Origin of the sequence: Bradyrhizobium sp. LA2.1, assembly GCF_040547725.1 — a bacterium.
GTDB lineage: Bacteria > Pseudomonadota > Alphaproteobacteria > Rhizobiales > Xanthobacteraceae > Bradyrhizobium > Bradyrhizobium barranii.
Genome location: NZ_JBEPQI010000026.1, coordinates 112,658 through 158,038, shown reverse-complemented (window position 1 = coordinate 158,038; position 45,381 = coordinate 112,658). Strand labels below are relative to the sequence as shown.

Genomic DNA, 45,381 nt, shown 5'->3' with positions numbered 1-45,381 from the left:
ACTTGTCAAACAGCCCGGGACCAGGAGGTCCCAACCTTCCAGAGTGGAAGGGTTCCGACACCCTTACCGACGATGAATGAACTCCAATCGACTTATGTCGACTGTTGTGTCACTCAACAAGGTGAGGAGCATCAAGAGCGTGCATGCTTCCCTTGGCATCTAGGCCAAAGAGAGCGCCCGACAGACGGGCAACGCCGGAAAACGCATAGACGCTCACTCACCTGACTTCAAGCAGAAAATGAAAAATTTCCACTTCGCCAATCTTCTCGTATCCGCGTAGCAGAGCAGCAAGCCTGCTCGTCCTGGTTAAGCCCAGACGTTCATCGACTTTCCACCCGGGCACTCAGATAGTCAGGACCTCGGAAGAGACCGCTCTGGCCGTCGAGTTAGGGAACGATGCCTCTGCACGCCCACGCGACGTTTGCAAAGGACCTCGGGCCGTCGGGCCGGCCGGACTCGTAGGCATCGCGCACGGCGGCGTCGGCGCGCGCTCGCTCCGCAGCGTCGAGCGCTGCCACATACTTGCCGAGCGGCCCTTCGCCAGCGGCAATCGGCGTCCAATAGTCGGCAAAGCTTTTGTAGTCCATGCGGATCATCAGCTCTACTTCCGCAATGCTCACGAGACCCTGTTCGGCAAAAGTCCGTCTCAGTTCGTCCGGCTGCATCATTGGTTGAAAGCAATAGCGACTGCGCAGCTGGCGCCCGCTTTCACCGAGTGCCGCCACCGTGTCGACCATCATGCGCATGCCGGGCATCCCGCCGAGATGATCCCACACCGCTGCCGCGACCACGCCGCCCGGCCGAACGACGCGGCGCATCTCGGCTACTGCCTTACCGGCTTCGGGAACGAACTGGAGCACGAGAAGCGCCAAAGCGCGATCGAACGTGCCGCCCTCGAAGGGCAGGGCGCAGGCATCCGCCTGTCGGACTTTTATTCGCGGGTTTGTGTTGCGCCGGATTACCTCCTCGACAAAGATTGGCGAATAGTCGACCGCGGTAATCTCGGCGAGGTCGGCGGCTTTGGCGAGCGTGAAGGTCAAGCTACCGGTGCCGCAGCCGATCTCGAGAATCCTTTCGCCGTCGGAAATCCCTGTGAAGTCGATGAATTTCCGCGCGAGTCTTCGGCTCCAGCGGCCCATGAGCTGCTCATAGCCCGCGGCGCTGTGGACGTTGAATTCTGAGGTCATCGAAGTCTCCGTGCGCTTCCCAGATTTTTAGATCTCCACGAGGTGGCTGCACAGCCGCTAACACAATCGCATTGCGATCGCGGCGAGAACGCCGTGCTGCTTGCTCTGTGGATGCGTATGAGAAGATCCGTCACGGCGAGCTCCTTTTGAGGGCTACCATGCCTCATCGAGGCCGAGTTGCCCAAACACCTCGCGACGAAGCTCAACGAAGTGCGGATCGCCCCGGTGGCGAGGATAGGGCTGGCTGTTGACGACTTCAGCCTTGACCCGTGCAGGCCGGTCGCTCAGCACGATGACACGGCCAGCAAGCAATAGCGCCTCCTCGACATCGTGCGTGACCATCAGCGCCGTGAAGCGCGAGCGCTGCCAAAGTGATACGAGTTCCGCCTGCATCGCGATGCGAGTCAGCGAGTCGAGCTGGCCCAAAGGTTCGTCGAGAATGAGCAGCTTTGGGTCGTTGACAAGCGCACGCGCCAGAGCCGCGCGTTGCGCCATGCCACCGGAAAGCTGGTGCGGGTAGGCATTGGCGAAGCCCGTGAGCCCCACCAGGCGCAAGGCGTCTTCGATACGCCCGCCATGAGTGCGTAGCAACCCGCGGGCTTCCAGACCGAGCGCAACGTTGCTCCGTACCGTCCGCCATGGATAGAGCGTTGGGTCTTGAAAAACGACGACACGCGACGGATCGGGTGCTTCGATCTCTCTTCCCTCCGCTAGCAGGGAGCCGGCTGTTGGAGTGTCGAGCCCCGCGACCAGCCGCAGCAGGGTCGATTTTCCGCACCCACTCGGCCCCAGGAGAGCGACAAATTCGCCGCGGCCGACCTGAAGGCTGATGCGGTCCAATACCGGCAGGGGCTGCCCTTCGAGATCGAAGCTGTGGCTCACTTCGCGGAGCGTTAGCGTCGATCCACGGACCGCGTGATCGCTTGCGATCGCCGCTACCATCGCACCAGACCTTTCTGCCAGGATAGCAGGCGGTCCCGCAAGCGGAACAGCAGCGTGATCAGCCCTGAGCACAAGAACGCCATGAGCAGCAGCGCGGCGTACATATTGGCATAGGCCGCCCAACCTTGCGCCCATTGCAGGTACCAGCCGAGCCCCGCCTTCACGCCCAGCATCTCGGCTACGACAAGAACCGCAAACGAATTGCCGAGACCCATGAACAGGCCAACAAAGACATGTGGCATTGCCGCCGGAATGGCAACCTTGAGCACGAGGAAGCGCTGGGTTGCTCCCAATGTCCGCGCAATATCGTAATAGGCGCTCTTCACGCAGGCGACGCCCGACCAGGTCAGCACGGTGACCGGAAACCCGGTGGCGAGCGCAATCAGGAAAATGCTAGCGCTGAAGCTCGACGGGAAAACGAAAAATGCGAGCGGCAGCCAAGCTGTCGCGGGCAGCGGCCCGATGAACCGCAAAACTGGGTGGATCCAATAACCGGCGAGCCGCGACCAGCCGATCGCCACGCCGGTTACGAACCCCACCGTCGCACCGAGAAAGTAACCGGTCGCGAGCAGACGCGCTGAGGCGAAGATGCCTTCAGCCAGCCGCCCCCAATCATCGATTACGACTTCGACAATGGCCTGCGGCGGCGGAAAGAACGGCAACGGCAGCAATCCAAGCTTTGCTGTGACGGCCTCCCAGGCAGCAAAAAACAGCGCGAGCGCAAACAGCCACGGGGAGAGCCGCTGGAGACGCTGAAAAGCAACAAAACGAACGCCGGCAAAGGCTGCCAGGGCGAGCGCAAGGGCCAACGCGCCGCAGGCAATCGCGAAGCCGCCCGTGTAGGCCCAATCGCTCTCGGGCTTATCCGGCCAGAGCGCAGTGAGCACGGCGACCATAGACCATGCGGCGGCAACAGACAGTCCGCCGATCAACGACCGAGTGGTCGAACTTTCAAAAAAGCCGAAACCCGATTTCTCTGATGGCCTCGGCACTTCATCGATGACCGAGCTCACTGCGGATCTTCCCAATCGGCTCAGCTTAGAACGTCAAGATAAATCCGCTCGGCGAACTTGGCCGGGTCAGTGCTTCGCTTCATGACGTTCACTGCCTTGAGTTCGTCGGTGTAGAGTAGAAGCTGCTTCTTGAGCGTGGCCCCGACCGGGTGATTGTGGTGAGTATGGCTACGATACATGGTGGCGAGATCCTCTACGGATCCTCTCCCGCCGTAGCCCGAATAGATTGCTGCGGCATCGGCGGGATCGCTGGCAACTAGGTCTGCCCCCTCCAGTATCGATCGGGTCAGAGCGGCCGCCACCGGCATTTCGCTTCGGGTGAGGCTGCCACGTATCGCGAGAACGCAGCAGGTGCGGTCGGCGAATTCACCCGTCAAGTTCGTCGCGATCTCGTTGAGTTTGCCTTCCTTGAGCCAGAGGTAGGGCAGCGGATCTATCTCGGCCAGAGCCTGCACTTCGCCCTTGTCGACGGCAAGCGCGAGCAGATTGGCCGGGTACTGGCGCCACTCTACCTCTTGGGCCGGATCGATGCCCTTTTTGGCGAGGTAGATCGAAAAGAAGTTCTTCGCTGGGCTCGCTTGATCGCTAATCCCGATGGCCTTGCCGCGCAGGGATTCCAGGCTGTCAATATTCGCAGCCTTGGAGCCGAGGAGCCGGATGCAGCCGCCGTGCACACCGGCGGTGATCCGAACGTCGAAACCTTGCTCCAGCGGTTTGAGCCAGCGCAGGGCCAATCCCAAACCGGCATCCGCCTTGCCAGTTGCAATCGCCTCCAACAACTGGTCGGTCGAACCGCCGAAATTGACGAATTCGACATCGAGGTTGTGCTTGGCGAAGATACCCCGCTCCTTTGCGACTGCCGCAGCGACGGTGCACGCCGCGTTCGCATTCCAGGCGAGTTTGAGTTGGCGAGGTGGGCCCTGCAGCTCTTCACTGCTCGCTGCGGCGCGACAAATAAGAGGCTCGCCGGGAATATAAGACAGCGATCCAGTCCCGGATGCCGTCAGCGCGCGAGCCGCTCCAAACATTCCAAGCGGCGCCGTGGCGCCGAGGGTGCAAACCAACGTCAACACCGAGCGGCGGGAGAAGGCGCCCCGCTTCGCTTCGGACAGACCTTTCGTCAAGCTGTTGCCAATTTCGCGCTTTTCCATGTGTCACTCCCAAACTCGCGTGTGAATGGAATAGAACTGGGCGGCGCTTTGCGGGGCCTTAGCTCACCTCTCTTTGGGCATCATCCGAGCCCGTCTGCTACGCAGGTGTGAAGAGCTTCACATTAACGCAAAAAATTGGAAGGAGATAGCCGCGCGGCGATTAAGGCTCTTGTCAATCGTGTTGACCTACTCACGGCGGCGTCTGTCGCATTTGATCGCGATCGGCGCGAGTAGATGGTCAATATCATGGAGCCTGCGTTGCGCGAATTGAGCAACGCCTGGACCGAGATCATGCAGGATAGGCTGAACTTCGACGCTAAGTTCAGCATGCTCTGGAATGGTCGGCTTCCCGCTTCGCTAGCTTGATCCCGGGAATGGCATCAATGTTGCGCCGGGGTATACTTACAAGGAGGTCGCATGATTACCGCCGTTGTACGATACACACTGCCGCCGCAGATCGACCACGCCGCGTGTCGCGAGCACTTTCACAAGATCGCCCCCAACTTCCGCGGGGTGACGGGGCTGATCAGCAAGCACTTCATCTGGTCCGAAAGCGGCTGGGCGGGCGGCGTGTACCAGTGGGAGCGTATCGAGGACGCTACGGCGTTCTACACCGGGCCGTGGCTCGAGGGCATCATCCAGCGCTACGGCATGAAGCCGCAGATCGATTTTTACGAGGTTTTTGCGGTAACAGACAACACGCGCGGTAAGGTTGAGCTGTTCGAGGAGGCCGTTGCTCCAAATGACCCCAGCAGATAGCTCTTCTGCCGCACTAGCGCGTAGAGGTGGCGTTGTATGAGAGGATAGCTGCGGAATCCTCACGTCATCGTAGGTAGCAAGTCCACGCCGCGACCGAATGCGACGATCACTCTGATCTTGGCTCTTCGGAGACGTGCCGATCAGGGCAAATGTCCGCGTTTCGCCAAGAACTGCCCTCCCCGTTAAGTCGCAGTTTGATCCAACCCGGACATATCTTGCACCGGAGACAAGTAGCCCTTTTGGGCGTCCGGTAAGGCCGCCGCCTCGCCGGACCGATTAAGCTTCGACCGCTTTAGTTGAATGTTTGCAGCCTCAATTTGAGCGATCCGTCGGCTTGGCGTTCGAAGACGTGCGTCGCCAAACCACTGAAGGGAGACGGCTTGCCCTCCTTGTCCTTACCCGTAGCGCTCCACTTGGCTGTGCCGAAGACTACCTTGTCGTCTCCGCCGGCATCGATCATCTCCAACTTGTGATCCGTCACACCGCTCGCGAAGAGTCCGGCAAAGTACTTCTCGATCTCGGCCGGCCCCGACGCGACCTGATGTGTGGGCGGCATCAATTTTGCCGTCGCGACATAGGAGGCGCCGATGGCTTTCTCGTCGTGCTTATTAAATGCGGCATCCCAAGCGGCGTAAGCCTTCTCCACGTCCCCCTTGGCGTCCGCGGCCAACGAAATTCCCGGCGCGCCGAGCAGACAAATGAGTAGTGTTGATGTTTGAGCCAACTTCATAGGATACTCCTCTGTTGGATAACGCCTTTCCCGAATGATTAGATCATCTCTCCGGTCGTCTGCCGCGGCTGCGCTCCCGCCAGCATGACTACACCGTCGCCGGTCGCGCTGTGGCCGGCCATTGTTTCATTACGAAAGAGGTGCAGGCGATGGCAACTTCAACGGCGCCGTTCACCTCGGGAGTCCATATCGCGCGTCATGACATCGCTAATGCATCCGGTCCACGCGCCGAACTTCAACCACCACGACCAGTTTTGCGAAGGCAAATTCAGCTGGTTGCCGGAAGAGTCCATCCAATAGTTCGCGGAACAGCAATTCCGGGCAATTACCGTCAACCACGTTGACAAATGGGAGAGAGCGACGCGCACACATTGCCTAGACCGGAAATCCCCGAGCTGGTCACGGTGTAATTCGCCTTTTGGCCCTTAGCTGACTTTGCCGCGTTGGAGATCGCGCCGGAAGGGTTTGACCATACTTTCCTTGCCGGATCCGGCTCCGAAGCGGTCGATACCGCGCTGAAGATGGCGCTGGCCTATCACAGGGCGCGCGGCGAAGGCCATCGCCAGCGCCTGATCGGGCGCCAGCGCAGTTACCATGGAATGGGATTCGGCGGACTCTCGGTCTCGGGCATCGGATGGCAGCGGGCGCAGTTCGGCGTCATGCTTCCGGGGGTGTCACACCTTCCTCACACACATGATCTCGCGCGAAATGCGTTCAGCAAGGGCGAGCCCGAGCACGGCGTCGAATTTGCAGATACGCTGGAAGGTCTCCTGACCGCGATGGACCCCTCGACGGTCGCAGCCGTGATCGTCGAGCCGGTCGCCGGAGCCGGCGGCGTGCTGCCGCCGCCGCCCAAGGGCTATCTCAAGCGGCTGCGCGAGATCACCAGCAAGCACGGCATCCTGCTGATCTTCGATGAGGTCGTCACCGGCTTCGGAAGACTGGGAGCGCCCTTTTCCGCACAGGCTCTCGGAGTCACGCCGGATCTCATCACCTGCGCGAAAGGGATGAGTAACGGCGCCGTTCCCATGGGAGGCGTGCTGGTTCATCATCATGTGCACGAGGCCATGTCGCAGGGGCCGGAGGCTTCGGTCGAGCTCGCCCACGGCTACACCTACTCCGGCCACCCCCTTGCCTGCGCCGCCGCAATTGCCACCCTCGATGTCTATCAGGAGGAAGGCATCTTCGAGAAAGTCGCGCGCATCGCCGGGACATGAGAAGCCGCCATTCACGACATCAGAGGCGCCGGCGGCGTGGTCCGCGATATCCGCAACCTCGGGCTACTCGGGGCCGTAGAGATCAAAGCTGCCCCGAATGCTCCTGGTCAACGGGCCCGCGCCGTGGCGAACCATTGTTTCGAAAATGGGATCTTTGTTCGCGCTGTTGGCGATACACTGATCCTGTCGCCGCCTCTTATCGTCAACGAGGAGCAGATTGGTCAGATCGCCGACGGCATCAAGAACAGCATCCGGACATTGTAAGATACTGAGGCGCAAACAGGGGCCGCCGGAGACCGTTACAGGAATTTCTCGCGGCCCTGCGCTTTGATCTCGGTCTCCAGTTGCTGATCGAGCTTGTCGAGGCTTCGCCTCAAAACCTCGACTTCGTGCGGATCGAGCGCGGCCATGAGCTTGCGCTCGACCCGAACCACGAATTTCTCGATATCCTTGTAGACCTTGCGGCCATCGGTCGTGAGGCTCAGGCTGGCGCGGCGGCGGTCTGCCTTATCCACGTCACGATGAATCAGCCCTCGACGCACCAGCAATTCGATGGAGCGCGCGACCTTGAACGCATCGGACGAGGTCAATGTCGCAAGTTGCGTGGCCGTCAGCGGCTGATGCCTGGCAATGACCGCGAGGCTTCGCCAGGCCGGCATCGTCAGCTCGTAACGATCTTCGTACATGGGGGAGATGAAGCTGCCCAGCCGCGAAGCGATGAGACCGAACCGGTATCCGGTCCAATTCTCGAGCGGGAGGATCGTGCTGACCTTGTTCATCAAGAAGATTTGCTCGCGGTGATGGGAGCAGAACCATAACGAGTTGCACTGCACCACTCAACCGCTCGCTTTCCGGACGATCGCGTCATTGACGCAGGACCGAATTACTTGCATAATGCAAATAATAAGCATTCAAAAGAGCTAGGGAGGATCACCATGTCGAAATCGACTGACGGCCAGGATCTGACGCTGGTTGGCCCAGGTACGGTCATGGGCGAGATGATGCGGCAATACTGGATACCCGCCGCTCTTTCTTCGGAACTATCAGTCGACGGCGATCCAATGCGCTTGATGCTGCTCGGTGAGCAGCTCATTGCCTTCCGTGACAGCTCGGGCCGGGTTGGCGTGTTGGATCACCAATGTCCGCACCGCTGTGCCTCGCTGTTCCTCGGCCGTAACGAGCAGGACGGCATCCGTTGCGTCTATCACGGCTGGAAGTTCGACGTTGACGGCCGCTGCCTCGAAATGCCGAACGTCCCCCCTCCGCAGGATTTCAAGGAAAAGGTCCGTGCAAAAAGCTACAGGGTTCGCGAGTGCGCGGGCCTCATCTGGGTTTACATGGGCGCGCGGGCCGAGGCGCCGCCGATGCCGATGCACGAAGCGCTGTTCGTTCCGAAGCAGGATCTGACAGTCACCATCCTCCAGCGCGAAGCCAATTGGCTCCAGGGCCTCGAAGGCGATATCGACACGTCGCATTTCGGCTTCCTGCATGCCGGACACATCAACCCTGATGATTTCGAGGAAGGCCACCCGGCCCGTCACACGGTTTCCAACCGAGCGCCGGAGTACAAGGTCACCGAGACCGACTGGGGCACGATGTACGGCGCGTTTCGGCCGGAAGCGGACGATCGAATGCACTGGCGCATGGCGCATTTCTCACTGCCGTTCTGGACCCAGACCCCGAACGCCGACTTTGCCGACCACGTGGTCGCCAAGGCGTGGGTGCCCATGGACGACACCCACACGATGCTGATCTCGATCTATGGCGGCCGCGCCAAGGGGGCGACTTACTCGAGCTCCAAGCTGAAATCCGGTGGCGGCATCCCCGGGGCCGACGGTCTGGATTATCTGCCCAACACCACGGACTGGTATGGGCGCTGGCGTGCGGTCCAGAACATCGGCAACGACTGGCAGATCGATCGCGAAGCTCAGCGCACCAACAAGATCTACACGGGCATCCGTAACATCGTGATGCAGGATCAGGCCGTCACGGAAAGCATGGGGCCGATCGTCGATCACACCAAGGAACATCTCGCGCCGAGCGACGTGATGATCGCGCGGACGAGGCGGCGCCTGCTCAACGCGGCACGGGCATTCGCCAACAGCGGCACCGTGCCGCCCGGCGTCGACGATGCCGAGGTGTTCTGGAACGCGCGCGCGGGCTCCTACTACGCTGACGCGAAGATCGACTGGCTCGAGGCCTATCAGGACAAGCTGAAGACCGCCATTCGCTGGCGTGCCCCGAGCCCGCAAGCTGCGGAGTAGCGACAATGGCCACGCCGGACCGGGAAAAGCGCGCGCGCATCACGCGCCGCGCTACGGTGTTTGGACTGACGGCCTCTTCGATCCTGCCGTCGATCATGGCTCCGTCGAGAGCGGAGAGTGAATGGTCCTCGCTGGTCGCCGCCGCAAAGAAGGAAGGCCGCGTGGTGCTCTACAGCGCGTTCGTCGGCCTTGCCGCGCACAAGGAGCTCAAGAAGGACTTCGAGTCCGCCTACGGAATCACCGTGGACATTCTCGAAGCACGCGCGAGCGAAGTCCGGGAGCGCATCCGCATCGAGCAGGCCGCGGGCCGCAACGCAGCCGACGTCTCCGAGAACGGGCGGACCACGACCACGCTGCAGATCAAGGAGGAGCGTGTCTTCGAACCGCACGGCCCCCTCCCCAGCCTCGGCCGTCTCAAGACGGACTTCCCAAGCGACGGCATGCGGCTCCCTGTCTTTGCCATCGTCTACGGCATCCTGGCGAATACCATGCTGGTCAAGCCGGCGGACGAGCCGAAAAGCTGGCTCGACCTGACGGATCCGCGCTGGAAAGGAAAAATCCTCAGCGACGATCTGCGGACGCTCGGCGGCGGCGGCGTACTCTTTCTCGGTCCTGCAGGACCTCTACGGGCGCGCGTTCCACGAGAAGCTTGCGCAGCAGGACCTGAAGTTCAGCCGGGAGATACCCGCAAATGAGCGCCGCGTAGCGCGCGGCGAACTTCCGCTCTACATCCCCGACAGCCTGACGTCGCTGCTCGAACTCAAGGGCCTCCCGGTCAAGTTCATCGCGCCGAAGGAGGGGCTGCCCTATGTCGGCTACGATCTCGCGCTGCTGAAGAATGCACCCCACCCCAACGCGGCGCGGCTGCTGATGGAATACTATCTGGGCAAGACGATGCAGCAGAACCTTGCGAGGCTCGGGCTGCTGCCGACCACGGCGGACGCGCTGACCGGTGTCGATCCCGCGGTGGCACAAATCGAAACAACGAAGCTTCTCGGCACCACGGATCCAGAACGCATGAACGAGATGCTGTCTTTGGCTCAGCAGATCTATCGCTGAGAGGCATTCCCGGCTTAAGGGGCTGCGCCGGCCTGCTCCGGCACAGCCCAAGCCGACTGCTGCGGAACGACGACGGTCACATTGTCTCCGACGGAGAAGCCACCGAACGGCGGCGCATCGACATTGAGGCGGCTATCGTCGGTCTGCACCACGACCGACCGGATCGGACCGCGGAAGATCGTATGCGCAATCTGTCCGGACCATCGAAGCTCGTGGTCACTGTGAGCCGCATCTGGGGCCGCGATACGGGCGTCCTCGGGACGAACCATGACGGTCACGGGCCGCCCGGGCCGGATCTCGCTTGCCGACTGGCACGCTCCACGCCAGCCCTTGCCGACGACGTTGAGCCGCACCCGATGATCGTCGATCCGCGTGCAGGCCTCCACACTGGCCTCGAGCAGGTTCGGTGTCCCGAAGAAGGCCGCCACGATCCGGTTTGCGGGATAGCGATAGATCTCCTCGGGCGCTCCGATCTGCTGGATTCGGCCGCGATCCATCACGACCACGCGGTCGGACAACGCCATCGCTTCGGCCTGATCATGTGTCACGTACAGGCTCGTCATCCCGAGCCGTCTTTGGATCGAACGGAACTCGTCGCCCATCTGCAGACGGAGCTTTGCGTCGAGATTGCTGAGCGGCTCGTCGAGCAGCAGCACCTTGGGTTCGAAGACGAGGGCCCGCGCGATCGCCACTCGCTGCTGCTGGCCGCCGGACAGCGCCGGTGCCGGCCGCTCGGCGAAATCCTGCATTTCGACGAGGCGGAGTGCCTTGGCGACGAGATCGCGTATCTCGGCCGCGGATTTGCGGCGCACCCGCAGCGGATAGGCGACGTTCTCGAAGACGGTCATGTGCGGCCAGATCGCGTATGACTGGAAGACCATGCCGAGCCGCCGGCGCTCCGACGGAACAAAGACGCCGCGAGCCGCATCGCTGACGATCTCGTTGCCGATGCTGATGCGGCCGCCGGAATTTTGCTCGAGGCCCGCGACCATCCGCAACGTGGTGGTCTTGCCGCACCCCGACGGCCCCAGCAGGGTGACGAATTCACCCTCGCTGACGCGCAGGTCGACGCCGTCGACCGCGACGAAATCACCGAAGCTCCGGCTTACCTTCTCAAGAACGACATTCGACATGGCACGATCCAAGCCTGGTCACATTCCACCGATACGGCTGCTGATGAACTTGAGTTGAACCCACCGGAAGACGATCACGAGAGCCATCATGATGAGCCCGATGACACTGACCTGCTCCGCGTTGCCGTTCGCCCACAGCTTCAGCAGCACGACAGACAGCACCTCGGACCCGACGGAGTAGAGCAGAACGGATGCGCTCAGCTCGCGCATGATGCCGAAGAACACCAGCACCCATCCAACGGCGAAGGAAGGCCAAGCCAGGGCAAGGACGATGCGCCTCATGGTTTGCAGCCAGCTTGCGCCATGCACCCGGGAGCACTCCTCGAGGTCGAACGAAAGCTGCGCATATGCGCTCGACATGGCGCGCACCGAAAGCGGCGTCCCAAGCGAAATATAGGCCAGCAGCAGCGCCCAGATCGTGCCGTAGATCGGAATCGCGTGAGGCAGCAGAGCAAACCCCCAGAGAAACCCGACACCAAGGACGATGCCGGGCATCATCCATGGCAGCCAAGCCATCGAATCTATCAGCAACCGGCCTCGCCACTTCGTTCGGACCGAGACATAGGCGACGGTTGCGCCGAGCAACATCGTCAGCGTGGCGCCGACGAGGCCCAGGAACATTGTGTTGCTGAACCCGCGCCAGAACTCGCTGCTGCCGAATACCGCCTGATAGTGCTCGAGTGTCAGCATGTCCCACTGGTAGAACCCGAAGAACTTGAAGAACGAGCCGATGACGAGTTGTCCGACCGGGAGAACCACCGTCACCACAAAGAACAGAACGCAAAAGGCAAAGGTTGCCCATCGCCATGCACCGAGTTTCATCACCGAAGGCGAATAGCCCTTGCCAGTGATGGTCTGAAAACTTCGGCCGCGCAGCATCCGCCGCTGCAGAAGAACGATCAGGAACAATAGCGCCATGATGACGAAGCTGATCGCGGTTGCATACTGATATTGCGGCGGCGACCGCTGGTTGATCGAGTCGTAGATGTCCGTCGTGATGACCCTAATTCCCGCCGGTGAGCCGAAGAAGAGCGGCGACTCGAAATTCTCGATGCCGCGAATGAAGCTCAGGATGGCCGCACCGGTCAGCGCGGGCAGCATAAGTTGCAGCGTGACAGAGCGAAAAGTTCGCAGGCGTGATGCGCCGCACATGGTCGCTGCTTCTTCGAGACTCGGATCCATCGCTCGGAAGGCGTCCACGATAAGAAGAAACAGGAACGGCACGGAATACTGCATCATGTGCCAGACCACGCCGCCATATGAATAGACGTTGATCGGCGCTGTCTCCGATCCCGTAACCCACTGATAGAGCTGATTGAGCAATCCGACCTGCGGATTGCCGAGCATGCCCCACGCCATTGCGGTCAGGATGGGGGGAATGAAGAATGGCAGCGTGATCAGGACTTCCAGAGCCGCCCGGAATGGCGTGTCGGTTCGCGCCAGTATCCAGGCGAGCAGAACGGCCAGGATTACCGAAGGGATGGTCTTGGCCAGGGATATGCCGACGGTGTTGAGGAGTGTCACCGCGCTTTGCAGCGTGATGACGTCGCGATATCCGTCCAGATTGAAAGTGCCGGCCATTCCCGGCGGCGTCGAATGCAGGCTTCCAAAGAGCAGCATCGACAGCGGATAGACGGAAAGGAAGGCGAGAACGACGACGAGCAGAGCGAGCGCCGCAAGGCGGCCTGCCGCAGTCGCCTGCAGCCACCGCCCGATCCCGCTCAGGCTCGCCGTACGCCTCTCGACGAGATTGTTCACTCCCTCTCCGGCTGAAACGCTCATGGGTCTCTCAGGGGTAAAGCTTCTTGGCGAGATCCATCATCGAGGAGCGCTCAGCCAGCTTGGCGGGACCGATGATCTTGGCATTCACGAACTGCTGCGCGTCCGGATTGGCGCGCTCGGCGGCCGCGGCGTTCACCGGAAGCATCCAGGCGTTGGCGTAGAGCAATTGCGACTCGACGCTGAGGAAGTGGTCGATGAACAAACGCGCAGCGTTGGGATGCGGCGCGTTCCTGAGCACCGCGAGATCCATCTCCGCGAAAGGTGCCCCCTCCTTCGGAATCACGACTTTCACCGGCAGCCCCTTCAGATCGGACGTGAAGGCAAAGATCTGCGGGATATAGATGGCGTACTCGCCGCGAGCGACGCGCCGCGCGTCGTTTCGCATATCGCGGCTGAACACGGGCTTTTGCTCGGCGAGCTTCTGGTTGAAGTCGGTGCCCATGGTCTTTTCCAGGATGGCGAACATGGTATTCCCGCTGCCGAGCGGCCGCATGTCGTCCGAGAGGATCTTGCCCTTCCATTTGGGATCGTTGAGATCGTTCCAGCTCGTCGGGATGTCCTGCTCCTTCACCAGCCGCGTGTTGATGAGGATGCCCATCGGCTGCATGAAGGCCGGCACGCTGTATTCATTGGCCTTGAACGGCGGTCGCAAATGGGCGGCATTCGGGATTGGCGGCAGTTTCTGCACGAAATCGCCGTTCTTGAGTTGCTCCTCGATCATGGTCGTCGTGACCATTTCCGCGTCGCCCAGGAAGCGGCCGGCCGCCTGCTCGGTGCGGATGCGCTCGGAGAGCTCACTGGCACGGAGGTCGAGACTCTCGACCGGAATTCCGTACTTCGCTTCGAACGACTTGAGGACAGCCGTGAAGTAGGGAGCGCCCAAGGCCATGTTGTAGACCACGACCTTGCCTTCCTTCTTGGCGGCCTCGATGACCTTGTCCCAAGAACCGTCCTCGGCTTGCGCGGAGCTCAACAGACCCACGAAACAGGCGACAGCCGCCGACATCCCTAGCTTGAACAACACTTACTCCTCCCAATGCGCTTTTATTTGCTTAATTGATTCACTGGTCTTCAGACTTCCAAGACAACATATTGCTTGTCGATCGTGACCTGAAACGTTTCGGCGCGCAGCTCGCCTTCGATCAGCGCGCCTCCGGACTCGACTTTCAGCTCATAGCTTCGGACCTTGGTGCGATCTGGCTCGCACCATGACCGCCCGGTTCGCAGATCGAATTCCCAGCCATGCCACGGGCAGCGCAACAACTCATCACGACGGCTGTATTGATAATCACCAGGCCCCGTCGCCTCGACGAGCCCGACGATGCGCCCTTTGCACAAGGACGCCCCCTCATGCGGGCAACGATTGCCGACGGCGAAATACTCGCCCCCGACATTGAAAATGCCGATCTCGCGTCCGTTGACCTGGACCAGCAGGCGCTGGCCCGGCGGGATCTGATCCACGGTCGCAACCACATGCCGCGCCATCAGTCCAACCTGTAGAACTTGCGCGCATTCTCGTAGAGAAGCTGCTCGCGCTGGGCTTGCGTGAGGTTGGCGCGAAACGCGTAGCGCGGATCGTCGAAATCCCAATGCGGGTAGTCGGTGGAAAACAGCAGCCGATCCCATCCAATCCTGTCGAACAGATCGATCAATTCAGCTGACGTCGCCGGCTCTTCCATCGGCTGCGTGCTGAACCACACCTGCTCGCGCACATATTCCGACGGCGGCTTCTTCACATGAGGAACCTCGCCCCGAAGCCGCGCCCAGTGCTTGTCCATGCGCGCATTGAGCGACGGCACCCAGCCCAACCCGCCCTCCATGATCACGACGCGCAACTCGGGAAAGCGCGCCAGGACCCCTTCGAAGACAAGGCTGGCCACGACCGCCTGCATGGTCTGGGCGACCGAGTGATGTTCCTCCATGTAATAGGATGTCCATCCGCCGCCGGTCGACGGATGGCCATTGGTGCCGCCGACATGAATCGTGATCGGCAGGTTGTTGCGCACGGCCGCCTCATAGATCGGCCAGTAGCGCCGGCGTCCAAGCGGCTCGTCCGTCTTGGGCAGGATCAGGATCTGGGTAAAGTTGGGATCCCCTCCCCTGGAATCGATCTCGGCGACGGAGGCAACCGTGTCCTCCTGGGCGATCAGCACCGAGGCCCTCAAACGCGGCTCCTGCTTCACCCAGCGTTCGACCTGCCAGGTATTCATCGCGCGGGTCAATGCGACGCCAAGGTCGAGATTTCTCTGACTGCCCGGATTCCACCGCAGGGGTATCAACATGCCCACCTCGATCCCGTTCGGATCGAGGTGCTGTTTCTTCATCAGTTCAAGACTCGATCCCGGCGGCCCGCCCTCCTCCGGATAGGCATCGATCCGCGCGGCGTCGGGCGACATGCGCGGATGCGACAGTGCCTCGGAGAAGGCGTGGCGCAGGTGACTGCCATAGACCGTGAGATGCTCGATCCATTGCCTTTCCAGATAAGGATGCACCTCGGTCCAGGACGTCATCGCCGGATGGATGTCGCAATCGATGACTTTCAGCTTGTAGTTCGAGGCCCGTGGCCGTTCCAGTTCAACGGTGCTCATGGCACAACCTCCATGATCTGATCGGCCGTGGCCAATCGCGAGTAAGTGGCGAGCGCATTTTCACTGGTGATCTTGCGGAAAAGCGCATCAGGGAGCCGGCCGGAGAGAACCGCATCCCCGTCGAAATGCCAATGCGGATAGTCCGTCGAGAACAGGAACAGTTCGTCCGACTTGATGTGATCGGCGAGCCGCATGATGGCCTCACCCTCGTCCGCCGCATCGACCGGCTGCACCGTGAAACGCACATTGTTGCGGATGATCTCCGACGGCGTGCGCGTGACCCACGGAACTTCGGCTCGCACGCCTTTCCATGTCTTGTCGGCGCGCCAGATGAACCCGCTCAGCCACGTCAACCCGGATTCGATTGCAACGACCTTGAGCCCGGGGAACTTCGCGAACACACCTTCCGATATCAGGCTTTGAAGCTGGCTCTCGAATGCGGCGGATTGCGCCACATAGTCCTCGACATAGTATGACGGCCACCCGACGGCGGTAGGCGCATATCGATAGGCGCTTCCTGCATGAATTCCGATCGTCAGGCCGAGGCGCTCGGCGCGTTCGTAGATGGGCCAGAGATGCCGCCGGCCCAGCGTCGTTTCACCGGACACCAGCATGAGCACCTGCACGAAGCGGAAGTCGTCGGCACGGCGGTCGATTTCCGCCACGGCGAGTTCCGCGTTGTGCGACGGGATCACGATCGAGGCGCGGAGCCGCGGATCTCGGTTGAGCCAGTGATCCCTGATCCAGTCGTTGGTCGCTCGGCAGAACGCTGCCGCCATATCCTCACTGTGAAGGACCTGCGCGCCGTAGAGACAGTTTAGAATTCCATAGCGCGGTCGAAACCGATCGAGCACATGGTCCTGCATCGCTTCGAGCGAGGAGCCCGCCTTCGCGCCGCCCGGGAGAAGCCAGTCCGGACGACAGGATAGTGGCGAGTTCTGCGGATAGCTGGTCAGGCTCAGATTGAGACGATCGAGCGCGCGGACGGAGACCATCTCGCGCCAATAGTCGTCCAGATATGGCAGGAGGACGCCCATTCCGGGCACCGCCGGGTGAAGGTCGCAATCGATTGCGCCGGCATACGTCCTCGCCTGATCAAGACCGGCGACCAAGCCGTTTCCTTCCATGTCACTCTCGCCACTTTTTTCTTGGAATTGGGAGATTGGGCTCTATGTTGATATGTCAATAAATGTTTTGTCAAGAAATTTGATCTGGATCAATGCACTGCAAAATGCGGGACTTGGAACGAAGTCCATTGGAGATCTTCGAAAATGCCGGCGACCAAGAAAATCGAGAGGGAGAAAGCTTCGGACGAACGTTCCCGGAATGCCGGAATGCTGGCCCGTGAACATGTCGCCGTGCTGGTGTCGACCCTCGGCATGCGCCTCAACAGAGGCGCGACCGCGTATTACCGCGCGGCCTGGAATATCGGCATCGTGGAATGGCGTCTTCTCATGACGCTCAAGAGCATCGAATCCCTCAATGTCAGTGAACTTTCCGACGCTGCCGACGTCGACAAGGCTGCAGCAAGTCGCAGTCTCGCCATCCTGGCGGATCGAGGGCTGATCTCGATCGAGCAGACTCGCTCCCGTGGCAGAGCCGCTATCGCCAAGCTTACCGGCGAAGGTAGAGATTTCGCCACGAGAATGGCCGAAGCCTCGCGTAAGCGCGAGGCTCGGCTATTCAAAGATTTCCCAATCGCCGACAAAAAACAATTGTCGCAACTTTTGCTTCAGCTTTCTAATGCCTTGGATCATGCTGATTGGGAGCACTAACGGATCACAGACCAGCGGAAGGATCAAGTGAGCTACGATGCTCAAGTCCAACCCGCAGAACGTTTCTCGATAGGATATCCCGTCTCGACCGGCGGTTTCGGATCGCCCCCAAAGTCCTGCTAGGTGGTGCATTGTTCTGAAAGTTGTAGCCGTCTCTCGCTTTTCAACCGAGATCGGCCGCAACAATTCGTAGACGTGGCTAGGCTTGATCTCGGACAATCACATCTTGATCGCATTCGCGAAGAGCCTGTCACCCCACTCGTACAACGGCCGCATGAAGTCCGATTGGGTGTGGATTGCTCGACCTTTGCGCTCGCGCCATTTTCGTCCGTAGGTATCGAACGGAAAGTGTCGCATGTAGTAGTCGCAGGTCTCTTCCCAATGGTCGATCGACAACGATTTGCCGTAGTGTTGGCAATAGAGGCCAGTCGCCACGCGTTCAACGCCACCCGGCTCGCGCGCATGGTGCTCTGCGAAGGTGACCTCCAACCGGTTTCGCCACAACATCAGAATGTCTCGCCGTTCCGGACCGAAGAAACGACGAAAGTCCAACAGTTCGCAATCGGCCTGATAGGGTGCATGATCCCCAGGAGTCATATAGGCGTCGAACAGTTGAACCCGCACGCCGTCGCACTCGCTGGAATGCGTTCCTTCTATGAATCCGCGTAAATCTCCGGTAACGCGCTCATCCGCATCGAAGCAAAACACCCAGTCGAACTGCAAATGTTCGCGCGCCGTCTGCAACAAGAGGCCGCGATGCCGCCCCTCGGCAATCCGGCGTGCCTCGACCTCCGCTTCCCACGACCGATTTGTCACGATCAGAGCGACTTTTGGGTGTTCGCATAGAATCTCCAGCGTACGATCCGTGCTCGCGTCATCATAAGCGACTATCGCATCGACGTGCTTGCCGACGTAGTCCAGTGTGTCTCTGAGAATAAGCGCTTCGTTACGAACGCGGGTGATGCCGATTAAAAGGTGCTTGTGACCTAATAAGCCTGTGTTGCAAGCAATGATTCGCTCGCCCTCGCGAAGTAGCCAACCAATGGTGCCCGGCATAATCATCGCCTCGCGACTTTAATGAATTGACACCAATGATGGGCGCGTATCGCCAAGATTAAGAATTCTCGTTGTCGCCGCATCGAGCTGGCGACCCGCCCCTCTTGACCATCCCTCCCCTTACGGGATTTCGTGACATCTTCTCGAAGAGGTCGTTAGATCAGCGAATGCAAGGCCGTGACCGCGGCCTCGCGGGTCTCCACGGGAACGAACAAATTTATCGAATGTGGTGATAGAACGTATTTTTCAACGACAATCCCGCGGGATTGCAGAATTTGTATCGCCTGAAATGGCAAGTCTGAAGAAACGCCGCCGAAGCAAGTAAGGCTCACCGAACTTAAAGTCTCACGCTCTTTGCGCAAGTCCTTGCTCCTTTCCAGCGTGCGCAGCAGAGTGTCGAGCGATTCCGACTCGCAAGTCATCATGATGCGCGTTTTTCCGGCGGTGAAAGCCGAGGCGAGGACTTGCGGCCAAGATAGGCCGTTTTGCTTGAGATGCTGCGCAAATTTCTCAAAACCGTGACTGAGATTCGTCGAAGCGATCTCCACATGCTCAATACGAGCCATCGAGTTGACGGCCAGAATTTTTCCGGTTTCCATTCCGATAACCTCTTTCATCACTCGCGTGCTGTGTTCGGAATTGCCCCATTTTCGCAAATACAAAGGGATGTTTTGGCTTTGTGCCAGCTCCACGCTGCGAAAATGCAGAACCTTGGCGCCCCAAAAACAAATTTCGGATAGGGATGCAAAATCCAGCCGGCGCAATGGCTTTGCGTTCGCCACGATGCGCGGATCGGCCGAGCAAATTCCGTCGACCTCTTTGATAATTTCACAGCGCTCGGCCTTTAGCGCCGCAGCCATGGCGACTGCAGTTGTGTCGCTGCCGCCCCTGCCTAGTGTGGTGATCTCTTTGGTTCGCGGATTCACGCCTTGAAAGCCCGCTAAAACCACGATGCGTCCGCGACCGAGTTCTTCGAGCACGCGCGCAGGCCGCACATCTAAAATTCGCGCGGAAGAATGAGATTCGTCTGTCATTACACCGGCCTGACTCCCGGTAAAACTAATGGCTGGCGCACCGAGATCAGACAGGGCCATGCTCATCAACGACATGCTGATGCGCTCACCGGTCGTTAGCAACATATCAAGTTCGCGGCGGTTGGGATGCGGGCTTACTTGATAAGCCGCCTTAATTAGTTCGTCGGTCGTCTTACCCATCGCTGAAACGATCGCCACGACGCGATGACCACGGCTGTGCAAATCGGCGAGGCTCCTCGCAACCGCGCGGATTTTTTCCGGGGTTTCTAGACAGACGCCGCCGTATTTTTGCACGATGGTCGGATCGTTGCGCATTTACGTGCGACGGCAGTTGTATGAGCGGTGGCTTGATGTTCGCTTCGCTCCGCCGGATAGTTTCATGCATCTAGCTCCAGAACTGCTTGCGGTCCGCGCAAAGATTGGATCACCCCTATCGAATTTCGCGACGTTTTTTCCGCGCGCCAGCGCGTCTCTGAGGTTCAGAGAATAGGCCAGTGCACGCGGTTGCCCACGTACCTCTCCGCTCATCGCCTTTCACAGCTCTCCAAGTATTCGATACAAGAATCGTTTTTCTTGGCGGAAGATTGGCGGTCACGACAAGATCGGCTGGGTAACGCTAAAGGTCCTGCCGACCCGAAAATAATCCCTGAATGAAAGTGTCGTACCGGTTTCGCCGGGAAATGGCCACACGCACGTCCTCGGACCAGCGGTGCCGCCGACCCGTCTCCACCGCTTCAAGCCGTTCGACTTGGGCACTGAGCCCATCACCGTCCATCAGGACAGTTCTCAATACCGCGCCTCTTTCGGCAAGGCGGCCCCGCCGGATGTGTACTAACAGAGTGGCCCGACGTCGTGTTTTCTAGGACGTTCCAAGACTTGTCAGCCTTGCACTCCCCAAAGGCCTTGCCCAAGGCAGCTAACGAAAATTTGGGTCCAGATGCTGGACATAATCGATGTGGATCAAATATCATCCACCATTGCGCGCGATTGTTCCAAGCTCCGAGAGCTTGGCGGCCGGGCCCTTGTCGGCTGAGACAACAACTGACGCCCCCCGAGCCCGTGCCTACTTTCGCTTGGTTGCCCTGAGTTAGTGCGTCGCTACCAGCAAGGTTGCGCTATGCTGAAACACTTGCTCATTGAAGTCATTGGTCACGTTTCCGGTCTCAGCGACGCGCAGCTTGAACAAATTGAGCGGTCATTGCCCGCGACCAAGGCGCTGATCGATCTTCTCAGTAAGGCACATCCGATCATCGAACAGGCGGAAACGCTCTATAATGAGGCGCAGCCGCTAATCGATCAAGCTGGGAAAGAGTGGCAAACGGTCGGCCCTGCAGCGCAAATTCTGATTGATGTGATCTCACATCATCTCAACAAAGGCAGTTCGCCGGCGGAGGCCACTGAGGCAGTGCACGCGGCGCTCGGCGGGTCAATACAGAACGTTGCGCAGGATCGTGGGATGGACCGGGGAATGAACCGCGTGACCGTGTTTGGGGGGACCGGCTTCGTTGGTTGTCGCGTTGTGCGCCATTTGAGCGTCTCCACCGTTACGGTGCGTATAGCCTCACGGCATCCTGCGCGGGCCGAGGGCGACAACGCGGAACAGGTCATCGCTGATGCCCATGACGAGCGCTCTGTAGAGGCCGCCGTTATGGGTGCCGACGGCGTCGTCAACGCGATCAGCCTTTACACCGAGCATGGAGGCGACACATTTCATTCGGTGCACGTCGAAGCGGCCGCCAGGATCGCTGGAGTGGCACGGCGGGCCGGGGTCAAACGGTTTGTGCACCTATCAGGCATAGGCGCTGACCCCACATCGCCTTCGCCCTATATTCGCAATCGCGGCGAGGGCGAGGTGGCTGTGCAAGCGGCATTCCCTGGCGCAGTCGTTATCCGCCCGGCGGTAATGTTCGCGCCGGACGACGCCTTTCTCACGACAATTCTTGGGCTGCTTCGGACCCTGCCGGCTTATCCGCTATTCGGCGACGGCAGGACGAGGCTTCAGCCGGTGTACGTGGACGACGTCGCCGCGGCGATCGCACAGGTCCTGCGGCAAACACAAAGACCGTTTCCAATCTACGAACTGGCCGGCCCGCGCGTTTACTCATACGGCGAGCTGTTGCGGACCATTGCGCGCACCGCCGGATTGCGGCCAATGCTGGTGCGAGTACCCTTTGCTTTCTGGAACGCCGCCGCCGGCCTCGCTGAGATCCTGCCGTACCCGCCGCTCACGCGCAATCAGGTTGAGCTTATGCAGATCGACACGATGGTCTCGGGCAGCCGGCCGGGATTCGGTTCACTCGGAATTTCGCCGCGATCGCTCGAAGAAGAACTCAAAGCGATGCTCAAGCATACAGACGAGGAAACTCAAAACACAAATAAGGGTCGAGCCAGGTAGGGTTGAGACTTCGTTACCGTGTCACGATGTGACTACTGATGTCGGGAAGCGGCTTACCTCCGAGGTCGCGCACTAGGCCCGATAGATCGATGGTCGCAGCTCAGGGGTCAGTTCATCCGCCAAAGTTTTTACAAGAGCCGAAGGGGAATGCCCCTCCCGAGTGAACCCTTAGCGTGCGGCCAGCCGCCTGGAGCTGTCCGAATTAGGACAATCGATCTGTCACATTAGGATACCCAACGGAGTGCTCCTTTTGCGCAGTCACCTCTTCACTTTGACCGGGAATAAATTGAGTTGGCCGGCTCGGCTCATCCAGCCCAAGTCCGGACGGCAGGCGGCCCTACCACGCGACTCGCGAGGCGGGGTCGCTGCGTGTAGGGCTATCAGAAGTGCTACCAGTTGGGTCGCAAGATGGTAGCGGGAAAAGCAGATCATGACTGACGATCAGGTCAATCTCGTGGTTCGGCACCTTTGCGAGCAATTGCACTTGACGCTCCGATTGAAGGGCAGCGAGGCACATCCACCAAACGCCAAGGATATTGGTTTCGATCTGCCTCTGTAAGAACTGTGTTGCTGACAGGTCTGCGTTCGGCGGGCTTCACAATCGACCACGAGGCAATCGGGGCGAGCGAAGAGCCGCCGTGGTCCTAACGAAAAGCCCAGGACAGAAGTCCCGCGCCAATGTCCGGGTCGTACGCACCGGTCTACCTTTGAGCCGGTGACTTCCGGTCTACTCGCGTGAACGGAATTTGCCAGACCAACGCGACTGGTCGGGCTCGTGCCAATAGACGTCTTTTGCGTCTACTCAATTATTTGGTCAGCTTGTGCGAGTAGTGTCGTCGGAACTACGAGCTTGAGCGCTTTTGCAGTTCTAACGTTGATCCATAACTCGACCCGCGTCGGCTGTTCGACGGGCAAGTCGCTGGCTCGTGCCCCCCCAAGGATTCTTTTGACGTAGTAATCTGATCGAATAAAAAGACGCCGTCTCGACGCACCGTAAGCGAGTAGACCACCTTCCCCGACGAAATCCGGCGATGTCGCGAAGCTCGAAATGCGGTGCATCAACGCCAACGCTGCGATGCGGCTTCGATACGCGAAACGAGGACACGTTCGCGACTCCATCGACCATCGGCCCCGGACCCGACGAGCGCAAGAGCGCACCCTCGTTAGTATTACTTGGGCCGCTTAACGATACCAGATCGCTTCGCAGATGGCCTCCGGGTGACGATCGTTTCAATACCTTGCAGCGTCCGCGCGAATTCGGACCGCAGGTGCTGCGCGTGTGCTGCATCCTTCGGCTCAGATAAAAATGCAATCTTCACGAAGAAGCGGTTCAATCGCGATGTGACGAGAAGATTGTCAGAGTGTTGCGAGCGTAAGTTCGTGATCTGTCGTCGCATCTCAACGAGATCGAACCGGTCATCGTCGGGCTTATTCGCCAAATGAAGCTCATACCGTTGCGGTAGATGAACGAAGCCGCCGCGCCGAATATCTTGGCGCGACGACCTCGCCATGGTGAACCCGGACGGGGCAATGTCCGGTGCAGAGAGGTTAGCGCTCCGCAGCTCGGGTGCAATCGAAGACGCGGATTAAGCTTGATGTCGTCGCGGAAAGTTAAATCTGGAACAAGCGCTACTGTGGTCTACAGCACGCCCGCGCGTCCAGTTAAGCGCTCCTTCTCCAGCGACGTCCCGGCGACACGATCAAGGTCGGAGCCTAGCGCTTTGGCGCGGGTTACGTCGCGCTCAATCGATCGCTCGGACTTGCCAGATTTTGCCGCCGTGTCCTTAGCGAAACTGTCCATAAGGCCGTCAAGCCGCCTTTCGCTTGGAGATCGGCTTTCGCCCGTTGCGCCGACGTCAGGTCGCGGCGGATCAGGTTTTCGTCGATTTCCATATCCAACCAAATTCAACTTCACGAAGCACTCGCCCGGCGAGCGTGGCGGCCCCGCTAATTGCCGCTATCGAATGCCGCTAGCGCCGCTATTTGTTGATGTAAGTGACTGAAAAACACTTGCTGGCGCTCCCTAGGGGAATCGAACCCCTGTTTCAGCCTTGAGAGGGCTGAGCAGCAAGAGTGAGTTCGCCGCCGGAGTTGTGGCTAGGATCAAGAGCCGAGCCCCTGGTTCAGGCGGAGTTCCATCCATCAAGGACTAGGTGGTTGGCGCGAGCTTTTGTCAGAATTCGCGGCCTAGTTCACGAGTCGCGACCCGCTAGTTGCTGCTTTTGACGAGACTTCGACCTACGACATTTAGCGGGCAACGCGAACTCAGAACTCAATATCGAGCGCGCTTCCCCTATCGACTCACGAGTTTTGGCTTTTGGTGAAAATCGACTCATGATTCTTGGGTTTCTCGACTCGCGAATTTTTGGCAGGCCACGATAAATCAATGGGTTAAGCGACTCGCTTTTGATTGGTCCCGACACGCTTCGCGAGCTTCGGCTCGGCGAGCCAGCGCCACAAATGGCAAGCGAAGCGGGCGAAGGCTGCCGCGCCGAAGCCCGACGGGCGAAGGCGGGCTGCGAAATCAATGATTTGGGCCTTGACCGAATTTTCCGGTGGACCGGCTGATTTTGTTGGAGCCAGACATGATCAAGATCGCGACACTCCCCGTTGCGACACGCGATACCCGCGAGCGCATCCAGCGGTGGATGTGTGGCGCCGTTCCTGCCTCTCTCATTCCTGCCTCTCTCATTCCGGGACTGAACATGCGCAAGCTTCTGGCGATTTTGGTGATCTCGTGCTGGGCCACTTCGGCTTACGCACAAAAGGCCGACCTCATTGTCACGAACGCAAAGATCGTGACGCTGGATCCTGCATCGACGATCGCGCAGGCGCTCGCCGTCCGCGACGGCAAGATCGTTGCAGTTGGCGGCAACGATGCCATGGAAGGCCTGATCGGGCCCGCGACGCGCCGCGTCGACGCCGGCGGACGCACCATCATTCCGGGCTTGATCGATTCCCATATTCACGCCGTGCGCGCCGGCCTCACCTACGCCACCGAGGTCAACTGGATCGGTGCAAAGACCATCGACGAAGCCATGGAACGCCTGCGCCAGGCGGCCAAAGCGCGCCCGGCGTCCTGGATCATCGTGGCCGGTGGCTGGAGCGAGTTGCAATTTGCGGAGAAGCGGCGGCCGACGCTCGCCGAGGTGATGTCGGCCGTGCCTGACAATCCGGCCTACATCCAGCTGTTCTATTCGGCGCTGCTGATGACGCCGAAGGCGCAGCAAGCCCTCGGGATCTCCGCGGATCAGTTGCCGGCCGGTATCACGTCTGAGCGCGCCACATCGGGCGAAACCACGGGCTGGTTCAACGGCTCCATCGTCAGTATCTCCGCGCTGTTCGATCGGCTGCCGCGGCCGACTTTCGAAGACAATGTCGCCGGGACCCGGCAGTTCTTCACGGAGCTCAATCGTCTCGGAATTACCGGGATCGTGGATCCCGGCGGCTTCAGCATTTACCCCAGCCACTACGCCGCCCTACAAAAGCTCTGGCGTGAGAAATCACTTTCGGTGCGTGTCGCCTACAGCCTGTTCGCCCAGAATGTCGGCGCCGAATTCGAGGAGTACAAGAACCTCACGCCGTTCCTGCCGATGGGATTCGGCGACGACATGCTGCGATTCAACGGAATCGGCGAGCGGATCACCGGCGCCATGTACAACAACAACGCGCCCGACGCGGCGGCGAAGGACAAGTTCCTTGAGATCATTCGCTGGGCGGCAAAACAAGGGCTGACGGTCACCATCCATTGGCAGGAAGACAAATCCGTCCATCAGCTCCTCGACCTCTATGAAGAGGTCAACAAGGAGACGCCGATCGCGCCGCTGCGCTGGTCCATCGCCCATCTCGACAACACCTCGCCCGAAACGCTGACGCGGATGAAGGCCCTTGGTGTGGGCTGGACCATGCAGGACGCCATGTACCTCGGAGGCGACCGTATCGTGGCGCAGGCCGGCGAAGCTGCGCGCCAGATGCCGCCCATCGTCACGGCGTTGCGGACGGGCGTCCATGTCGGGGCCGGCACGGATGCGCATCGGGTCGCATCCTACAATCCGTTCGTAGCGCTGCAATGGATGCTCGACGGCAAGACCGTCGGCGGACACTCGACGCGCGGCCCGGCCGAAACACCCAGCCGCGAAGATGCCTTGCGCCTCTACACCGTGGGAAGCGCCTGGTTCTGCTTCGACGAGACGCGGCGTGGCACGCTCGAAAACGGCAAGCTCGCCGACTTCGCGGTTCTCGACCGGGATTTCATGTCCGTCCCCGTCGAGCAAATTGGCGCCACGGCGTCCCTGCTGACGGTCGTGGGTGGCAAGGCCGTCTACGCGGCGGATGTTTTCGCGAATGCGAAATAGGAGATGGAGGCGCGCTGGGCCGCTCTCGCGAAATCTCGGCCTGTTGTCCAATGCAGCGATATTTGCTCTCGTCTCACACCATGCAGCTCGGGCCGACATACGTTCCAGCCAGTTCCTGGGCGGCGGTCCCTTGGTGGCTGCCCGGCAGCCGCGCTCATTCAACCACCTCGTCGGCGCGTAACAGGAATGATTCCGGTACTTTCAGACCGAGTGCCCTGGCGGTCTTCAGATTGATGACGAGGTCGAACTTGGTCGGCTGTTGGACTGGCAAGTCGGCGGGCTTCGCCCCGCGCAAAATCCTGTCGACAAAGGTCGCGGCAAGCCGCCATAGGTGGGTTGCGTCCACGCCGTAGGACATCAGCCCGCCCGCATCGACGAACTCTCGGTATTCAAACATCGTTGGAATTCGCGCGGTCAGCGCTCGGGTCGCAATGGCGAAGGTGAGTGGGACGCCGACGGCATAGAGTGCGTCCGCACGGTCCCTGAGGGCCTCGAAAGCCGATGCAACGTCCTCTGCGCGCCGGATTTCCAATATCGTCGCCTGGAGGCCGAGCGCGGAGGCCGCCGCCTGCACCTCATCCATCCTGTTTTTGAAACCGGGGCTATTGGCATTGACCATAACGGACAAGCGGCGGAAACCTGGGACAACCTCGCGCAACAGCTCGAGGCGCTTGCCGGCAAGACTGATGGGGTTGAGCGCCAGGCCGGTCGCATTGCCGTCCGGTCGGGCCAAACTTGCGACGAGGTCGCTGCCCACAGGGTCGCCAGAAATGGAGACAATTGGGATGAGCGATGTCGCGCGTTTTACCGCGAGGGTCGGAGATCCCCCCACCGTGACGATGACATTCACCTTGAGCCGGACGAACTCGGTCGCAATTTCGTTGGAGCGTTCGGTATGTCCCTCCGCAGAGCGATACTCGATCGCAACGGTCCGCCCCGCGATCCAACCGAGATCGCGCAACCGATCCTCGAAATCTTGGGCCGACCAGGCCGGGCCCAAGAATCCGATGATGGGTAGCTTTCTCGTCTGCTCCGCCCGCGCCGGGCTCGGGCCCATAACCGCGGCAACGCCGACGAGCGTGATGAACTCGCGCCGCCTCATTGAGTTACTCGTTTGAAGCGCCCGACTGAGGCATACAGCCTAGCATTTTTCAACCGGGAGCCGAGCGAGAAAAGGGCTGGCAGCCCGCCCTAACCGTGCGACGCAATGTCCGCAACGGGTCAAAAACGGCGCCTGGGAAGTCGGCCGGTCACTTCCGGTCCGCCCCGATAAGCGGACCACCTCGCAGTTCGCTTGCACTTCGCATTGGGGCCATCAGTAGAAGTAAGCCGTCCTCACTCGATCACTTCGTCGGTGCGGGCGAGGAGCCCTGGCGGTACAGCCACATCGAGAGCCTTTGCCGTTTTGAGGTTGACTGCCAACCCCGTCCCGATGCACCCAACGACTTCCTTGTCCAGCCCGCCGCCATCCCAATGAGGCGTGGCACGTCGCCCAACAGTCGAAGAGCGCCTGCCCTTCGGCGAGACTTGGTAGAACCAAATACGCTGGCGATACGCGAACGCAACACGACCGTCCGCGAGCTTGTGGTCACCGTCCCTCGTAAACGGGTGGACGCTTTTGTGCCTCGGCATCACGGCCTTCCTGGAAATCCCTGGTCGTGAGCAGCGCACAATATTGGTCGCCGAGCTTAGCGAGCGCCGTCTGAGAGTCTTCGAGCGCCATATGGGAGGAGGCCAGGGACGTCTTAATGCCGAGAGGGCCGCATGCGGCGATCTTGTTGGCGATCTCGACAGCCTTCGCGAGCGCCGCATCTCGATTTGGGGCCACTTCCTGAACCGTTCCCATCCGGAGGGCTTCCTTCGCACCCCAATGATCGCCTGTTAGAATGAACCGCATGGCATTTCCCCATCCGGCTTCTCTGGGGAAACGAACCGTTGCACCGCCTCCGGGAAAACGGCCGTGCGTGTTCTCATCCTGACCGAACTCCGTGTCTTCCGACGCTACGCGTATGTCCGCTACAAGGAAAAGCTCGTGCGCCATATTCCAGGTGTCGCCATGCACCGCGACAACCAGAGGCTTCGTGAGCGCTGGCCTGGTCCGCCCTAGAGGGTCGATGAAGCCGGGCCCATCCATCATCTTTTTTCCAGACTGAGCGAATGCCTTGTAGGCATCGACATCGACACCTCTGGAGAAGCGGTCGCCATAGCCGAACAGAACCGCCGCACGGAGCGAAGGGTCCCGATCATACTCGTAGTATGCTCTCGCCAAGCTTTCTGTCGCATCCGGATCCAGCCGGTTGTCGATGTAGGGCCGATTGATGCCAATCAGTACAATTTGGCCTCTGCGCTCGATGGTGATCTTCGTCTGCTGATCGTACGGGATGTCCGCCATAAGCCTGGACTGCGCGGCCTCGTCGGTTTGTGATGTCATCGACTTGTCTCCCGATTTCTGGGCCTGCAACGCAACCGTCCCGAAAAGAACGGCCACTACTCACCGCGATCGGTGCTGAAAGCTGTGGTGTTGAGCAACGCCAGGCATTGCCCCATAAGCCCTGTTGGCCCCATACCAGGGAGCCGCGCCGCCAGGGAGTTCGAGGCCCATTCTGCCTGCTGGCGTTAACTCGCAGTCGTTCAATATATCCCTGTTGGGATATTGCGCCTGAAACGAAGCTGGATTTTGAGTCGCCCACGTCGGGCACTGGGCACTTGCAGAGCTTATCGCGCCAATCGACATCATCGCTGCAATAATGGAAGTCCTGAATCCAATCATAATCGTACTCCGAACGGTTGTTGTTTTCGTGCGGAGCGTTCGCGCTGGCTAGAATCGGCTGCTCTGTTGAAAGCGTTTCCTGCGAATTTTTTTGACAAGGATTAGCTAGGTATGCGCTTGGGAAAAGACACGCAGTGGAAAATCACAGCTGCGCGAACGGCACATCAGCACGCTCACCGTTGCGTGAGCCGCACCCGCATCCACGCATGTCTGACGTCGGGATTGCGGTCCTAGATCATGCGCCGGGGCTGTTGAGACGAGCCGCCGAAAACCTCCTCCTTTCGCGTCCGGTAGATGGTGACAACCTCCCGGCACGCTTTGACATTCAACCGGTGGAAATCGATCTTCAATTGATCCAGCTCGCCAACGGTTATCCGGTAGTTGGCCGCGCCCAGGAACAGCAGCGCCATAGTGGTGGGCCATGAGAAATCGAGAGACTTGGCCAGGATCAACACCGGCTCGCGATCCTTCTCGATCAATGCCCGTTCCGCGACGTCTATTGGAAGCCCACAGAGCAACGACAGGGCAACGGTGGTCTCGTTGAACTTGAGAGAGTGAGCAAGCTCGAAGACCTTGTCTTCCGTCAATTCGCCTCTCTCGTGCAGTTTTGCCACCGTGCGTTTCGCGGTGAAGTAATCCTTCGACGCCGGGCCAAACCTGGCGTGAATGGCCCCGGTGACATCGACGACGACGCGATGGACCTGATGTTCGATATCCGGACGCTCCCTCTTCAGCTTTTGCCGCACCTCCTCAGAGGCTTTGGCGATCAACTGGTGGAAGAGATGTCGGGGAATATCCTTTCGAAGTCCCACCGACTCGGCGAGGATCGAATCCCCTTCCGACCGCCGCACCAGGTGCAGAAATCCGGATTTGGAGAGGTTCGCCCCGGCATTTGAAGCGACCGAGGTTACGACCTCGGGAGATCCCCGCACCACCAGGACATCGGTGACCGCTTCCGGGACCGTTTGTCGCTTGGAGATTGCAAGCAAATGTTGCTGGCTCTTGTTCTTGGCACACGCAATCAATGTCTCGGTGTCAAGGCGCTCCGACTGACTGAGAACCGGCCATGCGACATCGATGCAGTCGTCGCTTGCCATCTGCCGGGTCAACGCATAGGGCGCGTTTGAGCTGCATGCGAGCTTTCCTGCAAGCTTCGCCCGCGCGCCCGCTTCAATCTCCTGCGCGAGACGACCGATGACCTCACCGAACGTCCAGATCTGCTCCTCGGAATAAGTGCCGGCGATCAGGATGTCTGCCGCATGCCAGAGGGCCCGCAGACAACTCTCGGGATTTCCTCTCGCAACTGCTTCGTCCAACTCGGCCAGGAATGACGTGATAGCAGCCATTGATGCGCTCGCAGTTTGAAAATAATCGAACGACAAAAGCGGATTTCAAAGCAATGGGCGATGACACCACCCAGACCTGAACACGCGGTAAAATCATTCCCGCCGCCTTGGATCGGGCATAAGATCCGCCTAATCAGATCGATCGAATTTTAGGTATTGCCTGACCTGGAGGGAGCGGACGCCGTCGACAACCCGCCCAACGTAGCTGCACCCGCGAGATCGCGCGCCTTGACCAGCAGCAGCCTCGGGCAAGCGAAAGATGACCTCGGCTGGGGCAGCGGCACGGCCCACCGAATGGTTCGGCTCACGCTCAAGGGATTACGGTGACAGTGCTACTGCGTGCCGTACTCGAATGGCTGCCATTGTAACTGGAGGCGCGCCCGGCGTAACTAAAATACCAGCAACAGTCCCGAAACCAGCAAGATGCTGAGAATAATTCGCCGGAACAGCGCGTCATTGACGCAGCGAAAGACGTAAATCCCGAGCGCTGTTCCTGCAACGAGCGCCGGGATGCCGACGGCGAAGTCAGCCAGGACCTTTGTCGACAGATCTCCTCGGATCAGCATGAGAACAAGTGCGAATATCTGCATGGCGGCGATGAAGGGTTGAACCATTCCGCGCTGTTCGGTTTTCGGCACGCCGTGGATGTCACACCATATGGTCGGTATTGCACCCGGCATTGCCGTCAACCCGCCGACAAAGCCTCCGCTGAAGCCGATCAATGCATTACGTCCCGCATTCATCTGCAAGCGATGAGAAAGCGCCGGCCGGAATAACGTGTAGGCCGCGTAGCAGGCGACGGCGAGACCAAAGCTCTCCCTGAAGATCCGGGCGTCTGCAGCTTGCAGCAACCACACGGCGATCGGAACGCCGAGCAATCCGCCGACGACCAGTCCCGAGCTCTGCTTCCAGCAGATGCTTTTTCTCAGCGCCCAAAGACCCGCGGCTTGCACGGTGATGCTGCAGGCCATCATCAGCGGGACCGCCTCCCGTGGTGGGAGAACGTGAAGGAGAATCGCGCCGGCCACCGCCGAAAAGGCAAAGCCCGCGAGGCCCGAGACGAAAGCGCCGCAAAACACGGCAATGCTGAGCAGGCAAAACGACGCCATGTCGCCCATGAGCTAACCCTTCCTGTCTGTCAAATCCTGGAATAGCGACCTGGCGATCAGTCCCCGGACGACAGTCCGGGCGGCTCGGGCGGTGCCCCGGCATCGCCCTGGCGGGTCGACGTCAACATCGTGGCCGCAAGGATGTGAAAAATGACAACGCAGATGGCGATCGTTGCGAGCAGCGTATTCTCGCCCGGCGCCGAAATCCGAAGCTTGCGTTCGGGCGACTTTTCACTGACCGGCATTGTCTCGCCCTCCAACATCTGACCGAGAGGCAAACTGGGGCCACCCATTGTCGATCAGGTGGTGGTTCTGTCGAAGGGTGCGCTCTGCCTGCAGCCGTCGCGCATGGTGGAGCGCTTGAAGGAGGCGCCCAAACCAGCCTTCCTTTCGGGAAGACCCCGTGGAGGCGACAAACGAACTCGCTGAAATTGACGCATCGCCTCTGGGTGAAGCTCTGCCGTTAAACAATGGTACGGAGGATGCCACGAGCGACTGAAACATCTTGTGAAGCAACAACCCATAGAACACGCGGGTGAGACGCCGTGCCTTATCTTCCAAGCGCATGACACGAACACCTTGTGTGAGTGACCGGATACGGCTGGAAGTATCGAGCGGGACGCGGGGCCACGCTTTAAGGCGAGCTTAATTTGTTCTTATCGTTTCCTTGATTCTGAAGGGTGTGCTTGCTTTCGGGCCCGCGTACCGGTTGAATATCCGCCTTGCGCACACCTCCGAAGGCATTGTTTTGCTGTACCTATTTGACGAGTTTGTCCTCGACACCGACCGGCGGGAATTGCGCCGTGACGGACGTACGATCCCGTTGCAGCCCCAGGTTTTTGACATCCTCGAATATCTGATCCGCCACCGCAGCCGGGTGGTGACCAAGGACGATCTGATCGGTGCAATTTGGGGCGGGCGCATCGTCTCGGAGTCAGCGCTCACCACCCGCATCAACGCAGCCCGTACCGGAATAGGCGATTCCGGCGAGGCGCAGCGGCTGATCAAGACTTTGCCGCGCAAAGGCGTCCGCTTTATCGGCACGGTGCGGGAAGCGGCCAGGGAGGTCGAGAACGCGGTCGTAACTCTGAAAACCGAAATCTCCACCCTGGTGGTCGGCCGGACCCCCTCCTTCGCGACGATCGACCAGATGACGCGGCACGTCCTGTCCGGCAAACGGCAGATGACTTTTGTCACCGGAGAAGCCGGGATCGGCAAAACGGCCTTCATCGCCAAGGCGCTGGAGCAGCTGACGGAACAGGGCTTCGATCAGCTCTATGGGCGCTGCACCGAACGGTTCGGAACAGACGAAGTCTTTCTTCCACTCATCGATGCGCTGGTGAGCCGTTATCGCGCAAACGGTCCGGAATTGATTTCGGCAGTTCGCGCCCACGCACCCACTTGGATCCTGCAATTGCCAGGCGTCATCGACGCATCGGAACGCGCGGCTTTCCAGGACGAAGTGTTCGGCGCGACGCGCGAGCGGATGCTGCGCGAATTTTGCGATCTTCTGGAAGCGCTGAGCATCGACCGCCCCTGGGTTCTTGTTCTCGAAGATCTGCACTGGAGCGACTTCGCGACACTCGACGTACTGTCTCGCTTCGCGCGCGGGAACGGCAAGGCGCGCCTGCTGGTCCTCTGCTCCTATCGTCCGGCCGACAGTTCCGTCGGCGGGCATCCCATCCCTCGCCTGCACCGGGATCTCGAGATTCATGGATATTGCAGCGAATTGCGCCTCGATCGGTTGTCGCGTCCCGAGGTCGAGCGTTACCTGGCATTGCGCTTCGACGACGAGGAACTTGCCTCCAGCCTGTCAAAGCCGGTATTCGAGCGAACGCTGGGACATCCCCTGTTTGTTGCCACGCTGCTCAAGCACTTGATCGACCAGGAGTCGATCATCGAAATGGACGACGGATGGCGCCTGTCCTCACAGGCGGCATTTGCGCAGGACCGCATTCCAGACAGCCTCGTGAACATGATCGGCCACGAGCTCGATCGCCTCACCGACAACGAGCGGCGTCTGCTCGACGTCGCCAGCGTTGCCGGCGAGGAATTTTCTGCGGCCCTCGTTGCGGCCGGTCTGTCCGACGATGCGATCGACGTCGAAAGGGACATCGAAGCGTCGATCCGGAAGGATCAAATCCTCGCTCGGTCAGGGGTTTCCGAGTGGCCCGATGGCACATATTCGGGCGCCTACGCTTTCCGCCACATTCTCTATCAGAACATCATTTATCAGAATCTGCCGCCCGGGCGCCGCGCACAAACGCACAAGCGCCTGGGCAAGAGGCTGGAGGAGGCCTATGCCGGCCGCACCCCTGAAATAGCGCCCGCGCTTGCACTTCACTTCGAGCAGGGTCGCGACTTTCCGAGCGCGTTGCGTTACCTCCGAGAAGCGGCAAAGAACTCGACGAAACGCCTCGGCCATGCGGAGGCCGCAAGCTATCTGACCCGCGCGCTTGGCATACTCGATCGTTTCGATGCTGCCGACAAATTCTCAACCCGCGTCGCTCTTCTGCGGGAGCGAAGCTGGGCTCTTCGCTCGTGCGGCGACCTCGCCGGCTCCATCCGTGATCTGCGAGACATGATTGCCTGCGCCGAACAAGCGGGCGATGTCCAGCAACAGCTCAACGGCCTCACGGCCGTGAGCAGCCTCTGCTTGCGCGTGGATCGCCACGCCTGCCTTGAGGCCGCTGAAGATGTGCTGTCGCGAAGCCAGGCGCTGGCCGACGACACATTCAAGGCCCTGGTCCAGGGCAGCAGCGCGAGCGTCAACCTGTTCCTCAACGGCTGGCGCAAACAGGACGCCACGCTCTGCGACAGGGCGATCGAGCTGAGCGCGAATGCCACGAATTATGGCATCCTGATCAGGCGCAATGGAATATCCGGCATCGTTGATTGCTGGAGGTCGCAGTACCAGGAGTGCCGCCGCGCCGGCACGGAAGGCAAGCGGTTGGCGCGTCTGGCCGGCGACGTCTACACTTTTGTTCTGTTCAACGTTCTTGAGTCGATCGCGCTTATTCATCTGGGCGAGTGGCGCGAATTGCGACGTGAAATCACGGCCGGCCTCGAACTGGCCGTCAGGAACGCGAACGGCCCCAGCAGCGCATTGTGCCGGCTGACGCTTGCCTGGTTGCACGTCGAAGCGATGGACTTTGATGGAGCCCGTGAGCTCTGCGAAAGCGTCGACGATAGTCTGCTGGTCGGAGACCAGTCGACGTACTTCCACAAGCGGGCCGTCCTTGCCAAGGCCTATGTCGGGCTGAACGACCCGTCGGGAGCTCGCAGGCAATTTGATGACATCGAGCGCCGCAGGCATGAAGAAGGCATCGACATCGAGTTTACCGCCGCGACGCAGGTGTATCATTGTCTCGGCGAATATTACCTGCAGGTTGACGACTTTACGCAGGCTGAGAGCTGTGCGCGCCAGCTCCACGATTATGTGGCCACGGCTCCGGATCTCAATCACCTGGCCCAGGCCCACGGACTGCTCGCCCGTACTGCGCTTGCCATGGGCAATTCAGCGGAGGCTCAGTTGCAGCTGTCCCGCGCGCTGGAGATCGTCGACAGTGCCGACTTCCCGATTGCTTCCTGGCGGGTGTACCGCACGGCCGCCGAGATCTTCGCGAAGTACGGCGACGTCGACAGAGCGGCGACGTATCGCATGCGATTTGTCGAGACCGTCCGAAGACTCGCGCAAAATTTCGAACCCGGGGATCGGCTGCACAAGAGCTTGCTCGCCATGTTGGCGACGCGAACAGCGCAACTGGAAGCAATGACCTCTCTGCCTTCGCGGCCCGACAGTGCACGCCATTGACCCGATCCGCCTCGACACGCATGGCGGCCAGGTCTGCAATCTGCCGCTCAGTCGGCCGAAATGGCGTTAAGCTGTGCGGCAAGTTGCGATGAAAATGGCTAAGCTATTTTGAGCTTCGCGCCGCGCGCCAATCCTTGCGAACGCCGGCGAGGTCCGCTGCTCAGCATATCATGGGGTTATCCCCGTGGTCGCAAACTCCACCCGGTTGATCCGAGGGCACTGGCGCAAATGCGTGGTAGGCCGGCGCAGCGATCGATCGCTCGAAGCGGGAGCTCGCCCCCACGCCCTGTTCGGTGTGCCGATCGCCGGTGCGGTGCTCACGCGCCTGGAGCGGCGTGCTGAAGATTGCGGTGACGACCAGTCCGGTCAACAGGGCCTTGGACAGGACTGACGCGATGGGATTTTTGAATGGTGTCATCGTGGTGGTTCCTTTCGTTTGGGGGATCCCCCGCGAGGCAAGAGATCCGATCCACCACCCTTAGACGTGCGTTGTCGCGCGCTTATTCCCAAGTCACAAAGTAGTTTCCGAGGCGCGTACAATCTTCTCGGACACGAGACAGAGCTCTACGCCGGATTCGGTTGCCTGCACCGAACGTGAATAAAAGTTTAGTTAGCCGAGAACCGGACGCGTCCACGCGGTGCGAGGCGAGCCTTGTTGAGGCTGTGACGGCGAGACCGAAAACGCGCATGGACCCACGGCGCGTATAAGACCATATTACCCAGGCATCACTTTGTTCGAAGAGCAAAGGATTGGTCGAATGTACGCCAACATTCTCTTGAGCACGGACGGATCGGACGTCGCGCGAAAAGGCGTTGAGCATGGCATTGCCCTGGCGAAGGCGTTGAACGCCAGGCTGACGATCATCACGGTGACGGAAGCGCTGCCGGTCGACTATGGGAGCGGACACGCCTCGGGATGGATTCCGACGCAGGAGGAGGTTGACAGCTATGACGCAGCCTGCAAAGCCCGTGCAGGCAAAGTGCTCGACGACGCGCGCGCCATGTCGGAGCAGATCGGCACGCCTGCGGAACTCCTGCACGTTCCGAATGCGCACCCGGCGACTGCGATCATTGAAGCAGCAGAGTCGAGAGGCTGCGACCTGATCGTCATGGCCTCTCACGGGCGTCGCGGCCTCAGGAAGCTGTTTTTGGGCAGCCAGACATCCGAGGTCCTGGTGTACGGAAGCGTGCCGGTGCTGGTCGTGCCGAAGCCGGCATAGTGCAGGGCTTACCCCACGCCACTCGGCTGTTCTGCTGGGCGAGCCCAACCGAAACAAGGCGCCAATCGACCGCTCTCACGCGGCAGGAGAATTTTATGGTCAGTGAAAAAGGCCCGAACATCAAGAAGAAGCAGAAATGCAAAAATTGCGAGGGCAAAGGCTTGCTCAAGAAGGGCGAGAAAGTGGTGAAGTGCCAGCGCTGCAAGGGCACGGGGGTGCGGTGATGTTGAGTTGATGACCGCTCTATTCCCGGGGGATTGCGATGACAGGGCACTTCCCAGCAATCGATTTTATTTTTGATCAGCCCGGCTGGATCGGGCCGAAGTCACGGCGTCACCGATTCGCCTTAGCGTATTCGTGTTGCGCAACGTGCTGACGCCCTTCAGGCGCCCCGCGCCTAACGCCGAAAGCAAACGCGATCGCGCTGGATCGCCCGTAAAATGGATCCAGAGATCGCCGCCGGCGACGGCTATTCGTTCATCGCTGATATAGCGTGCCAGGGCGTTTTCGCCGCCTTTCGGGATTGGACTGCGCATCACGCGAACAGCGACCCTTTGCGGATCAGCGGTCGCTTCGGCACGAAACGGGTTTGCGCGTAGCAGGCGTCGCCACGCGTCAGCGTTGCGAACGATGATTGCGACATGCTTGCCGAACCGCACGTTGAAGGCCGCTTCGAGATTTTCTTCCAACTCGGAAATCGACGCCTTGTCGCTGTCAAACGTCAGATTTCCCGTCGCGCCGATGGTTCTGGGGTCGTGGAGGCCGAGGCCTTGCGCCATGGCACGCAGCTCGGCCATCGCCAATCGCCGGCCGAGCGGGAGAACCACACTGTAAAGCAGGGCCACGTAGGTCGTCATCGTTGGATGGCTCTCGTTCTCGGTCGGCTATCCTGACCAGCTTTATCGTTCACAACGTCAAATATCTTACGGGGTGCAGTCAAGCACTGTCACCGTAATAGCCCGCACCATGAAGCCACTGGTATTCCGGCCGGCAACATCAAGCTTCGTGCAGTATTCTGGGCGATCCATCACAGAAAGGTCGTGAGCTCATAAGCCAGCACGGCTCCGCCAAGACAGCGCCGCCATGGGTTCACCCCGCGGAAAATCTCGTCGAGGGCCCAAATGATGAGGCCGCCTTTGAACACGATGTCCAGGGCAATAGCGGCATTGCCCAGCGGCTGCCAGACCCAGCGCAGGGCACCGGCCACGATGACGACCCAAAGAACGAGGTTGGGGACCTGGGCGATCGTGATGTCACCGGTTTCGCGATTCCGAAAGAACCATTGCAGGAACCTGGACATGATCGCGCTCGCCTCTCCGATCGCGAGGTTACTCGAATACTCCGGTCACCGCGATTGCGGCCGTCCCGATGTCTGCGATCGAGGGCCGCATCAGGTCTTTCGCGATTTCGGGAGATGACGACGACAGCGCTGGATTGCATGCCATCGACGGGCCGGCCGTGCGTCCCGACGCATTTCTGCTTGTTCGGTGGAGCAGCCACATCGATGAAGGGCGCCGTCGCCGGCGCCCTTCATCGCTTGCCGCTCAATCCCGGCTGCGATGCAGCACGTGCCGTTGCTGCTGCGGCGCGTAGGCCCGCATCGGGTTGATACCGCAGCTCTCGTTGGTGCCGCTCGCGGTGGCACGGCACTGCTCAAAGGTGGAAAACTCGCAATTGCCGGGGTAGCCCGATTGGCGGCCCTGCAGGCAATAATTGTCTTGCACCTCGGTTGCGGACACGGCGGTAGAGGATGCCGCGACGGTCAGGGTGGAAACCGCCGCAAGGACGGCGATGGCAAGATGACGATGCATGAGGGAACTCCTGTGTAGCGCTCGCTGGATGCGAGAACTCTCGTGAGCTAACGTTTCAGATCTCGGATACTTTGCAGGTGGAGAGATTAAATCGCTGTTATGTGCCACAGGGGCGGCACGCCCGTGCTCCGCTCCACCACGCACTCCGCACCATCGATAACGGAGGGTGCGTGACGAAAATCCCTGATGGTGGCGGGCTTGTCGCCGACCCAGCACGTACCGAATTTGGTCCAGCCGGCGGCGCTCGACCTCACAGCTCAGGTGGCCAGCCCGATCGCTCGGCTCGACGCAATGACGACTTTACGATCAGGCGATGGAAGGGCGCGATTCCCGCGATATAGGCCCGCCCTCCCAAATGATTGAAGGTCACGACCGTTGTGGCGACAAGTCGGCGGCACAAAGCGGACTCTTCAACCAAAACGGACAAACGGAAGTCGAGATGGCGATCGTCCTCGCCAAGAATAATCTCGTGACGACGCCGATCGTAGACCCGAAAGAAATCGATCCTGTCGGTCGCAACGTCATCGCGCAATTCGGACGATGTCTTAAGACCAAACCCCGCAACCAAAGTGTCCCTTAGAGCCACTAGCCAGCCAACCCACCGCGCCTGACCCATAAGCATATGGGTGGCGAGGCGCTCGGCGTCGCCCGTCGCATGGCTCGGCAGATCGATCGCGAATGCGTCAGCGAAGCCCGCCTTGGCGTAGAGCGGCTTGAGCACCGAACGTTGCGGCAAATCCACTCGAGCAACGCGCGCCATAGATGTTCTGCCCGGACTGAATGGAAGCGAAGAGGTGGTGGAGACCAATAGCACCCGCGGGACTCTCCAACAAGCAGCGAGGCCACCGGGCAGGTCGGTGCCCCCCTTCCCGCTCAGTGGTCATTGAAACTGAAGCGCAGACCACGCTGCCGGCCACGCCCACTCATCCTCCATCCACGACGCACTCCGCACCATCGATAACGTAGGCTGCGTGACGAAAATCCCTGATGGTGGCGAGCTTGTCGGCGGACCAATTCAACAGCATGAAATATTTCGCCCGCCCGCTCGGCTCGTTCGGATCGAACACCAGGATCGCGGGACGTCCGTCGACCTGCCCCGTCACCAGGTGCCAGTCGCTAATCTTCGAATAATTGCCGAAATAGCGCGACACCTCGGCCTTGCCATTCAGCCTGGTGCGGTTGACGAGTTCGAGCCTGACGTCATCGGCGATCATGGCGCGGATCGCGTCGAAGTCGCGTGCATTGAAATGGCCGACATAGGCGTTGAGCCGCGTGCGATCGGCCTCCGACAGGCCCGGCTGCGGCACATCGTCAGGCTCCTCGGCAAACTCACGCAGCTGCGTGCGCCCACGATGCAGCGCGGCCTTCACCGCCGGCAGGCTGAAATCCATGATATCGCAGACCTCGGCAAGCGAGCAGCCGAGCACGTCCATCAGGATCACGCTGGACCGCTGCGCCACCGGCAGCCGCATGAAGGTACGCAGGCTGGTCGCAGCGATCTGGCGGCTTTCCACATCATCGAGCTGGTCGGCAATCATCTCCACCTCCTCAGCCGAATGAAGCGCCTCCTGCCGGTTGCGGCGACGCAGGAAATCCAGCGCGGTGTTATGCGCGATGCGGAACAGCCAGCCCTCCGTATTGACGACGGGTGTGACCGATTGCAGCGCTCCCATCGCCTTGATCAGCGCATCCTGCAGCACGTCCTCACCGTCGATGACCGAGCCGACCATGCGCGCGCAGTAGCGATGCAGCTTCGGCCGCATCCGCGCCAGCAGCGCCTCGATATCGATGGTGGCCAGTGGCTCCGGCGCCATTGCTCCTCCGCCTCGCCTGGTCAGGACTCGTCCAGCATACGGTAGTTGCCGACGATCCTCACATCACGAACCAGCGGCGGCTCGGCACAGCGGTCGCGGATGCCGTCCTGGAACGCGTGAAACGCCCTCAGTTTCGGGATCGGGCTCGAGCCGTCCTCGGCCGCGGCCTCGACCAGATGGATGAAGGTGTCGTCCTCCAGCCGCAGCGTCAGATAACGCACGCCGTCCGGCCCGGCCGCCTTCAATTCCGCAAATACGGCCGAAACCAGCTCGGCGTTCCTGTCGGCCAGCTCCGGCTTGGCCTTGTACCTGATCAACGTCCTTTTCATCGCGCGCTCCTTGCTCATGTCGCGACCTCCCGCATGGCTTTCCCAGACAACCGGTGCCCCGCTTTTCCGGATCAAGCTCGCGTCAATGGCCGCGTCATCCCCAAGGACGTTTGGCGGCCGGCGAAGGATGCGGCCCGGAAAAAAATATTTCGGGGCGCATCCTTTGCCCCTCCGGCCTCGTCTAGCCGGCAGAACGCGCCGCGAGAGGGTGGCTCGACACACGGAGAGAGGGCGATGCAGACCCCGACCAATCGCGCCGAGAAGAACTGGGTGCTTGGCGTCACCGCGCTGGCATCCTTCATGATGGCGCTGGACGCCATGATCATTACGACAGCATTCGCGACCATCCGCGCCGAATTCGGCAGCCCGGTCGAGACGCTGCAATGGACCGTCAACGCCTTCAACCTGACCTTTGCCGTGCTGCTCCTGACCGGCGCCGCGCTCGGCGACCGCTTCGGTCGCCGTCGCATGTTCGCGGCCGGGATCGCCCTGTTCGTCGTTGCGTCGGCGGCCTGTGCGCTCGCCGGCAATGCGACCGCGCTGATCGCCGCCCGCGCGCTGCAGGGCGCCGGCGCCGCGCTGGTGATGCCGCTGGCGATGGCGATCCTGAGCGGCACGTTCGGCCGCGAGGAGCGCGCCCGCGCGCTCGGCATTTTCGCCAGCATCACCGGCTGCGCGCTGATCATCGGCCCGGCCATCGGCGGCTTCATCACCGAACATTTCGGCTGGCGCTGGGTCTTCTGGATCAACCTGCCGATCGGCCTGATCGTGATCACCCTGGTGCTGGCACGCTTGCGCGAAAGCTTCGGACCGGCTGCCGCATTGGACATCCCCGGACTGTCGCTCGTCGCCCTCGCGGCGCTGGCGCTGGTCTGGAGCCTGTTGCGCGGCAACGCAGTGGGATGGGCGAGCGCCGAGGTCATGGGCACGCTGATGTCAGGCCTGGTGTTCACAGCCGGCTTCGTGCTCTGGGAATTGCGCGCGGCCGCGCCGATCGTGCCGATGCGGCTGTTTGCATCGCGCGCCCTCGCCTCCGGCATGTCCGCAAGCGTCCTGTTCTACGCCGCGATGTATGGCGTATTGTTCCTGCTGCCGCAGTTCCTGCAGACCGCCCTGGGCTTCGACGCCTTCGGCGCCGGACTTCGCCTGCTGCCCTGGACCGCGACGCTGTTCGTCACCGCCCCGATCGCCGGCGCGGTCGTCAACAGGTTCGGCGAGCGGCCGCTGGTGGTGACGGGATTGCTGATGCAGGCGATCGGCCTTGGCTGGATCGCGGAGATCGTGAGCCCCGCGATTGCCTACTCCGCCCTGGTCGCGCCGCTGGTGCTGGCCGGCGTCGGCGTCTCGATGGCGATGCCGGCAGCGCAGAACGCGATCCTGAGTTCGGTCGCAGTGGCTGAGATCGGCAAGGCGTCCGGCGTCTTCAACATGGGCCGCTTCCTCGGCGGCATGTTCGGCATCGCTGCGCTGGTGGCGAACTTCTCGGCCAACGGCGGGGCCTACTCGGCCGCGCATTTCGAGAGCGGATTTGCTGCGGCGATGCGCCTTGCCGCAATGCTGTCGTTGGCCGGTGCGATTGCGGGGCTTTTCCTGCCGGCACGGCGACGGACCGCCGGAGCAGCCGCGCCGCAAGATGCGTGACGCTGAGACAGGCACGGGGCTGCGGTGACGTTGAGGTGATGACCTCCCTCATGCCAAGATAAGGGCCGCCAAGCCGTCAGCGGCGGATACCGGCACCATTAACTGTTCGTCCCACCCGAACAGTGAAGCCAATTCCAGCGGGATTATCCAGCCAACCTCCCCGCCTATTATCTCCCCATCAAACAGGGAGACCCCACCATGACCACCCAGCACCCACGCACAGCCATCGTCACCGGCAGCTCGAAGGGCATTGGCGCGGCGGTCGCCGAGCGGCTGGCGCGGGACGGCCTCGCCGTCGTCGTCAACTATGCGAGCGGCGCTGCGCCGGCCGAGGCGCTGGTGGCGAAGATCAAGGCCGCCGGCGGAGCGGCGATTGCGGTCAAGGCCGACATCAGCAAGTTGGCCGACGTGCGCGCGCTGTTCGACGCGGCCGAGACGGTGTTCGGCGGCGTCGACGTGCTCGTCAACAATGCCGGGATCATGAAGGTCGCCCTATTGGCCCAGACCACCGACGAGGTGTGGGACCAGACCATTGCGATCAACCTCACCGGCACCTTCTATGCGCTGCGCGAAGCGGCGAAGCGGCTGCGCGAGGGCGGCCGGATCGTGAATTTCTCGACCAGCGTGGTCGGGCTGTATCAGCCGACCTATGCGGCTTACGCCGCGACCAAGGCCGGCATCGAGGCGATCACCCACATCCTCTCGAAGGAGCTGGGCGTGAGGCGGATCACGGTCAACGCGATCGCGCCGGGCCCTGTCAACACCGAGCTGTTCCACAACGCCAACCAGCACGACATCTCGCCGATCATCGACCGCACGCCTCTGCATCGTCTCGGCGAACCCGACGACATCGCGCGCGCGATCTCGTTCCTGGTCGGGCCCGACGGCGGCTGGATCAACGGCCAGATCCTGCGCGCCAATGGCGGCATCATCTGAAGCCGCATCGTCTGGAGATCATGACCATGAGCGATGCGATCACGGGCGGGGCCCCACGGCACAGCCCCGCGTCCCTGCTGTTGCCTGGCTTGCGAAATTTCTACGAGATCGCCAATCCCGTTTCCTATGCGTTTCTGCGCGTTGCCTTCGGATTGATCCTGTTCACGCACGGCTTGCCGAAATTGCTCGGCGAGTCCCACGGCGCCATGGCCAATCCGTTCGCGAGCTCCATCAATTTCATCACCAATTCATTGCATTTTCCGGCCCCGGTGGCGTTCGGCTATTTCGTGATGCTGCTGGAAACCATCGGGGCCATCATGCTCGCCGCGGGGCTGTTCACCCGCCTCGTCGCGCCGATGGTCGCCGTGCAGATGGCGATGATCTGCCTGATCCATTATCCCAAATGGGCCTGGATCGATCGCGGCATGGAGTACCCGTTCCTGATGGGCCTCGTTGCCCTGCACATGTCGTTTCGGGGCGGCGGACGATTTTCCGCGGACCGCTTGATTGGACGGGAGCTTTGAAGGCGCGCCGGGCGGCCCTGCCCGCTCCGGCCGCGCGAGGTCTTCACACCGCCGCCGTTCGATCCCCCCGCACACAACGCCACAGCAGATCGGCGATCTCGGCGCGGCGCTGCGCCCTCGCCTTTGGCGAGGACATGTCGAAGGCGAATTGCGCCTCGAACGTGTGACGGTTGGCGACCGCGAAGAAGCTCAGCGCATTCAGCGTCATGTGCAGCTCGACCGGATCGATGCCGGGCCGGATCGCGCCGCAGGCCGCGCCGCGCTCCAGCACCTTGTCAATCTGGCTGATGCTCGGCTGCGTCATCTCCTTGAGCCTGCGGCTGACGGCCATGTGCCGTCCGCGATGGATGTTCTCGATGCTGACGAGGCGCACGAATTGCGGATGGGCCTGGTGGAAATCGAAGGTGAACTCGGCAAGCCGGCGGATCGCGGCCTCCGGCTCCAGCGCCTCGAGATGAAGATCCTCCTCGGCGGCGCGCATCTCCGCATAGGCCATCTCCAGCACCGCGGTGAACAGCTCTTCCTTCGAGTTGAAATAGTAGAAGATCAGCCGCTTGGTGATGTTGGCGCGGGCGGCGATGGCGTCGGTGTTGCCGCCGGACAAGCCGTTCTCGGCGAACTCCTCGAAGGCGATGTCGAGGATCTCCTGCCGCGTCCGCTCGCGGTCGCGCCGCTTGATCGGCACCGCCTTCGCCGCCCGGACGGGCTGCTTCTTCACACCTGGCATCTGGCCCTTCGGTCGTTCGCGGCGGCCGGTCGCGGCCTCGCCCTCCTCCATAGCGCAATAGTGGGCCCTTGACATCAATTATCCCACTGGGTAATTATCAATTAACCTATGGATTAATTATAAGGGAGGAGACACATGCGCCTGATCGGCGACCGCCGCGCCAGCTCCCGACTGCCGCGATTGCCTGTGCAGGCGAGCAGGCCATGACCGCGCTCGGCCTCGCCCATCTCACCGCGTTGGAGCTTGCGCCCACGGCGCTGGTTGCCGAGGCGGCGCGGGCCGGGTTTGCCACCGTCGCGCTACGCTTCATCCCGGCGACCAGCGACGGGCCGGCCTATCCGACGCAGGTCGGCACCGAGGCCCACCGAGCGCTGAAGCGCGTGCTTGACGGCGAGGGCGTGCGGGTCAGCGACATCGAGCTGGTCCAGCTCAAGCCCGCCATCGACATCTCCTCGCTCGCAGGCTGTCTCGAAGCCGGCGCCGATCTCGGCGCCACAGCGATCATCGCTTCGGGCGACGATCCGGATCGGTCCCGGCTCACCGCGCGTTTCGCCGAGCTCTGCCAACTCGCCGCGTCCTTCGGACTGCGCGTCGACCTCGAATTCATGCGCTGGCGCGCGATCGGCACCCTGGCGCAGGCCGCGGCGGTCGTGCGCGACGCAGGGCAGACCAACGGCTCCATTCTGGTCGACGCGTTACATCTAGCGCGCTCCGGCGGCCGGGCCGCCGACCTGATCCCGCTTCCCGACCATTGGCTTCGCGCCGCGCAACTCTGCGATGCCGCCGCCGAAGCGCCGGCAACGGACGCGGCCATCATCGCCGAGGCGCGCGCGGGACGGCTACCGCCCGGCGACGGCGCTCTGCCGCTCGGCGCACTGCTGGAGGCCCTGCCCGCCGACA

Annotated in this window: 42 protein-coding genes, 1 tRNA gene and 1 pseudogene (1 of these 44 running past the window's edge); 16 read left to right on the top strand and 28 right to left on the bottom strand. The window is 61.0% G+C overall.

Annotation, left to right across the window (positions count from 1 at the left end; translation table 11 throughout):
* Window positions 1–386 precede the first annotated feature (386 nt).
* The 4 genes from ABIB95_RS37350 to ABIB95_RS37335 all read right to left on the bottom strand — a co-directional run bounded on the left by ABIB95_RS37350 (window position 387) and on the right by ABIB95_RS37335 (window position 4,293).
* Window positions 387–1,187 (bottom strand): class I SAM-dependent methyltransferase, encoded by an 801-nt coding sequence (locus tag ABIB95_RS37350; protein ID WP_354247230.1) that lies wholly within the window; start codon window positions 1,185–1,187, stop codon window positions 387–389.
* Between the two features lie 153 nt (window positions 1,188–1,340).
* Entirely contained in the window at window positions 1,341–2,129 is a 789-nt protein-coding gene (locus ABIB95_RS37345; RefSeq protein WP_063985287.1) for an ABC transporter ATP-binding protein, read from the bottom strand.
* Window positions 2,123–3,061, bottom strand: a complete 939-nt coding sequence (locus tag ABIB95_RS37340; RefSeq protein WP_354247242.1) for an ABC transporter permease — start codon at window positions 3,059–3,061, stop codon at window positions 2,123–2,125. The genes ABIB95_RS37345 and ABIB95_RS37340 overlap by 7 nt, the downstream gene beginning before the upstream one ends.
* A gap of 101 nt (window positions 3,062–3,162) precedes the next feature.
* A complete protein-coding gene (locus ABIB95_RS37335; RefSeq protein ID WP_085398206.1) occupies window positions 3,163–4,293 on the bottom strand; it encodes an ABC transporter substrate-binding protein in 1,131 nt (376 codons plus the stop codon).
* A 417-nt stretch (window positions 4,294–4,710) separates the two neighbouring features.
* Between ABIB95_RS37335 and ABIB95_RS37330 the strand changes: the two genes are divergently transcribed.
* Window positions 4,711–5,052, top strand: coding sequence for a hypothetical protein (locus ABIB95_RS37330; protein WP_085398205.1), 342 nt, complete (start codon window positions 4,711–4,713; stop codon window positions 5,050–5,052).
* Between the two features lie 292 nt (window positions 5,053–5,344).
* Here ABIB95_RS37330 and ABIB95_RS37325 read toward each other — a convergent pair whose 3' ends face one another.
* On the bottom strand, window positions 5,345–5,782 hold the full coding sequence (locus tag ABIB95_RS37325; protein ID WP_354247226.1) for a YybH family protein: 438 nt from the start codon (window positions 5,780–5,782) through the stop codon (window positions 5,345–5,347).
* A gap of 443 nt (window positions 5,783–6,225) precedes the next feature.
* On the opposite strand from ABIB95_RS37325, the pseudogene ABIB95_RS37320 reads away from it, so the two are divergent.
* Window positions 6,226–7,263 (top strand): annotated as a pseudogene (locus tag ABIB95_RS37320) (aminotransferase class III-fold pyridoxal phosphate-dependent enzyme).
* Between the two features lie 35 nt (window positions 7,264–7,298).
* Here ABIB95_RS37320 and ABIB95_RS37315 read toward each other — a convergent pair.
* Complete coding sequence (locus ABIB95_RS37315; protein WP_063985289.1) at window positions 7,299–7,778, bottom strand: MarR family winged helix-turn-helix transcriptional regulator; 480 nt, start codon at window positions 7,776–7,778, stop codon at window positions 7,299–7,301.
* Between the two features lie 156 nt (window positions 7,779–7,934).
* Between ABIB95_RS37315 and ABIB95_RS37310 the strand changes: the two genes are divergently transcribed.
* The 3 genes from ABIB95_RS37310 to ABIB95_RS37300 are packed head-to-tail and all read left to right on the top strand — an operon-like array spanning window position 7,935 to window position 10,322.
* On the top strand, window positions 7,935–9,263 hold the full coding sequence (locus tag ABIB95_RS37310; protein WP_354247223.1) for a Rieske 2Fe-2S domain-containing protein: 1,329 nt from the start codon (window positions 7,935–7,937) through the stop codon (window positions 9,261–9,263).
* Window positions 9,264–9,268: 5 nt separating this feature from the next.
* A complete protein-coding gene (locus ABIB95_RS37305; RefSeq protein ID WP_354247220.1) occupies window positions 9,269–9,958 on the top strand; it encodes an ABC transporter substrate-binding protein in 690 nt (229 codons plus the stop codon).
* On the top strand, window positions 9,876–10,322 hold the full coding sequence (locus ABIB95_RS37300) for an ABC transporter substrate-binding protein (RefSeq protein ID WP_354247240.1): 447 nt from the start codon (window positions 9,876–9,878) through the stop codon (window positions 10,320–10,322). The genes ABIB95_RS37305 and ABIB95_RS37300 overlap by 83 nt, the downstream gene beginning before the upstream one ends.
* Before the next feature lie 14 nt (window positions 10,323–10,336).
* Here the strand turns inward: ABIB95_RS37300 and ABIB95_RS37295 are convergent, their stop codons facing one another.
* The 6 genes from ABIB95_RS37295 to ABIB95_RS37270 are packed head-to-tail and all read right to left on the bottom strand — an operon-like array spanning window position 10,337 to window position 16,952.
* The gene (locus ABIB95_RS37295; RefSeq protein WP_354247217.1) at window positions 10,337–11,455 is read right to left on the bottom strand and encodes an ABC transporter ATP-binding protein; all 1,119 of its coding nucleotides are present in this window, start codon (window positions 11,453–11,455) and stop codon (window positions 10,337–10,339) included.
* Between the two features lie 18 nt (window positions 11,456–11,473).
* The gene (locus ABIB95_RS37290; RefSeq protein ID WP_354247214.1) at window positions 11,474–13,237 is read right to left on the bottom strand and encodes an ABC transporter permease; all 1,764 of its coding nucleotides are present in this window, start codon (window positions 13,235–13,237) and stop codon (window positions 11,474–11,476) included.
* A gap of 7 nt (window positions 13,238–13,244) precedes the next feature.
* Window positions 13,245–14,261, bottom strand: coding sequence for an ABC transporter substrate-binding protein (locus ABIB95_RS37285; protein WP_224580631.1), 1,017 nt, complete (start codon window positions 14,259–14,261; stop codon window positions 13,245–13,247).
* A 47-nt stretch (window positions 14,262–14,308) separates the two neighbouring features.
* Window positions 14,309–14,722 (bottom strand): Rieske (2Fe-2S) protein, encoded by a 414-nt coding sequence (locus ABIB95_RS37280; protein ID WP_354247212.1) that lies wholly within the window; start codon window positions 14,720–14,722, stop codon window positions 14,309–14,311.
* Window positions 14,722–15,825, bottom strand: coding sequence for an amidohydrolase family protein (locus tag ABIB95_RS37275; RefSeq protein ID WP_354247209.1), 1,104 nt, complete (start codon window positions 15,823–15,825; stop codon window positions 14,722–14,724). The genes ABIB95_RS37280 and ABIB95_RS37275 overlap by 1 nt, the downstream gene beginning before the upstream one ends.
* Window positions 15,822–16,952, bottom strand: coding sequence for an amidohydrolase family protein (locus ABIB95_RS37270; protein WP_354247206.1), 1,131 nt, complete (start codon window positions 16,950–16,952; stop codon window positions 15,822–15,824). Before ABIB95_RS37270 ends, ABIB95_RS37275 begins: the two co-directional genes overlap by 4 nt.
* 144 nt (window positions 16,953–17,096) lie before the next feature.
* Between ABIB95_RS37270 and ABIB95_RS37265 the strand changes: the two genes are divergently transcribed.
* Window positions 17,097–17,600, top strand: a complete 504-nt coding sequence (locus ABIB95_RS37265; RefSeq protein ID WP_354247204.1) for a MarR family transcriptional regulator — start codon at window positions 17,097–17,099, stop codon at window positions 17,598–17,600.
* Window positions 17,601–17,819: 219 nt separating this feature from the next.
* Here ABIB95_RS37265 and ABIB95_RS37260 read toward each other — a convergent pair whose 3' ends face one another.
* The gene (locus ABIB95_RS37260; RefSeq protein WP_354247201.1) at window positions 17,820–18,656 is read right to left on the bottom strand and encodes a glycosyltransferase; all 837 of its coding nucleotides are present in this window, start codon (window positions 18,654–18,656) and stop codon (window positions 17,820–17,822) included.
* A 155-nt stretch (window positions 18,657–18,811) separates the two neighbouring features.
* The gene (locus ABIB95_RS37255; protein WP_354247199.1) at window positions 18,812–20,005 is read right to left on the bottom strand and encodes an aspartate kinase; all 1,194 of its coding nucleotides are present in this window, start codon (window positions 20,003–20,005) and stop codon (window positions 18,812–18,814) included.
* 802 nt (window positions 20,006–20,807) lie between these two features.
* On the opposite strand from ABIB95_RS37255, the gene ABIB95_RS37250 reads away from it, so the two are divergent.
* Together ABIB95_RS37250 and ABIB95_RS37245 are read left to right on the top strand one after the other, a co-directional pair.
* Window positions 20,808–22,085, top strand: coding sequence for a complex I NDUFA9 subunit family protein (locus ABIB95_RS37250; protein WP_354247196.1), 1,278 nt, complete (start codon window positions 20,808–20,810; stop codon window positions 22,083–22,085).
* Between the two features lie 430 nt (window positions 22,086–22,515).
* A complete protein-coding gene (locus ABIB95_RS37245) occupies window positions 22,516–22,644 on the top strand; it encodes a hypothetical protein (RefSeq protein ID WP_354247193.1) in 129 nt (42 codons plus the stop codon).
* A 239-nt stretch (window positions 22,645–22,883) separates the two neighbouring features.
* Here ABIB95_RS37245 and ABIB95_RS37240 read toward each other — a convergent pair whose 3' ends face one another.
* Both ABIB95_RS37240 and ABIB95_RS37235 read right to left on the bottom strand, forming a co-directional pair.
* The gene (locus tag ABIB95_RS37240; protein WP_354247190.1) at window positions 22,884–23,204 is read right to left on the bottom strand and encodes an ABC transporter substrate binding protein; all 321 of its coding nucleotides are present in this window, start codon (window positions 23,202–23,204) and stop codon (window positions 22,884–22,886) included.
* An 895-nt stretch (window positions 23,205–24,099) separates the two neighbouring features.
* A tRNA-Glu gene (locus ABIB95_RS37235) sits at window positions 24,100–24,184 on the bottom strand.
* 486 nt (window positions 24,185–24,670) lie between these two features.
* Here ABIB95_RS37235 and ABIB95_RS37230 point away from each other — a divergent pair.
* Complete coding sequence (locus ABIB95_RS37230) at window positions 24,671–26,440, top strand: amidohydrolase (RefSeq protein ID WP_354247187.1); 1,770 nt, start codon at window positions 24,671–24,673, stop codon at window positions 26,438–26,440.
* 154 nt (window positions 26,441–26,594) lie between these two features.
* Here ABIB95_RS37230 and ABIB95_RS37225 read toward each other — a convergent pair whose 3' ends face one another.
* The 5 genes from ABIB95_RS37225 to ABIB95_RS37205 all read right to left on the bottom strand — a co-directional run bounded on the left by ABIB95_RS37225 (window position 26,595) and on the right by ABIB95_RS37205 (window position 31,910).
* Window positions 26,595–27,542 (bottom strand): ABC transporter substrate-binding protein, encoded by a 948-nt coding sequence (locus ABIB95_RS37225; protein WP_354247184.1) that lies wholly within the window; start codon window positions 27,540–27,542, stop codon window positions 26,595–26,597.
* Between the two features lie 486 nt (window positions 27,543–28,028).
* Complete coding sequence (locus ABIB95_RS37220) at window positions 28,029–28,871, bottom strand: enoyl-CoA hydratase-related protein (protein WP_354247182.1); 843 nt, start codon at window positions 28,869–28,871, stop codon at window positions 28,029–28,031.
* A 569-nt stretch (window positions 28,872–29,440) separates the two neighbouring features.
* The gene (locus ABIB95_RS37215; RefSeq protein ID WP_354247179.1) at window positions 29,441–30,556 is read right to left on the bottom strand and encodes a DUF2336 domain-containing protein; all 1,116 of its coding nucleotides are present in this window, start codon (window positions 30,554–30,556) and stop codon (window positions 29,441–29,443) included.
* 389 nt (window positions 30,557–30,945) lie between these two features.
* Window positions 30,946–31,674 (bottom strand): sulfite exporter TauE/SafE family protein, encoded by a 729-nt coding sequence (locus tag ABIB95_RS37210; protein WP_354247176.1) that lies wholly within the window; start codon window positions 31,672–31,674, stop codon window positions 30,946–30,948.
* A 47-nt stretch (window positions 31,675–31,721) separates the two neighbouring features.
* Complete coding sequence (locus ABIB95_RS37205; protein WP_354247173.1) at window positions 31,722–31,910, bottom strand: hypothetical protein; 189 nt, start codon at window positions 31,908–31,910, stop codon at window positions 31,722–31,724.
* 464 nt (window positions 31,911–32,374) lie between these two features.
* On the opposite strand from ABIB95_RS37205, the gene ABIB95_RS37200 reads away from it, so the two are divergent.
* The 3 genes from ABIB95_RS37200 (at window position 32,375) to ABIB95_RS37190 (ending at window position 36,923) form a co-directional block, all read left to right on the top strand.
* A complete protein-coding gene (locus ABIB95_RS37200) occupies window positions 32,375–35,479 on the top strand; it encodes an ATP-binding protein (protein ID WP_354247170.1) in 3,105 nt (1,034 codons plus the stop codon).
* A 758-nt stretch (window positions 35,480–36,237) separates the two neighbouring features.
* Window positions 36,238–36,699, top strand: coding sequence for a universal stress protein (locus ABIB95_RS37195; RefSeq protein ID WP_354247167.1), 462 nt, complete (start codon window positions 36,238–36,240; stop codon window positions 36,697–36,699).
* A 95-nt stretch (window positions 36,700–36,794) separates the two neighbouring features.
* A complete protein-coding gene (locus ABIB95_RS37190) occupies window positions 36,795–36,923 on the top strand; it encodes a hypothetical protein (RefSeq protein ID WP_256376431.1) in 129 nt (42 codons plus the stop codon).
* 66 nt (window positions 36,924–36,989) lie between these two features.
* On the opposite strand, the gene ABIB95_RS37185 is transcribed toward ABIB95_RS37190, so the two are convergent.
* From ABIB95_RS37185 to ABIB95_RS37160, 6 genes are all read right to left on the bottom strand, one after another.
* Entirely contained in the window at window positions 36,990–37,556 is a 567-nt protein-coding gene (locus ABIB95_RS37185) for a DUF1697 domain-containing protein (protein WP_354247164.1), read from the bottom strand.
* 170 nt (window positions 37,557–37,726) lie between these two features.
* Window positions 37,727–37,999, bottom strand: a complete 273-nt coding sequence (locus ABIB95_RS37180; RefSeq protein WP_354247161.1) for a hypothetical protein — start codon at window positions 37,997–37,999, stop codon at window positions 37,727–37,729.
* A 244-nt stretch (window positions 38,000–38,243) separates the two neighbouring features.
* Window positions 38,244–38,510 carry a DUF3551 domain-containing protein gene (locus ABIB95_RS37175; RefSeq protein ID WP_354247159.1) on the bottom strand — a complete coding sequence of 89 codons (267 nt, stop codon included), beginning with the start codon at window positions 38,508–38,510 and terminating at the stop codon, window positions 38,244–38,246.
* Window positions 38,511–38,760: 250 nt separating this feature from the next.
* On the bottom strand, window positions 38,761–39,270 hold the full coding sequence (locus ABIB95_RS37170; RefSeq protein ID WP_354247156.1) for a DUF2867 domain-containing protein: 510 nt from the start codon (window positions 39,268–39,270) through the stop codon (window positions 38,761–38,763).
* A 163-nt stretch (window positions 39,271–39,433) separates the two neighbouring features.
* On the bottom strand, window positions 39,434–40,324 hold the full coding sequence (locus tag ABIB95_RS37165) for a sigma-70 family RNA polymerase sigma factor (RefSeq protein ID WP_354247153.1): 891 nt from the start codon (window positions 40,322–40,324) through the stop codon (window positions 39,434–39,436).
* Window positions 40,325–40,344: 20 nt separating this feature from the next.
* Entirely contained in the window at window positions 40,345–40,653 is a 309-nt protein-coding gene (locus tag ABIB95_RS37160) for a hypothetical protein (RefSeq protein WP_354247151.1), read from the bottom strand.
* Window positions 40,654–40,887: 234 nt separating this feature from the next.
* On the opposite strand from ABIB95_RS37160, the gene ABIB95_RS37155 reads away from it, so the two are divergent.
* The 3 genes from ABIB95_RS37155 (at window position 40,888) to ABIB95_RS37145 (ending at window position 43,754) form a co-directional block, all read left to right on the top strand.
* Window positions 40,888–42,294, top strand: coding sequence for a DHA2 family efflux MFS transporter permease subunit (locus ABIB95_RS37155; protein WP_354247148.1), 1,407 nt, complete (start codon window positions 40,888–40,890; stop codon window positions 42,292–42,294).
* 198 nt (window positions 42,295–42,492) lie between these two features.
* A complete protein-coding gene (locus tag ABIB95_RS37150) occupies window positions 42,493–43,230 on the top strand; it encodes an SDR family oxidoreductase (protein WP_354247146.1) in 738 nt (245 codons plus the stop codon).
* 26 nt (window positions 43,231–43,256) lie between these two features.
* Window positions 43,257–43,754, top strand: coding sequence for a DoxX family protein (locus tag ABIB95_RS37145; protein WP_167768142.1), 498 nt, complete (start codon window positions 43,257–43,259; stop codon window positions 43,752–43,754).
* 43 nt (window positions 43,755–43,797) lie between these two features.
* Here ABIB95_RS37145 and ABIB95_RS37140 read toward each other — a convergent pair whose 3' ends face one another.
* The gene (locus ABIB95_RS37140) at window positions 43,798–44,556 is read right to left on the bottom strand and encodes a TetR/AcrR family transcriptional regulator (protein ID WP_354247143.1); all 759 of its coding nucleotides are present in this window, start codon (window positions 44,554–44,556) and stop codon (window positions 43,798–43,800) included.
* A gap of 128 nt (window positions 44,557–44,684) precedes the next feature.
* On the opposite strand from ABIB95_RS37140, the gene ABIB95_RS37135 reads away from it, so the two are divergent.
* Window positions 44,685–45,381, top strand: the 5' portion of a protein-coding gene (locus ABIB95_RS37135) for a sugar phosphate isomerase/epimerase family protein (RefSeq protein ID WP_354247140.1). Its footprint extends 137 nt past the window's final position; only the first 697 of its 834 coding nucleotides appear in the window; its start codon is at window positions 44,685–44,687; the stop codon falls past the right edge of the window.

Bases quoted from the DNA above. Each gene is read 5' to 3' on its own strand.
- ABIB95_RS37240 (WP_354247190.1), bottom strand. From the start codon at position 23,204: ATGGAGTCGCGAACGTGTCCTCGTTTCGCGTATCGAAGCCGCATCGCA.
- ABIB95_RS37185 (WP_354247164.1), bottom strand. From the start codon at position 37,556: ATGACGACCTACGTGGCCCTGCTTTACAGTGTGGTTCTCCCGCTCGGC.
- ABIB95_RS37215 (WP_354247179.1), bottom strand. From the start codon at position 30,556: ATGGCTGCTATCACGTCATTCCTGGCCGAGTTGGACGAAGCAGTTGCG.
- ABIB95_RS37255 (WP_354247199.1), bottom strand. From the start codon at position 20,005: ATGCGCAACGATCCGACCATCGTGCAAAAATACGGCGGCGTCTGTCTA.
- ABIB95_RS37205 (WP_354247173.1), bottom strand. From the start codon at position 31,910: ATGCCGGTCAGTGAAAAGTCGCCCGAACGCAAGCTTCGGATTTCGGCG.
- ABIB95_RS37195 (WP_354247167.1), top strand. From the start codon at position 36,238: ATGTACGCCAACATTCTCTTGAGCACGGACGGATCGGACGTCGCGCGA.
- ABIB95_RS37150 (WP_354247146.1), top strand. From the start codon at position 42,493: ATGACCACCCAGCACCCACGCACAGCCATCGTCACCGGCAGCTCGAAG.
- ABIB95_RS37225 (WP_354247184.1), bottom strand. From the start codon at position 27,542: ATGAGGCGGCGCGAGTTCATCACGCTCGTCGGCGTTGCCGCGGTTATG.
- ABIB95_RS37325 (WP_354247226.1), bottom strand. From the start codon at position 5,782: ATGAAGTTGGCTCAAACATCAACACTACTCATTTGTCTGCTCGGCGCG.
- ABIB95_RS37190 (WP_256376431.1), top strand. From the start codon at position 36,795: ATGGTCAGTGAAAAAGGCCCGAACATCAAGAAGAAGCAGAAATGCAAA.
- ABIB95_RS37265 (WP_354247204.1), top strand. From the start codon at position 17,097: ATGCCGGCGACCAAGAAAATCGAGAGGGAGAAAGCTTCGGACGAACGT.
- ABIB95_RS37160 (WP_354247151.1), bottom strand. From the start codon at position 40,653: ATGAAAAGGACGTTGATCAGGTACAAGGCCAAGCCGGAGCTGGCCGAC.
- ABIB95_RS37210 (WP_354247176.1), bottom strand. From the start codon at position 31,674: ATGGGCGACATGGCGTCGTTTTGCCTGCTCAGCATTGCCGTGTTTTGC.
- ABIB95_RS37220 (WP_354247182.1), bottom strand. From the start codon at position 28,871: ATGACATCACAAACCGACGAGGCCGCGCAGTCCAGGCTTATGGCGGAC.
- ABIB95_RS37315 (WP_063985289.1), bottom strand. From the start codon at position 7,778: ATGAACAAGGTCAGCACGATCCTCCCGCTCGAGAATTGGACCGGATAC.
- ABIB95_RS37230 (WP_354247187.1), top strand. From the start codon at position 24,671: ATGATCAAGATCGCGACACTCCCCGTTGCGACACGCGATACCCGCGAG.
- ABIB95_RS37345 (WP_063985287.1), bottom strand. From the start codon at position 2,129: ATGGTAGCGGCGATCGCAAGCGATCACGCGGTCCGTGGATCGACGCTA.
- ABIB95_RS37310 (WP_354247223.1), top strand. From the start codon at position 7,935: ATGTCGAAATCGACTGACGGCCAGGATCTGACGCTGGTTGGCCCAGGT.
- ABIB95_RS37170 (WP_354247156.1), bottom strand. From the start codon at position 39,270: ATGGCGCGCGTTGCTCGAGTGGATTTGCCGCAACGTTCGGTGCTCAAG.
- ABIB95_RS37305 (WP_354247220.1), top strand. From the start codon at position 9,269: ATGGCCACGCCGGACCGGGAAAAGCGCGCGCGCATCACGCGCCGCGCT.
- ABIB95_RS37330 (WP_085398205.1), top strand. From the start codon at position 4,711: ATGATTACCGCCGTTGTACGATACACACTGCCGCCGCAGATCGACCAC.
- ABIB95_RS37175 (WP_354247159.1), bottom strand. From the start codon at position 38,510: ATGCATCGTCATCTTGCCATCGCCGTCCTTGCGGCGGTTTCCACCCTG.
- ABIB95_RS37260 (WP_354247201.1), bottom strand. From the start codon at position 18,656: ATGCCGGGCACCATTGGTTGGCTACTTCGCGAGGGCGAGCGAATCATT.
- ABIB95_RS37180 (WP_354247161.1), bottom strand. From the start codon at position 37,999: ATGTCCAGGTTCCTGCAATGGTTCTTTCGGAATCGCGAAACCGGTGAC.
- ABIB95_RS37280 (WP_354247212.1), bottom strand. From the start codon at position 14,722: ATGGCGCGGCATGTGGTTGCGACCGTGGATCAGATCCCGCCGGGCCAG.
- ABIB95_RS37275 (WP_354247209.1), bottom strand. From the start codon at position 15,825: ATGAGCACCGTTGAACTGGAACGGCCACGGGCCTCGAACTACAAGCTG.
- ABIB95_RS37350 (WP_354247230.1), bottom strand. From the start codon at position 1,187: ATGACCTCAGAATTCAACGTCCACAGCGCCGCGGGCTATGAGCAGCTC.
- ABIB95_RS37295 (WP_354247217.1), bottom strand. From the start codon at position 11,455: ATGTCGAATGTCGTTCTTGAGAAGGTAAGCCGGAGCTTCGGTGATTTC.
- ABIB95_RS37140 (WP_354247143.1), bottom strand. From the start codon at position 44,556: ATGTCAAGGGCCCACTATTGCGCTATGGAGGAGGGCGAGGCCGCGACC.
- ABIB95_RS37335 (WP_085398206.1), bottom strand. From the start codon at position 4,293: ATGGAAAAGCGCGAAATTGGCAACAGCTTGACGAAAGGTCTGTCCGAA.
- ABIB95_RS37250 (WP_354247196.1), top strand. From the start codon at position 20,808: ATGCTGAAACACTTGCTCATTGAAGTCATTGGTCACGTTTCCGGTCTC.
- ABIB95_RS37155 (WP_354247148.1), top strand. From the start codon at position 40,888: ATGCAGACCCCGACCAATCGCGCCGAGAAGAACTGGGTGCTTGGCGTC.
- ABIB95_RS37145 (WP_167768142.1), top strand. From the start codon at position 43,257: ATGAGCGATGCGATCACGGGCGGGGCCCCACGGCACAGCCCCGCGTCC.
- ABIB95_RS37165 (WP_354247153.1), bottom strand. From the start codon at position 40,324: ATGGCGCCGGAGCCACTGGCCACCATCGATATCGAGGCGCTGCTGGCG.
- ABIB95_RS37290 (WP_354247214.1), bottom strand. From the start codon at position 13,237: ATGAGCGTTTCAGCCGGAGAGGGAGTGAACAATCTCGTCGAGAGGCGT.
- ABIB95_RS37270 (WP_354247206.1), bottom strand. From the start codon at position 16,952: ATGGAAGGAAACGGCTTGGTCGCCGGTCTTGATCAGGCGAGGACGTAT.
- ABIB95_RS37245 (WP_354247193.1), top strand. From the start codon at position 22,516: ATGACTGACGATCAGGTCAATCTCGTGGTTCGGCACCTTTGCGAGCAA.